This window comes from Acinetobacter sp. A3 (genome assembly GCF_012371415.1).
In the GTDB taxonomy this organism is placed as follows: domain Bacteria; phylum Pseudomonadota; class Gammaproteobacteria; order Pseudomonadales; family Moraxellaceae; genus Acinetobacter.
Window position 1 is genome coordinate 1 of record NZ_JAAZQW010000016.1, and the last position, 57,671, is coordinate 57,671.

A 57,671-nucleotide genomic window follows, 5' to 3' on the forward strand; every position below is an offset into this window, starting at 1 on the left:
CACTACTGAATCGACATAGACAAAATGAGCACTTATGCAAATATTTGTCTATATTTTTAGTTATAGTTAATTACTCCCTATTGCTTGGCCTTGCAACATCACCAATTTATGCCAAACAGGTGCAGTCGGTTCCAACTGAAACCAATCTACAGGTTCAAAAAAGTGCAGCCCTGCCCGCGCATTTAACAACCCGTTTGGCGTGGCGTACTTTCCCACAACCACAATATAAAAATGAAGACCTAAATCAACAAAACCGCGCAGCAATTGTACGTATTCATGCAGACGAAACCGGTAAAATCCGTCAAGCCACAATTCAGGAAAGTACTGGGCTTAAAAAGCTCGATAACATCTTGCTTCAAGCAGTGCTTGCCGCAGAAATTCAGCCGCATTATGTAGATGATACTGCGGTTGCAACAATTGGTTTTCAAAGCTTTAATTTAAGATTTCAGGATAATTCATCTGAAGATTGTCAATTTGCCTTTGAATCTAAAAACTGGTTAGCACAGCAACAACAGCAAAAAGTTGCTTTTCAGTATCGCAGTCAGCCACAGCTCAACTTAAGTGCAGATGCACTAAAAGATCATTCACGCACCGTGAAGTTTCAATTTAAAATAAATAAACACGGGCAAGTAAAAACAGCAAAAATCACTAAAGGTTCTGGTCAGTATGCGCTTGATCAACAGGTGTTAGCTGCTGTTAAAAGCGCACAAGTTGAAGTACCACGTAAATTTTGGCTCTACAAAAAGTCAAAATTGAAAGATGAAATTTACTTTGATTTAGATACTTGTGATGAATTGACTGCTCAAGAATAACTGCCATCATTCAGCGTTAGACCCAAGTATAAGCGACATAAATAAACAAATAACGCCCGATTTTGGCCAGACTGACCATCAACACAAAACGGGCAAAGTTTTCTTTCATCAGGCCTGCGATCAGGGTAATCGGATCACCAATGATGGGCACCCAACTGAGCAACAAAGACCAAAATCCAAATTTGGCGTAGGTGCGCTGTGCCTTTTCAAGTTGTGTAGCCGAAACAGGAAACCACTTTTTATTTTTATAATGCTCCAGACGTAGTCCCAAATACCAGTTCACACAAGAGCCTAAAATATTGCCTAAACTCGCAACAGTAATCAGCCATATAGGTGCATAGCGGCCTTCAAATAACAGTCCAAGTAATACCGCTTCAGATTGTAGTGGTAATAACGTGGCAGCACCAAAGGCAGATAGGAATAAACCCAGCAGCGACCAAGCCATCAAAAAATTAAAGCCCTAAAGTCTGTTTGGTTTTACGGTATTCTATGTTTGCCCAAATAATACACAATAGAATCAAAACCGCACGTGCCCATGTATAACGTTGAGTGATCGGTTCAATTGCAGCACGTAACACTTGTTGATCTGTACTATTTAAAGTACTAATCAAGTTTTGCACATGAAATGCTTCTGCCACAAAAAGCATGAGGCAACTCACGATTCCAATAATAATGCTCCAATATACTTTGGCATTATTTTCAACAATTTTGGTGAAGTTGAGAAAAAATTCTTGCATAACACATCCAATAAAAAAGCCACCTGAAAATTATGTCTCATCAGGTGGCTGAGCATCTTAGCATAAAACTTGTTTTAAACTTGAATACTCAATGCCTTCTGCACCGCAGGTCGTGCTGTTAAACGTGTAACGTAATCTTTCACGTACGGAAAATCTTCTAAGTTGATACTTTGCCATTCATGGCTTAATGCCCACGGTAAAATAGCCATATCTGCAATTGAATACTCACCTGCCACAAACTTTTGCCCAGTTAATTGCTTATTCAATACCCCATATAAACGCTTGGACTCATTAATATAACGTTCAATTGCATAAGGAATTTTTTCAGGCGCATAGCGGTTAAAGTGATGATTTTGCCCCAGCATTGGCCCAAAGCCACCCATTTGCCACATAAGCCATTGCTCCACTTCTACCCGCTCTTGCTCATCGGTTGGGTAGAACATACCTGTTTTACGCCCAAGATATTGCAAAATTGCACCCGACTCAAATACAGAAATTGGCTCACCACGCGGTCCTTGCTGATCTACGATGGCAGGAATTTTATTATTTGGTGAAATTTTCAAAAAGTCTGGCTGGAACTGATCATTTTCCGAAATATTGATGGGGAAAATTTGATATTCCAAACCCATTTCTTCCAGTGCGATGGTAATTTTGTGACCGTTGGGCGTACCCCAATAATAAAGATCAATCATGTTCTATCCTTCACTATTTTTTACTTTTGGGTGGGCATTATTTTGCTGCGAATTCATTTATAGCATGTTTTACTTTGCTATTGCGCTCTGTACTGTAGAGATTTTTGCTGACTTAACCTGCCTTGCTCCATACAATTTAATGATTTAATTTTGATGTATCTTATAAATAGGAATCAATACAATTTTTCTTCCAGGCATAAAAAAAGCACTGCGATGCTGCAGTGCTTTTTTCAGTTCAAGATGAGGTTACTTTTTCTTTTTCGGTCCAAGTAACATACCCATTTGACGACCTTCCATTTTTGGTGCTTGTTCAACTACACCATATTCGGTTACATCTGCTTCAACTTTTTGCAATTGAGCCAAACCTAACTGTTGGTGAGCCATTTCACGACCACGGAAGCGTAAAGTGATTTTTACCTTGTTCCCTTCTTCAAGGAATTTGATAATTGCACGTAATTTTACGTTGTAATCACCAACATCAGTCGCAGGGCGGAGTTTGATTTCTTTCACCTGTACTTGATGCTGTTTTTTCTTCGCTTCTTTCTGCTTTTGCTTTAGATCAAACAAATGCTTGTTAAAGTCCATGATTTTACAAACTGGTGGTTCGGCATTTGCCACAATTTCCACCAAATCAAGGTCTACGCTTTCGGCTGCACGCAATGCATCAGCTAAGCTTACAATCCCTTTTTGCTCACCATTTTCGTCTACAAGACGGACTTCTTTTGCACGAATTTCATCATTCAAAGCAGGACGGTTAGATTTTCCGCCCTGTTGATTACGGTCAGGCTGTTTAATCGCTGTTACTCCACAATATACCGGCCGCGTTCTGCGACGGCTGTTTTCACTAGGTCAATGAAAGCATCAATTGACATAGTACCCAAATTTGTTCCTGAGCGAGTACGCACGTTTACAGTACCCTCTTCCACTTCACGGTCCCCAAGTACCAATAAATATGGAATACGCTCTAATGTACGCTCACGAATCTTAAAGCCGATTTTCTCATTTCTCAAGTCAGAAATAGCACGAATACCGTTTTCTTTAAGTTTTGCGACGACCTGTTCACTTGCAGCAGCTTGTGAATCTGTAATATTCATCACACAAGCTTGCACTGGCGCTAACCATGGTGGCATAAAGCCTGCATAGTGCTCAATAAGTATACCAATAAATCGTTCAAAACTGCCAAGAATTGCGCGGTGCAACATTACAGGCTGATCACGATCATTGTCTTCAGTGACATAAGATGCCTCTAAACGTTCAGGCAAGTTAAAGTCACATTGAATTGTACCACATTGCCACACACGACCTAAGCAGTCTTTGAGTGAGAATTCAATTTTCGGACCGTAGAACGCGCCTTCACCCGGTTGTAACTCCCATTCCAAACCTGCAGCATCTAAAGCATCTGCCAAAGATTTTTCTGCCATATCCCACAGTGCATCATCGCCTACACGTTTTTCAGGACGTGTAGATAGCTTCATTTGCACATCTTCAAAACCGAAGTCTTTATAAACATCTAAAGTCAGTTGAATGAAGTCTGCAACTTCAGGCCCAATTTGTTCTTTGGTACAGAAAATGTGTGCATCGTCTTGAGTAAAGCCACGTACACGCATAATGCCGTGCAATGAACCCGATGGCTCATTACGGTGACATGAACCAAATTCTGCCAGACGAATTGGCAAATCACGATACGACTTTAGCCCTTGGTTAAAGACTTGTACGTGACATGGGCAGTTCATTGGTTTTACTGCATAGTTACGGTTTTCAGAATGGGTAGTGAACATGTTATCTGCATAGTTGGCAGCATGTCCTGATTTTTCCCATAAGGTGAAATCGACCACTTGCGGGGTGCGAATTTCTAAGTAACCATTTTCTTGCTGTACTTTACGCATGTATTGCTCAAGTACTTGATAAATCGTCCAGCCATTTGGATGCCAGAACACCATACCTGGTGCTTCTTCCTGCATGTGGAACAAGTCTAATGCTTTACCAATTTTACGGTGGTCGCGCTTTTCAGCTTCTTCAATACGTTTGATGTAGGCTGCAAGCTGCTTTTTGTCTGCCCAAGCCGTACCATAAATACGTTGTAACTGTTCGTTTTTCGCATCTCCGCGCCAGTAAGCACCCGAGATTTTGGTCAATTTAAATGATTTTAAGAATTTAGTGTTCGGTACGTGTGGACCACGACACATATCCAAATAGTCTTGGTGATAGTACAAGCCCATTTGGGTTTCGTTTGGCATATCTGCAATCAAACGTAATTTATATTCTTCGCCACGTGCGGTAAATTCTGCAATCACTTCATCACGCGGGGTCATTTTTTTCACGACATCATAGTCTTGGTCGATGAGCTTTTTCATGCGCTCTTCGATAGCAGCCAAGTCATCTAAGGTAAATGGACGTGGCATCCAGATGTCGTAGTAGAAACCTTCTTCAATAACAGGACCAATCACCATTTTTGCTTCTGGGAAAAGCTGCTTTACAGCATGCCCTACCAAGTGCGCACATGAGTGACGGATAATTTCTACGCCTTCTTCATCTTTTGGCGTGATAATTTGTAAGGTTGCATCTTCGGTGATTAAATCACAAGCATCTACCAAACGGTCATTGACGCGTCCAGCAACTGTATTTTTGGCAAGACCTGGACCGATGCTTTGAGCAACTTCCATCACAGATACGGCTTGATCAAACTGTTTTTGATCGCCATTTGGCAAAGTGATAATAGGCATAGATAAAAATCCTTAAGGAGTGATGCCCCGTACCATGGAGCATATCACCGCGAGATTATGATTAAGGGAGACCCTCAAAAGATAAAAACGGTGTATAAATAAAAAGCGCCTTAAATTTTACACGGCTTGGGTACAGGTTTAAACCTTTGTGACCTAAAAAAGCCAAAGAATCATGTTTTCCTCTGTTTTATTCCTTAAAGCAAGGCCATAAGTCCCATTGTCCCTGTGTATAAGCATAGACCACAGCAAACTGCGGCAAGATCGCTTCACTCTGCTGGGGACGTAAAAACACATAATCATCTATACAAATTTGATACTGTTTTGGCACTTGAATCAGCTCTTGATTGCTACTGCGACCATATAAGGCATGCGGATGACTGCCCGCAGGATAAATATAATCTGCCAACCAATAACCGCCATAGACAAATACAGCTTGATCACGCTGCGGCAAATAGGGCTGCAAACGATCTAAACCTGGCACTTGCACCTGCGGCAAAACTTTCAATACAGGCGTAGCAATCCAAAGTGCGCACTGCAAAGCAGAGAAATCGTTCAGGTCGAAATCACTGGGTTTGAGCAGCATGGAACCAAAAGCTAAATCATTACACTCACTTTGCTGACAATAAAATATTGTCGAAGCGCTACAGACAGGACTGCAATACCATCCAATTTCAGGCAGCGTAATGGACTTGGATTATGATTTTTCCTCTAACCATCCCATGTTAGTCATCAAAGAGCGCTACCCTACAGGTCAGTTGTTGCGCTTTTTCTGCGATGAAGCCCTGTCCAGTATTATTAGCTGTTTAGATGTGATGTTGGGGGATCATCAAGATTTGCTCGAAGTACATTTTAGTTTTGCCAAACCTGCGCATTTAGATGCTTATCACGCACATTATCAATGTCCTTTGCATTTTTCATCACACATGAATGCACTGGTATTTCGTCCTGAAATTTTTACCCGTAACATTAAAACCGCAAGTGCTGCCAACTACAGCACCGCTATGCGTGTCTGCCAAATGGCATTGCAAGATATGCAGGCGATTAATCAGCAGCAATATGCACATGTACTAAGTTATCTGATTGAGCAGCATTTACCGCAGCATTTTGATATGACGCAAGCAGCGCAGCATTTTCAAATGAGTGAAAGACATTTGCGCAGACAGCTTTCAGCTGAGGGCTGTAGTTTCCAAAATTTAAGACAACGTGTTTTAGAAAATAAAGCCAAACAACTGCTACAACAATCCCTTTCCATTAGTGAAGTCAGTCAGCAACTGGGCTTTAGTGAATTGCGTGAATTTAGACGTGCCTTTAAACGATGGACAGGACTCAGCCCTTCACTGTATAAAAATCAGATCACATCATAAACACTGATTATTCTTAAAGAAAAACAAAAAGTTAAATTTTACTTCACTCATTATTTAAACCGACTTACAAGCGAACAAAAATAAAAACAACAGGATTTCGACTAAAGCATAACTGCAAAGCTGCCATAAAATCCCTATCTTTTAGGGTCTGTTGCCAATTCATCCATGTTTGCGACAACGCATATTTTTTAGCTGATATAAGGCATGAGGCAGGAAATTTAGTCATCTAAATGACTGACTCATAACGTAATAGCAGCAAAAAATATGCTTGTTCCAAAGGACTGTGGCTAAAACTTTCTCAGATTGCGTTATGAAACTTGGCAATAGTCTCGCTATTCCCTGCGTTTCATGCCTGATCTGCTCAGTTTTAGCCTACAGCGCAAGCCATTCATGAAATGTCAGCAGACCCTCTGCTGGATAAAATAACGACATATATGGAGAATAACAATGGTCAGCGCATACGATGAATTACCGCGTACACCCGCCAATTTTGTAGCCTTGTCCCCTTTACGTTACTTAGAACGGGCGGCTTATATTTACCCACATCAAAATGCGATTATTCATGGTTCTCGCCAAATCACATGGCGTGAAACCTATTTGCGCTGCTGCCAATTTGCCCATCAACTTCAACAATTAGGCATTAGCAAAAACGATACTGTTTCGGTGCTGCTCCCGAATGTTCCTGCTATGTTGGAAGCACATTTTGCCGTACCTATGGCGGGGGCAGTGTTAAATACTTTAAATACCCGCTTAGATGCCAAAACACTGGCATTTATGCTAGATCATGCTGAATCCAAAGTACTTTTGGTTGACCCTGAATTTGCAGCCTTGGCGCAGGAAGCCTTGGCAATGGTAACGCATGAAATTTATGTCATTGATGTCAGCGACGCAGAATACGAACATGCTACGAATGCCCTTAGCATCGGACAAATTGAATACGAAACATGGCTCGCAGCGGGTGATCCGAATTTTGAATGGCATTTACCGCAAGATGAATGGGATGCGATTAGTCTAAATTACACATCAGGCACCACAGGCAACCCGAAAGGCGTGGTTTACCATCATCGTGGTGCATATATTAATGCAGCAAGTAATATCATTGCCTGTGGTATGACACCGCGTGCCAAATACTTATGGACGCTACCTTTATTCCACTGTAACGGCTGGTGTTTTGCGTGGACCATGGCCGCCAATGGTGGTACCAATATCTGCTTGCGTAAAGTCGACCCTGAACTGATTTTCAAACTGATTGCAGAACACAAAGTCGATTATTTCTGCGGTGCACCAATTGTCTTATCGATGTTAATTAACACCCCAGATGAGAAAAAGACCCAGTTTGACCACCGTGTAGAAGTCATGGTAGCAGGTGCTGCACCACCAGCCGCAATTATTGAAGGTATGCGCAATATTGGCATTAATGTTACTCACGTTTATGGCCTGACTGAAACTTATGGCCCATCTGCACTCTGTGCTTCTCAAGCAGGTTGGAGCGACTTGTCTATTCAGGAACAAGCACAGTTACATTCTCGTCAGGGTGTGCCATATCCATTGCAGGATGGCATGAAAGTTCTTGACCCTAAAACAATGCAACCTGTACCCAAAGATGGTAAGACCATGGGCGAAATTATGTTCCGTGGCAATATCGTGATGAAAGGCTATTTGAAAAACCCAGAAGCTACCGCAGAAGCATTTGCAGGTGGTTGGTTCCATACGGGTGATTTAGCCGTATGCCAACCCGACGGCTATGCCAAAATTACTGACCGCTCTAAAGACGTGATCATTTCAGGGGGCGAAAATATTTCGTCACTGGAAGTTGAAGAAGTCCTGTATCAACACCCTGCTGTGCTAACTGCTGCAGTGGTAGCAAAACCTGACCCTCGTTGGCAGGAAGTACCATGTGCCTTTATCGAGCTCAAAGACGGTAAACAGGCCAGCCCTGAAGAAATCATTGCCTATTGCAGCCAGCACTTAGCACGCTTTAAAGTACCAAAAGATGTGGTGATTACTGAAATTCCAAAAACCTCTACAGGCAAATTACAAAAGTTTGTATTGCGTGAATGGGCCAAAGAGCGTTCAGTCGGAGAGTTTGGTTAAGGCTAAATTTAATCTAAAACTATGAAGATGTACCCACTACACATCCTCATAGCAAATCCAAATAAAAAAACGACTCATCTTGGAGTCGTTTTTTTATTTTCGAATGAGTTAATAATCTACAACCATCTTCAGATTTGCTCTAACTCAACTTAATTTGACTTAACTTTCAGACAAGAGCGCAACCTGTTGCACATAGTTGAATAACTTGAGTTTAGAGGCCTCTAATTCCTCTTCAGGCACTTCCTGTTTCATATCACGGTGAATACGTAACAGATGCTGACGCAACGTATGACGTTCTGCAGCTTTGTAGGTTTTACTAAAATCATTGATGACAGGGTCACCATCTTTAATAATACGCTCCACCCAACGCTGTAACTGCGCGGTTTTCTTTGCGCCTTGTTGTGGCGTCAAATACGACAAAATCACCGTTTCATTTTCATTGCGTAGCAGTTTACCAATACGCTGACACTGACGACGGCGTGCTTCATGTGAAGTGATTCCTTGCAATTCCAGCAAAGCGTCAATTAAACGCTCTTCTACAGGAAGTTTCTGAATTTGTTTGGTGCTTAACTGCGCCAATTGTTCGCCCAGAGCAGCCATACGCTGTACGGCTTTTTTCTGTTCGGTTTTACTTGCACGCCCTTCTAAAGATTCAAAGTCATCTTCAGTAAAACGTTGCGGTCGACGTGCCACGATTAATCTGCCTCGTAAAATTTTGCTGCAAATAGTGCTTGAATGTCAGATAAAGCTTTTTCTTCATCTGCCCCATCAATCACCAAGCGTAAAGTAGTTCCCTTGCCTGCACCCAGCATGAGCAAGGACATAATATTTTTGGCATCGACCAACTTGTCGCCTTTGCCAATTTGGATTGACGAACGGAATTTGGTGGTCACTTCTATCAGTTTCCCAGATGCCCGTGCATGTAAACCTAGTTTATTAATTACGTCAACAGTTGTGTCAATCATGACCAGTGCTTCATTTCTCGGTGTAAGACTTGTATAGACCATTTTGCCTCAAGTGCTTTTTTTAGTCTATCTACGATATAAACAGAACGATGTTGCCCACCAGTACAGCCAATAGAAATGGTGATGTAGTGACGATGCCCTTCGGCAAAAGCAGGCAACCATTTTTCTAAAAACTGATAAATGTCTTTAAACATTTCATGAGTTTGCGGGCTTTGTTGCAAAAACTCCTGCACGGGTGCATCTAAACCTGAATGTTTTCGCAGCTCTAAATCCCAATGCGGGTTGGGTAAATGCCGTACGTCAAAAACATAGTCGGCATCTAGCGGAATGCCGTGCTTATAACCAAAGGACTGTAAAATCACAATTAAATGATCGCTTTGCCCAAGTTTAGACAGCAATACATGCTTTAGGTCATGCACGCTTTTATCGGTAGTATCTATATGCACAGTCGAGCGAAACTGAATAGGCATCAACAAGGTTTTTTCTTCTTGGATACATTCATTTAAGCTTTTAAATCGACTCGACAATGGATGCGGACGGCGTGATGCACTAAAGCGGGCAATCAGTTCCTGATCCTGCGTGGTCAGATAAATAATATCTACCGATCCATGCTTCTGCAGTTGTTCAAATACCAGATCAAACTCTTGCAAGTCGGCACGGGTACTGCGTACATCCACCCCCAACGCCAACTGCTCTAAATTATTTTCCTGATCCAGTTTGTCTACAATTTCTGGGAGCAATGCCAAGGGTAAATTATCAATACAGTAATAACCTAAATCTTCCAACACCTGTAATGCCGAAGATTTTCCTGAACCCGATTGACCTGTGACGATCAAAATACGTTTCATGGCATGCAACCCTTATATTGCGAACTATGCAGAATGTTTGACCTGCAAATTGTCAATTAAACGTGTATTGCCCAGTTTTGCAGCAACGAATAGCACAACATCTTCACTAAATGCTTCAATTTTTTGCAATTCTGTTGTACGTGCTTCTACATAGTCCACAACAAAGCCCGCAGCTGTCAATGTGGTCTTAATATTCGCTAACACTTGTGACAAGCTTTCGCCTTGCTGTAACGCCTGTTCTGCTGCTTTTAGACTTTGATAAATCGTCGGCGCAATTTGACGCTGTTCTGCACTCAAATAGCCATTACGCGAACTGAGCGCCAAGCCATCTGCTGCGCGTACAATGGGTACACCAATCACTTCAAGCGGAATGTTTAAATCACGCACAAACTGACGAATCACCGCCAATTGTTGATAGTCTTTTTCGCCAAAGAAAGCATAGTTTGGCTGCACCATATTAAACAATTTGGTCACTACGACTGCGACCCCATCAAAATGACCCGGGCGCTGTAAGCCACACAAATCTGCAGTAATATCGCTAACAGAAATATTGGTCAAACGTGGCTTATTGCCATACATTTGCTCCACAGAAGGCGCAAAAATAATGTCACAACCAACATCTGCCAACAGTTGGCTGTCCTGATCTAAAGTCCGTGGATAACTGTCAAAGTCTTCATTTGGACCAAATTGAATTGGATTCACAAAAATACTGACCACCACCAAATCACATATTTTTTTCGCTTCACGCACCAAAGTTAAGTGCCCTTCGTGCAAATTTCCCATGGTTGGCACAAAACCAATGGTTTTACGCGCAGCACGTGCAGGCTGTAAAGATGCTGCTAAGCCTTGAATTGTGGTTTCGGTTTTCATATTACAACTCAACTTGGAAAGTATGTTCACGTGCAGGGAAAGAGCCATCTTGTACTGCGGCATGATAGGCTTTAAATGCATCTAAAATAGCAGTTTCACCCGCTTGTTCTTTCATAAAGTTACGAACAAATTTTGCCATGCGACCAAAGGTAAGCCCTAGCATGTCTTGTACCACCAAGACTTGACCATCGGTTGCTGCACCAGCACCAATGCCAATCACAGGAATTTCAGGGAATAGCTCTGAAATTTCCTGACCTAGCTGTGCAGGTACACATTCCAGCAATAAAATTGCCGCACCTGCATCCACCACCGCTTTACAGTCTGCAATCAGCTTGTCTGCCGCTTCACGGGTACGCGCTTGCAACTTGTAGCCACCAAACACATGCACCGATTGCGGTGTCAAACCCAAATGCACACACACTGGAATACCGTTACGGGTTAATGTTGCAACGGTTTCACTGAGCCATGCACCGCCTTCCATTTTGACCATTTGCGCACCTGCCTGCATGACTTCTTTCGAGCTTTGCAGTGCATCATTTAAGGTGGCATAACTCATAAATGGCAGGTCTGTCAGAATAAAAGCATGCTGATTGCCACGGCGTACCGCAGCGGTGTGATAAGCCATATCGGCCACAGTCACAGGCAAAGTCGAGTCACGTCCCTGAATTGACATGCCCAAAGAATCACCAATTAAAATTGTGTCAATTTCGGCAACTTCCATTGCCTTTGCCATGCTTGCGTCATAGCAAGTCAGGCAGGAGAATTTGCGACCTTCCGCTTTAAATTTTCTTAGGTCACTTAGACTAATCATGAAAATATTCCTCTATGGAAAAGCATTACTCATGCTTAATTTAAAACTTTACAGCCCTGCCCAATCCCCTGCATCCGCAACTGTTAAGTTCGGATGTTCAAGCAATGCCAAATGTTTTAAAGCTTGTCCTTTGACGCTTAAATTAGCATCTAAATCTAACAATGGGATGACGACAAAATCACGCTCTAACACACCCACATGCGGTACAGTCAAACGTTCATTTTCAATCGTGGCATCGCCATAAATCAATAAATCTAAATCTAGCGTGCGCTCACCCCAATGACGTAACCGCACCCGACCCGACTCCTGTTCAAAACGCTGTAACTCATCCAACAACGCTAGAGGTTCAAGTTCTGTTTCCAAACGCACTACGGCATTTAAATAGTTTGGCTGATCTTGTGGCCCCATGGGTGGACTTTGGTACAGCTTTGAGGTCTGCACAGCACCCAAAGTTGCCAGTTTTTGTACAGCATCGGCTAAAATTTGACGAGAGTCGCCCAAATTACTGCCTAAACCAATATAGGTGATGTTGCTCATTGTGTAGGCCCAAAAATCACTTGGCTTAAATCACGTTGTACACGTTTACGTTTTAAAATTGGATGATCTGCAGCAATACCAGACTCATGAGTGCTTGCAGAACGTTGAGCACGATTTTCTTCATATTGCTTGGCTTTACGCGCACGACGGCTGCGTGGCTCAGGCTCATTCACCAAAGGCTCAATTTGATGATCAATCTGCTGAGCTAACACCTCAACAGGCTCAGGCGCTGCTTTACGGCGGCTCTTAGCACGTGACCGGTTGTATTGAGCAATCGCACGTTCTTTTTCATCGGTGCTCATGAGCTGATAGGCATCCCACCATTGGCCCATGCCTAGGGTTGAGCTATCGCCTGATTTTTCTCGCAATAACAAGAAGTCAAAACCTGCTCGGAAACGCGCATGTCCCGATAAGGCTTCGATCTGCTGTGGCTTAGGTTGCAACAAGCGGGTTTGCATTTCCCATACTTCACGAATAAAAGTTTCAGCAAAACGTGGAATGATGGTACGTGTTGCTTGACGTTTCAGCACATCTAAACCTGCCTGTGCACGTGCTTCGGCTGCAACTACACCTTTAGATAAATAAAAGTCACAACGCTCTAAAAATGGTTGCCACAACAGCACTGCATAGAAAAATGCAGGATTAATCGTTTTGCCAATGGCAATACGTTGATCTGTATTTTTTGCAGCACGTTCAATAAACGGATTAATGTCAGGTTTAATATCGGCAAATAACTGACGCCAAATTCCGAAATCAATCAACATTGGTAAAACTTTGTTTAGATGCCCCATCGTAAAGAGCTTTTGCGACTCATCATACAAACGGTGGGGTGAAACATCACGCAATAATTGCGTCATTTCAGGCGTAAAAATTTTTAGAATTTTTGGATCAATATTGAAGTTCAATTTAGCAGCGAAGCGCAAAGTCCGCAGCATACGCACAGGGTCTTCTTCAAAACGTAGGGTTGGATCACCCAATAAACGTAAGTTTTTATGCTTAATATCATCTACGGCATTGCAAAAATCCAGCACTATGCCTTTGCGGGGCTGGTAATACAATGCGTTGATTGAAAAATCACGACGGGCAAAATCTTGCTCGATTGTACCCCAGTTATTGTCGCGAAGAATCATGCCTGCGGCAGAAGTCACAGCTTTTTTGGGTGGCGCACGGAAAGTCGCTACTTCAATCAGTTCACGTCCTGCGTAGACATGCGCCAGCTCAAAACGTCGTCCAATAATTCGGCAACGTCGTCCGAAAACCTCTTTCACTTGTGATGGTGTGGCATTGGTCACGGCATCAAAATCCTTAGGATTCAGCCCCAACATTAAGTCACGAACTCCACCGCCTACAATATAGGCTTCATAGCCTGCTTTAGTTAAAGCATCTAAAACATCTAAAATGGAAGAAGGTAATTGAGCGGTAGATAAACCACATTTTGACGCGCGCAAAGTTTGCAAAAGACGCTGTCTCCTACGTCTGAACGTAAAATATATAAGATGTCGCTAATCATATCTCTATCACAATCAAAGGGCAATTTGATTCACACGCTAATTTTACAAAGCACAGATTAAATTTACCCTTTGTCACTACAGCGCCAGTTTGTGTTTATTTTTGGCAAATAATGCAGGGCCAATGCCTTTGACCTGCTGTAACTCTTCGATACTTTGAAACTGTCCCTTTTGTTTACGATATTCCACAATCGCTTCAGCCTTTTTCAAGCCAATCCCTGACAGTTGTTGCAGTTGCTCTAGCGATGCACTGTTCAAACGGACTTTCTGAACACCAGAACTTACTCGTTCTGTCGGACGTGCTAAATAATATTGTGATGTGGCAGCAGGCGTTTGCTTTGCAGTCAAACGCTGATCTTGCGTTTCTTGCTGCGCTTTCCATTTTAAATAATTTTGGTCGAACTGCTGTGCCGTTGCGGGAAGACTGATTCCACACAGCAACACTGCCCATAATCCAAGTACTGTAAATTTGAAATCAGCCCAACTCAAACCCAATATGCGTGGTATATACATACAATGATTAACCTATTCTTTTAATTGTTGTTTTGCTTGCTCCCAAAGCTGATCCATTTCTTCTAAACTCATTTCTTCAATCTGTTTTTGTTGTAATTCGGCTTGATCTTCTATGTAAGCAAAGCGTGTTCTAAATTTATGAATTGTGCTCAATAATGCCATTTCACTGGACAGGCCTAGTTTACGACCTACATTGATCAAAGAAAATAAACAGTCACCAAACTCATCCAGTATTTCGTCGGATTGTTGCTGCTGAATCGCCTGCTGTAATTCCTGCAACTCTTCTTCAAGTTTTACATAAGCCTCTTCTACAGTTGGAAAATCAAAGCTTAACTGGGCTGCATGCTGCTGAATTTGCTGTGCCTGCTGTAATGCAGGGGCATGTTTAATTTCGTCTAAACGTGATTTTGCCTTGCCCTGTTTTTCTTGTTGTTTGATGGTTTTCCATAAGGCAGCAACATCTTCTGCGCTGAGCTGCGCAAACTGTTCGGCCTGAAACACATGTGGATGACGACGAATCAGTTTTTCAGTAATAGCTTGCACCACATCCTGAAAGTTAAACGCACCTTGCTCACTATACATTTGTGCCTGAAACACCACTTGCAGCAAAAGGTCTCCTAGTTCATCTCGAATTTCATCCACATTACCTGAACGTACTGCGGCTTCGACTTCATAGGCCTCTTCAATTGCATATTTGGTCAAACTTTCAGGGGTCTGCTTTTGATCCCACGGACATTGTTGACGAAGTTGTTGCATGACTGAAAGCAATTGCTGCATGAGATATTCCTTATTTCATTTTTTTGCACAAACCTGAATATTTTTTGCTATGCTCAAAACCGCAAGGACGATATGTACAACAAAAATAACATCAGGGAGCAAGTTCAAATGCACAGTATCTTGATTAGTGGTGCTGCACAAGGCATCGGTGCGGCAATTGCCCGTTTGTTTTACCAGCAAGGTTACCGTGTTGGTATTTATGACATTCATCTCACCCAAGCCCAACAACTGGCCAATCAACTGGGTGAACGTGCGCATGCAGGCTTATTGGATGTAGCGGACTATACCAGCTGGCAAGCTGCTTTGTCAGATTTTTGCCAATGGGCGGGTGAACTCAATATTTTAGTCAACAATGCTGGAATTTTATATTCAGGTGCTTTTGAAGATACACCTATAGAAGCTCATCACCGTACCATGGCAGTCAATGTCAATGGCGTGTTGAATGGCTGTCACGCCGCTTTGCCTTATTTGAAACAGGCTAGTTTTGCTCGGGTGATTAATCTGTCTTCCGCCTCTGCAATTTATGGACAAGCTGATTTAATCTCTTACTCTGCTTCTAAATTTGCTGTGCGTGGCATCACTGAAGGATTAGATATAGAATGGGATAAATTTGGTATTCGTGTGTTAGATGTAATGCCACTTTTTGTGCAAACAGCCATGGTTAAAGATATGAATGCTGGCACCATTCAAAATATGGGGGTACATCTCTCAGCAGAAGATGTAGCGCAAGTGGTTTATCAGCAAGCAACGGCCAAAGACTCTATTCTGACCAACACCCACCGTGCGGTAGGTTTAAAAGCCAAAACCTTAATGCAATTGTCTGGCATCAGCCCGCAATGGTTAAATCGTTGGTCGAATCGATTATTGGCAAAGCGCGCATAAGGTAATGCTACCCCAATATGCCGCACACAATAAAAAGCCCGAATTTAAAATTCGGGCTTTTTTTGCATCTTGAAAAATGACAGCTTAACCACGCTTAAACTTTTTCTCAGCTTTCTTGAACTTCTGTACATAGCGGCGGCGACGTGCTGCGGTACGTTCATCCACCTGTGACTTACGTCCTTCAAATGGGTTTTCAGAAGTTTTAAATTCAATTTTTACCGGTGTACCTTCAAGTTTATACACTTTACGGAACACATTTTCTAAATAGCGACGGTAATCCGCAGGGGTTTTATCTACCTTGTTGCCGTGAATGACAATTGTAGGTGGGTTTTGTCCGCCCATATGCGCATAGCGCATTTTGATGGCACGCCCCTGTACTTTTGGTGGATGGTGCGCATCAGTCGCATCATTCAAAATTTGTGTCAGTTTAGCAGGTGAAACTTTCAAATGTGATGATTCATAAGCACGGTGTATAGATGGGTATAGATCGCCCACACCTGTACCATGTAATGCAGAAATCAGGTGAATTTTTGCCCATGGAATAAAGTCAAAACGACGTTCTACATCTAGCTTACATTGCTTGCGATCATACTCAGACATATTGTCCCATTTGTTAATCGCAACCACCATGGCACGCCCTGCTTCGAGTGCATAACCAATCAAGTGTAAGTCTTGCTCTACAATACCATCACGTGCATCAACCACCACTACCACAACGTGAGCATCTTTCATGGCTTGTAAGGTTTTCACAATTGAGAATTTCTCAATCATTTCATCCACCTTACCTTTACGACGCACACCCGCAGTATCAATTAAGGTGTATTTACGCCCATTACGCTCAAATGGAATATAAACCGAGTCACGTGTTGTTCCAGGTTGGTCAAATGCAACTACGCGCTCTTCACCCAATAAACGGTTGACCAACGTAGATTTCCCCACGTTTGGACGTCCAATAATGGCTAAACGCAAACCTGTGTCTTGGTCATGTGCATCTGGGTTTTCGTCTTCAGGAATATCAGCCAGAACATCTTCCAGCATTTGCTGTACGCCACGTCCGTGACTAGCAGCCACTTGTAATGGTTCGCCCATACCTAGCTTGAAGAATTCCACCAAGGCTGCTTCGGCATGTACGCCATCGACCTTGTTGGCCACCAAGAATACTTTTTTGCCTAAAGTACGCAATTCACGTGCAATTTGCTCATCCGATGCGAGTAAACCTGCGCGTGCATCCACCACAAAAATAATGATGTCCGCTTCGTGGATTGCAGTTTTTGACTGCTCTGCCATATAAGAGTCAATACCGCCTTCGGTTTCGCCAATACCACCTGTGTCCACAACAATAAAGGACTTGTTTTGGTAAGTAGCATCACCATATTTTCGGTCACGTGTCAGACCAGCAAAGTCGGCAACAAGCGCATCACGGCTCTTGGTAATCTGGTTAAACAGCGTTGATTTTCCGACGTTCGGACGACCAATGAGCGCAATTACGGGTTTCATAGATTAACCTTTATACAAGATCAGCCAACTTAAATGGCCTGAACATCAGAAACTGTGGAGAAAGTAGATCAAATATCTAAATAAAAACACGGGGTATTGAACATTCAATTACCCCGCGTAAAAATACGGACGACTATTTTAGCATAAAAGTCAGAATAAAATTAACGGTTCTGCCAAACGCTGAAAGCACCCTTTTGCGTTGCTACATAGAGCTGATTGTCAATGACACGCAATGTGCGTACTTCACCGCTGGTTTTTGAGCGTCCAACCAACTGACCTGAACTTGGGTCAAGCAAATGCAATACACCGTCTAAGTCGCCTACCACCAAATACTGACCTAACAACACAGGATTAGACAAACGACGATTCAGTAAACTGTCATTTTCCCAAAGTTGTTGCCCAGACGTGATTTCATAGGCAGCAATTTTACCGTCATCACTACTGACAAACACACCATTACCCGCTACTTCTGGGCGTTTGGTGCTGCTCATGTCTTCGCTCCAGATCACCTGTTGCGATGCCAAGTCCAATACAGTGACCTGACCTTGATAGCTTGTGGTCACCAAGAATTGGCCGGCAACTACAGGGTCACCATCAATATCATTTAAGCGTTGAATGTCTGAACGACCTTCACTGATTGCGACACGACGTTGCATGCGTGGTACGCCTGTCACAATATCTAAGGCATAAACATAGGCATTTGCCGAAGCAATTAAGACTGTACGCGGGTCTAAAGCAACAGGTGCAGCCATACCACGTAAGCTAAACTGTACGTTTGGCAAGTTATAGGTCCATACCAATTGACCCGTTTCTACGTTGTGCGCATACACCGTGCCATCATTGCTGACAGTGACCACACGACCAGACTGAATCAATGAAGGTGCAAGAATTGCACCTGTTAATTGTGCCACCCACTTTTGTTCGCCTGTTTGCTGATCTAGGGCGAACAATTGTCCTTTGCTGTTGCCTGCAACCACTATTCCTTCTGCAGCTTTTACGCCAGCACTAAGACCTTGCTTAGAAACTTGCTTTTGCCAAAGGCGCTGTTTGCCTTGATAGGCGGCCATTTCACCTTTAGGATCAACCGTAAAAATTACACCATTTGCAGCATCGAGCTGTAAACGCAGTGGATCTGCTGCCGTTGTAGAAGATACATTTTGCGAAAATACAGGCACTAAACTCTGTGCTTGTTCAAGTTTTGGGAGTGGATTTGGCTTAACTTCTGCAACTTTAATTTTATTTGTAGAACATCCCACCAAAGCGAGGGTTAAAACTGTCAGTGCAAACGGTATTTTATACTTTCTATTCATTGGCTCTCATCCACTTGTGTTTCTAATACTGGGCGTTCAATTTCAGGATCATCCACCAAAACGCCTACACTTTCGAGTTTTATTTGTAAAATTTGACGCTCTTGTTTACGTTCTACCAAAGTATCCCATGCACTTTGATACGCTTTTTTAGCATTTTCACGGTCATTTTTGGCAACATAGACATCACCACGTGCTTCGTCTGCTGTAGCTTTAAATGCAGGATCGGTCACGCCTGCCAAACTTTGAATGGCTTCGTCATATTTCTTTTGAGCCAGCTGTGCATACGCCAAACGTAACTTGACCAGTTGCACCAAGCCCTGATCTTTCACTTTTGAGTTTTCAACTTTCTTTAAAGCTTTTTCAGCCGCAGCAAAGTCTTGCTGATCATAAGCCAATTTTGCCATTAAAAACTGAGTTTGAATGGCCTGCGCAGAGTCTGGCGCTTCTTTCACAATTTTATCGGCAGTTGCAGACAATTGACTAAAAGCATCAGGATTCGCTTCTGTGTTACGTGCATCATCCATCAGTTGCTGCACTTTGGCAGTATTCATTTGATGCTCAGCCAAGTTTTTTTTCTGCCAATATTGCCATCCGAAAAAGGCAATCAACGCAATTAAAATCCCGCTAATAATGGCCGAGCCATATTTTTTCGCAAACGATTTTAAACTATCAAGTTGTTCGTCATCACTCAATGCGCTCATTGGATTACCCTTTTCCTTATGTTATTTGGCTTATTGTGAAGAAAATTTTTCAATGATGAAAGGCACAATTTCAGCAACAGCGACTGCAGTTTGCTCGGCAGTTGCCAAAGTTTTGACTGCCAATTGCTGTGCTTCCGCTTCGCGCTCACCATAAATCAATGCGTAGATTGCACCTGATTGATCGGCTTTTTTCATTTGGCTTTTCATTGAACCTTGTGAACCGACTTTCAGGCGAATTTGGCTGCCTGCCTGTTCCAACTGGTCACGAATTTGCTCAGCCAAAACCAAAGCCTTGCCTTGCGTATTTGGGTCTGCCAACAAGAACACTTCACAATCACGTACTGGTGTATTGTCTTCGACTTGCTCAAGTAGCAACAACAAACGCTCAATACCCATGGCAAATCCCACGGCAGGTACAGACTGATCTGCTTTGCCTTTCAATTGCCCAACCAGACCATCATAACGTCCACCTGCACAGACTGTGCCTTGTGAACCTAAATGCGTAGTTGTCCATTCAAATACTGTTTTGTTGTAATAATCTAGACCACGTACCAATTTTTGATTAATTACAAAATCAATGCCTGCATCTGTTAAATATTGCTGTAACTGGGCAAAGTGATTTAGGGTGTCTTCACCCATAAAATCATGTAATTTCGGTGCATTTTCTAAGATGCTTTGTGTTTTAGCATCTTTAGAGTCCAAAATACGCAGTGGATTGGTACTTAAACGACGCTGAGAATCTTCATCTAAATCGGCCTTGTGAGCTTCTAAAAACTCAACCAAAGCAGCACGATACGCAGCACGCTCATCCGACTCACCCAAAGTATTCAACTCTAAGCGAACTTTATCGGCAACGCCCATGCGTTTCCATAAACGCGCAGTCATTAAAATAAGTTCGGCATCCATGTCTGGCGTTGCAACACCAAAAGTTTCGACACCAAATTGATGGAATTGGCGGTAACGGCCTTTTTGCGGCTTTTCATAGCGGAACATCGGGCCGATATACCACACACGCGGGGTCGCGCCACGCAGTAAATTGTGCTCTAACATGGCACGTACACAGCCCGCAGTACCTTCAGGGCGTAAAGTCAAAGACTCTGGCGGATTGCCTTTGTCCAAGAAAGTGTACATTTCTTTTTCAACGATATCGGTCGCATCACCAATTGAACGCTTAAACAAATTGGTTTGCTCGACCATTGGCAAACGAATTTGTTGATAACCATAAGCATCCATTAGTGATGCTAAATGTTGCTCTAGACGTCTCCACGCAGGAGTTTGCGTAGGCAGAATGTCATTAAAACCTTTGATTGCAACAATTGAACTCATGTCTTACTCAGAAAAATTTGTACGAATAATCTCTTTAGATTTAGCTTCTTCAAGCTCTGTCACACGTTGACGAACCATGCTTTCGATTTCATCAACAAGTTGGTTGGTATCAATTAAATGGCTTTTTTCACCATTTCGATATACCAACGAACGTGGACTTGCACCCACGACACCAATATCCGCCTCTTTGGCTTCACCTGGGCCATTCACTTTACATCCAATAACCGATACATCCATAGGCGTGCGGATATCTTCCAAACGCTCTTCCAAAGCCTGCATCACAGAAATCACATTAAATTCCTGACGTGAACAGCTTGGGCAAGCAATGAAGTTAATGCCGTTTGAGCGTAAGCTTAAAGATTTAAGAATATCAAAACCAATTTTGACTTCATCTTCAGGTTCTGCCGCAAGCGAAATACGCATGGTATCGCCAATGCCTTCCATGAGCAGACCACCCAAAGCAATTGCTGACTTAACCGTACCTGTACGGTAAATGCCTGCTTCAGTTACGCCTAAATGTAATGGATTATCAATTTGTTGTGACAACAGGCGGTAAGCATCCATGGTTAAAAACACATTAGAGGCTTTGACTGAAACTTTAAATTCATGAAAGTCTAAGCGATCTAAAATATCAATATGACGCATGGCAGATTCTAGCAATGCAGCCCCTGTTGGCTCACCATATTTTTTCTGAATGTCTTTTTCTAGCGATCCTGCATTTACACCAATACGCATGGAAATATCGTGATGTTTTGCAGCAGCCACCACTTCACGAATTTTAGCTTCTGAGCCAATATTCCCTGGGTTAATACGCAAGCAATCTGCGCCAGCATCGGCAACGGCCAAAGCAATTTTATAGTCAAAGTGAATGTCTGCAACTAAGGGTACAGACACTTGCTTACGAATTTCACCAAATGCAGCTGCGGCTTCCATTGTTGGCACAGAAACACGCATGATGTCTACACCCGCATCCACACAACGCTGGATTTGTGCCACAGTCGCAGCTACATCACAGGTTTCTGTATTGGTCATACTCTGAATACTAATGGGTGCATCACCACCGACATAAACAGAACCCACACGAATTTTACGGGTCGGACGGCGTTGAATTGGATTCACAATCATGATATCGCTCTACCTTGCTGCATTATCGAGACAAACGGAATTCGGCTTTTCCGTTTACAGTATATGGCGATAATGAAATCGACTCATTGTTCAAACTTAATGACACAGCAGTGGCATCATCTAAACGAATTTGGAATGGGGCTTCACCTTGTAAATTTAAAGTTGATGCCTGACGTCCTGTTGCCAATACATTGCCTGCAGAGTCGACAATATGCACTGAAGTTGGACGTGCGAATTGCAAATTCAATTGATCACCTGAAGCAAGTGAGGTTGTGCCAACCGTTGCATTGTCTGAAATGATTTGCACATCAGATTGCAGCACTGCAATTTCAGGTTCAGCAGTGTCTTGACTAGAAGACATCCAGTTCTGAATCAATGCCACCAAAGCCCACAGAAGCAATAAGACAGCAATCGCAATTGCAATACGGGTCAACCATTTTTTATTACGATCACGGTTGGAACCAGGCAACTTCCCCATAATTTTGATGGGTGAATTATTCAAAGCATGGTTGGGCAACAGACCTGTATCGTTGGCATAAATTTCATCAAAACGCTGAATAATCGCAGAAGCATCGACCTGCAAATATTTAGCATAGGTACGATAATAACCTTTAATAAAGGTTGCTTCTGGCAAGGCAGTATATTCATCCTGCTCAAGTGCAGTCAGTGTTTTCAATGGAATTTTCAAATCTTTTGAAACATCAGCCAGATCGCGTTTTTGATTCACACGAATTTGACGAAGGTACTCACCTGGACGTTGAACATTTCCTAATGCATGGGGTACCTGATTGCTCCCCTGTGATGGTTGCGGTGAATTAGGATTTACTTCCATACGGCCTCAGTACTGTACTGTAATTGCAAATAACGTTGGTATTCTTGGCTATTGGGAAATAATGCACGCAGCTGGTTCACTAAAACCTGAGTTCCCAATTGATCGCCATTGGCACGTGCTAAACGAATCCCAATCCATAAGGCACGCGCACCCTGATTTTTTTGCCCGACCGCACGTACAAACTGTTCATACAATTGTCGAGCGGGTGCAAATTGTTGTCTTAAATATAAAATTTCAGACAACTCTAACATTGAAACATAAGAATCGCGGTTGGCTTGTAAGGCTTGTTTGAATGATTTTTCAGCATTCGCGACATCACCCAACTTTAAATAAATACGCCCTACGTTTTCTAATGCTCTAAAACGCTGATCATAACCCAGTGTTGCACCAGCAATACTGAGCTGTTCAATCGCCTCATTATAACGTTCTACTTGATATAAATACGTACCATAGTTGTTACGCGCTTGTGCATTTTGAGGGTCAGCAGCTATGGCACGCTTGAAATAGGCATCGGCTTTTTCCAGATTCAGCTTGCTGCCTTCTTGCTGCAACAACACCCCCATCATCATATTGGCAGATGAATCACGTGAATCGCTTTCCAAAGCTTGATCCAACGCACGTTTAGCAGAATCTAAATCGCCATTTTTTAAATATTCTGCAGCAAGTTGAGTGCGTACTTGTACTGCTTTTTCTGGGTCTTTTTGTCCGAGCGTTGGCGCTGTGGTTTGACAAGCTGCAGCAAAAATTGCCGAAATACAAACGGTTGTAATTTGTGCGAATTTAAATACAGGCTTATTCAATGGACATCCCCTTTGCGTCTTAATTCGATGCAAGTCGCTTATCTATACAAGTCATTATCCTTGCGAGCGTATAATTTCATTTTGCGCTGCAACTTTCTTTTTCCACTGCTCTGCACGACGGGTACGATCAGCGACTTGTCCGACCAATTGCCCACAGGCAGCATCAATATCATCACCACGTGTCTGACGAATCGTACACACAAAACCTGCATCAGACAAAGTTTTTTGGAAAGAAATAATTCGATTTCGGCTAGAACGCCCATACGGTGCGTGCGGAAATGGATTAAATGGGATCAAATTAATTTTGCTTGGCAGGTTCTTGAGTAACTGAATCATTTGCTGTGCATGTTCAGGATGGTCATTCACACCATCTAACATGACATATTCAATGGTCACGTGTTTACGGGCACTTTCATTGCCATCTTTGCCAATATAACGCTGACAAGCCGCAATCAATTGTTCCAACGGATATTTTTTGTTGATTGGAACCAGCTCATCACGTAATTGGTTATTGGTGGCATGTAAAGAAATTGCTAGGGCAACATCAATGTCTTGTGCCAATTGATCAATTTTAGGCACTACGCCCGAGGTAGATAAGGTCACACGGCGCTTAGACATACCATAGGCAAAGTCATCTAACATGATGCGCATAGAATTCAAAACAGCATCGTAATTCAGCAATGGTTCACCCATGCCCATCATCACCACGTTGGTCACAGAACGCTCACGCTCTACCACTGGCACATCTTCCATGTAGGAATAGTTTGCCATCCACAACTGACCAATAATTTCGGCTTGAGTCAAGTCACGCTGGAAGCCTTGTTTACCTGTAGAGCAAAATGAACAGTCTAGCGCACAACCCACTTGCGATGAAATACACAAGGTTTTGCGTGAGCCAGTTTTATCTTCTGCAGGAATCAAGACAGTTTCGACGAGTGAGCCTTCACCTTCGCCCACACGGAACACCCACTTACGCGTACCGTCTTTAGAATAGTTTTTATGCACCACTTCTGGCGCTTTAATTTCACAAATCTTTTCCAGTTTTTCACGTAACTTGCCCGAAATATTGGTCATTTCGGCAAAGTCTGTAACAAAAAACTGGTGAATCCATTTCATCACCTGCCCTGCACGGAATTTCTTTTCGCCTAACTCTTCAAAGAATTTTTCCATTTGTGGACGTGACATGCCAAGGAGATTCACTTTCTCTGCAGTATTGGACTGTGCAGGAGCGGATGCAGATGCTTGCTGAACATCTGTCGCAGATGCAGCGAGGACTTCTGTACTCATGTGTGTATTACCTAAACCATGTCTAAAGATGAAAGGAGATGCTCAAGAGGTGAGCAAGGGTTTATTCAGAAAATAAAAATTCGGAGAATAAAAAACCAGATAAGCATAATAACACTTATCTGGTTTGAATACTGCGTATTAACGAGTACGTGGGCAAACTTCAGTTTGAGCAAAGAAGTAGTTTACTTCACGCTCTGCAGATGCAACTGAGTCTGAACCGTGAGCAGCGTTTTCGTCGATGCTTACAGCGAAATCTGCACGGATTGTACCAGGTGCAGCTTCTTTAGGGTTTGTTGCACCTAAAATTTCGCGGTGAGCAAGAACTGCATTTTCACCTTCAAGAACTGACACAACTACTGGACCAGAAGTCATGAACGCAACTAGGTCACCAAAGAAACCACGTTCTTTGTGCTCTGCATAGAAGCCTTCAGCTTCAGCTTGAGAAAGGTGTTTCATTTTAGTCGCAACGATTTTAAGACCAGCTTTTTCGAAACGAGCAAAGATGTCACCGATGTGGTTTTTAGCAACTGCATCTGGTTTTACGATAGATAAAGTACGTTCAATAGCCATGATTGGCTCCTTAAGTCAATGTTGACGCGAAAATTTTGCCGCATTATACCGAATAATGGGCTGTTTTCTGCTTTTGATGTGTAAAAAAATTGCTTTTTTCGATATGAAGCAAATTATGCAGATCGACATCGGATAAATCCGTCTGGCTTCACAGCACTATTTTTAACGTGCTTCGTCAATCCACGCCATTTGAATGGCTTCTAACAAACCTTCTGTCGATTTTTCTGGGTTATCTTCAAACTCAGGTAAAGCGCAGACCCACGCGTGTAAATCGGTAAAACGAATCCATTGTGGATCCACATCGGGATGTGCTTCATATAATTCAATCGCAATGTCGATGCTGTCTGTCCAACGTAAACCCATGTATATTCCCTATTCTATTCAAGACAGCGACTACTTTAACAAATTTCACCAAAGCTGCCTGCCTTTCTGTATCTGATCTATAACTTTTCAAATATGATTTACACACATAAAACCATACTTAATGGCACTCAATCACATACACTTGATACTCGGAAACGTCATCCATAAGCTGAGTGGTATCTGTTTAATATTGTTTTTGCGAAATAACAAACAGAAACCTAATGGTGAACAGGTTTTGTGGATGACAATGGTTTTGCCTACTTTTGCCGAAACAAAAGTAGGTCGAACCGAAGGTTTATCCAACTGTTTGACCGTAATTAATAGGACTCCGTTATAACTCTTTAGCCCTCTAATCAATAAATTCATACTCAAGTTCTTAATATAAACTTGAGATACAAACCACTTATAAAACAATATTTACATAAGGTGCAGCCAAAATAATCGCACTCGCAACAGCCCCTCCAATCATTGCCCCGACGGCCACATCACTTGGATAGTGCAAGCCTAGAATCATACGGGAAATAGCCACCAAAATCGTAAAAGGCAACATCAACATCAACAATACTGGCTGGATATAACCCAACACTGTGGTGGTCATTACTGCATGTAATGTGTGACCCGATGGAAAGCTAAAATGATCTAGCGGGCGCTCACCTAAACGAATGACTTGGTGAACCTGATAGGGACGTGGACGCACTGTTTTTTGTTTGAGGTATTTATAAATACCTGTACCAACCGAGCCGCCCAATAAGAGATAAATAATTTGTAAGCTGTAGCCAATGCCTTGCATGATCCATGCACTTGCTAGCATGACATACCAGAACACACCATCGCCCAAACGGCTAATAATTTTAAAAAATTGTGCCACCCTCTGCGAGTGGGAAAAATGGTTAAGATACAAACAGCCTTTTAAGTCGAGATCCAGCATTCTTATTTTTGCATTTTTAAACTTCATCAGTTCTCTCCTTTTGGCGCATAACTAAGATGGCATGTATCGCTCCTCTGCCACCTGATATAACGCCTGCTCAAATTGTTGGACTGGGTGTTGCCAGCCAATATTTAAAGTCGCTTTGCGGGCCTTTTCGCCCATTTGTCTAAGGGTTGTAATATCGGGAAGTCGGTAAATATGACCGACTAAATGTGTATGCTGTCCCAAAGGGCTGAGCCAGCCTGTTTCAGTTGGACGAACGTGTAAATTGGCACAAGCATAGTCATAAGCAACCACAGGTAAACCACTGGCCATGGCTTCCAATACCACATTGCCAAAGGTTTCGACCTGACTGGCAAAGGTAAATACATCAGCACTGGCATAAGCTTCTGCAAGCGCTGTGCCACTTAAACTGCCAGTAAAAATAATATCGCCATGCAAATTCATGGCTTCTAGACGCTGACGATCGGGCCCATCACCCACCACCACCAATTTCACAGCTTGTTCCGTTTTTTGGGGCATGCTGTGGTAGGCATCAATAATCACATTGACTTCTTTTTCTGGCGATAAACGCCCCACATACAACATCACTCGTGTGTTTTCATCTGCCCCCCAGCGTGCTCTAAGTGCTGTTGAACGAAACTCAGGAGAGAAGTGCTCGACATCAACACCACGCCCGACAATCACCAATGGGCCTTCTACGCCAAACTGACGCAATGATTTTTCTGTGTCATGACTCGGCACACAGGTCAGCAAAGTATTGTTATGGAACCACTTTAGATAGTGTTGTATCGGTTTAAGTAAAAAAGCCAAATCAAAAAATCGGCTAAAATCCTGAAATGCAGAGTGAAAACCACTGGAAACAGGAATACCTTTTGATTTTGCCAAATGCAAACTAGCAAGCCCCAAAGGCCCTTCAGTCACAATATGCACTACATCTGGTTCAAACTCATCTAGCGCCTGCGAGAGTTTAGACCACTGTGGCCAGCCAAATTGTAAATTATTATATTTAGGAATCGCTTGGGCTTTAACCAGACACTCTTTATAAGGCTGAAACTGGCCATCATGCTGTTTTTGTTCAGGGCGTATGAGCAGAATTTTATGCCCAAGTGTCTGTAAACCTTTGCACAATTGCTGCAATGAACGTGCTACACCATTAATTTCGGGTGGCCAAGTTTCTGTCACGAGGGCAATTTTTAAACGTGGGCGGACAAGGTCTGAGAGTTCAGATTGAGGCTGGCTATTTTTTTGTTGTTGATCTTGTTTGAAATAAAATTTAAATGCATCGCTGTAACGCTCTAATTTACTGCTCTGCTTTGCCAATACATTGCTCATCGCCTTTCTGCTCAATTCTTATTTTATGCTAGTTAGCCTAATACAGCAGCATTGCAATAATATGATGCTTTGGTGACATGTTTGTCATTTTTTATACAATTTTAAAAGCTAGAAACCCCATAATTTGCTGTTAGTCGGCCCAAGAACAGATGAAAAAAAGCAGATATTCAATACCTGCCTGTTCAATACATTATCGTGAGCCTGCTGCACATTAAAACATCTAAAACAGTAAGTTAACGTATAACTCATCGGTATAGCGTCCTGCTGGCGTTGTCAAACTCGGCTGTTCATCTAACCTTACCGCTACACTGTATTTATGCCCTGATGCAGAAGTCTGTCCTTCAATTGGCGTGTTCCACAGATTATTTTTTGCACCCATAATGCGCATACTGGTACGTAAACGGTGAGCACCATTGTTTACAAAACTGCTGCCGTGCTTGTCCCGTAAATTACGACTACTAAACTGAATACTATAACCACGATCACAGCGCACATTAAAACTGGTTGCCGTCTGACTACGGTATTGAGCGCTCATTTGCAATAAAGACTCACTCACCGAACCAATGGTGCAGGCCTGTGCAGGAACACAGACCCAACAGCCACACAACAACAGGCTTATTTTTTTTACGATCTCTAATCTTTTCATTTTTCTCACCCTCACTCATCATGCTGACATGCTTACTGACAAATCAAATCCATTTGCGTTGTTTGCGGAACCGTGCCAGCTTTAACTTGAGGTACTTCAAGCTGACTATGGCAAATCTTTCCACCTTTGGTTTTGACTTTTAGCGTATAGCTGCCGGGTTTCACACCATATAAATGTACATTTCCATCACTGCCCACAGGTACAAACTCAGTGGTATCACGACTTAAATACACCTCACTCCCCTGCACAAACGGCTGCTGATCAGCTGTAAGTAAACGTAATATAATCAATCCTGTACGCTGCACAGGAAAATTCACTTTATAACCACGTTGATTCATACCAATCACTTTTTGGCTTGAATATTCAAAGCTGTCATACATGTCTAACTGGTCTTGATCAAAAGACACGTCGTAATTGACGTAAGGTACAATGTCATGCACAAACACATAGCCTTTTTGATTGGTTTTGCCGACTGGTGTTAAAGCCCGTTGTACTTCTACATTTGGAATATCACCGACATTTACCAATGCAAAGGCATTGTCTACGTATTTGGTCATGGCCCATTTTCGATCTAACCAAACCACTGCACCCTGATAATTGGCTTGACTATAGCTAAAACGCTCACTTTCATCGTGGCTTAAATATAGATTACCCATAGGCATTCTTAGCGCCGTATAAGCATTTACCCCAATCTCATCTTCTGCTTGTTGGTGGCGCACAGCAAGCGTGTAATCCACACCATTTTGAGCCAGACTGCTTTGTGCATAACGCAACTGCGTCTGTTCATCAAAGTTATGAGAAAGTTGCGCACTGCGGCGTTGGTCAAACTGATAGTTCAGGGTTAAATATGCCCCGTCACTATCCTCTATTTTTAAATCTTTATAATATGAAAATGACATTGAAGCCTGACGCCCAAACATACGCGAAAAACCGACCGTAAGCATTTGGCTATCTGCAAAACTATTTTCAGTATTGGAGTGATAACGACGTTCCAAATAGTTCACGTTTAAGGTGTTGATTAAAGGAACATTAAAAATACTGACATAGGCCAAATTGTCATATTCCACCGTTTGTGTTGCATCGCTATAACCCAAGCCTCGGTATTCAGGGCTGTAATACTTATGACTGGCACCGAATGCAATCCGACTGCCATTACGGCTTATTGAAGTACCATAGGTATAGCCATCGCCCCAGTCACTATGACTAGAAGCTGCATGCGTATCTAACAAGGCATATTTGCTGATAGCCTGTGTCCATAACAAACCAACATTTTGCACATCCTTGCTGTAACTTAAATTAGTGCCTAAGGTCGTGCTGTCAGTAATCCCGCGTCTGAAATAAAGGTTGCCAAAAAACTCACGATAATCATCTGACACGTAGTCATAGTCATAACGCAACTTGCCTGCAGAAAAGTTATATTCATTTAACCCAGGTTTGAGTAATTGCGTGGTGACATAGACAGGAAAGGATTGCACGGTACGGTTACCCAATACATCTTCCACCACCACCTGCGCCTCACCCGACTGCTGAATATTGGCGCCTGTATTTAAGCTATAGTGTCCGGGTGTAATCTGTTGTTGATATAAATTGATGCCGTTAATGTATAAATCGACTGTCGATGGCAGTACCGCACTGCCCCTTAAGGTGGGTACATTCCAATAAATAAAATCTGGATAACTACTAAAATTTGAACCAAAAGATACACCGCCAAATCTAAATGTATCTAATAATGGATTATAAACACTGGTGTTATCACCCAAGGTTAAACGCTGATAACGTGATGGAAACTCTATTTCAAAACTGGTATTCAAACGCAGCAACTTATCTTGGTCTTGTTCTGCTTCTTTACGATACATCATGGCATTTTTAAAAATCCAGTAATCCTTAAAAATACCAAGCTCTGCCAAGCCATTTAATTCATTATGGTTATCATAACGCGCATACAGTACGTCATAATTTAAAAAGCCACCCAAGTCCGCTTTAGAGGGAATCGCATGCGTTTGGGTAAATTGTGCATCAATAAAATAACTGGCTGGTACAGTCAGTTTAATGGCTTGCAGTGCAGAATCTTGCTCGGACTGGATATCATTAGTGGTTACTGAACAAAACTGCGTTTGTGCACTGTGTTTTTGTAAGCGCTCTTGCAGCAAACCCAATTGTTGCAAGACCTCACATTCCATATAGCGTTGCTCGTCCTGCTGCAATACCAGACTTTCAACGACACGATCAACGCCATTTAACCAAACACTATTTAATACCATTTCAGGCTGAGCAGCAGCGGCTTGTAATGGTATCCCCCACAGGACACATTGCAGCGCAAAAAACAGTCGAGTTCTATGCATGATTTAGCCCTTCATTTTTAACTCAATGGCTTGCTCACTTTTATCTGTTTCAAGTTTGAGTATGTAATTTTTCAAATCACTGAGTTTGATTTGCCCCATATCAAAGCTGTGTTTTTGTTGATTTAACAAATATTTCATTTCACGTGTGGTTGCGATGGGTTGTTTTTGTTGGTTTAAAATGCTGATTGAAGAAATTTGCACATGCGATGCAGCATGATTTTCTATCTCTAAAAACAAATGGTCGTTTTGATAACGCGGGGTTGCAGTCACCTGAATGGCATCTTGCTTACCCACAAATAAAGGAACAGAAATCGTAAATAAAAATTGGAGAGCGTCTTCTTCCACCACAGGGGCAATTTCTTTAAAAACAATACGCCAAGTTTTTTCTTGCGCCATTTCTTCCTTAGAAAGTGGTCGGCTAAAACCTACGCGTATCACTTGTTGTGCATTCGGTTGTAAAACAAAGTTTTTAGGATTAATTAAGATGTCTTGTTCTGGTTCTAGCACATCTTCACCCTGTGCATTTTGCGACCATTTGTAGGCAGACATTTCAAAGCTTTTCGGTTCAGTAAGATCTGTGGCTTCCATGACTACTGTTGCACTGCGCTGTCGTGCTTTATCGCCCAAATACATTTGAGTCGGTGAAATCACCAAATTTGCATAAACTGCCTCTGCACATAAACAACTTGCGACCAGCACATATTTCAATAATTTTTTCATGCATCCCCCAACAATGTCTGATTACGCTTGTCTTTAGACTAAAAAGTTGACTCCACCCTGTCGGTAAAGCCAACTGATTCAGATTGCGTTCAAGTGAATTAGAATGACACTCGAATGTTGTATTTATCGGTATAGGTACCCGCTGGTTTAGAAATACCTACACCGTCACTTTTAACCAAGACATTGTAAGTACTCCAGCCATTGTTGCCTGGCGCAATATTGGTTTGCTGATCGTTTAACTGAATCAAAGATGGTGAACCCGCACGTTTGGTTTCAACCGTTAAGCCCACTGCATGATTACCTGATTTGGCTGCAGATTTGGTTGTTTTGCCTCCACCAACACGGTTGTCGGTATCGACCAATAAGTTGTAGTTTGCATTCGCCCCAACCATAAATTGACCAGAAGCTTGTGCACCATCTTTTAATGAGATACTTGGTGTTTTCACTTTCAGCTCACAGCGCTTAGGCACAATCACTTGAATTGGAATACTTCCTGTACATGGCCCTTCGTTACATACTGGGGTTGGCTTAGGGTTTGGTTTAGGATGATGATTACCACCCGCCATTGTTACCGTTGAAAAAGCTCCGAAAACCATCAAAGCAGCAGCAGTTTTAATAAATTTAGACATGTCACTTCTCCATAACTCTTATAAAAAACCATTTTTTAATCATTCACTCGCTTGAGATATCGTTAGAATTATTGAAACTCAATCCTTAGCAAGTTTCTTCATTTTAGGTATTTCTCACAAAAATCCATCTATACGCCCCATTTCACACAATTTTTAATAAACTTTGAATTTCAGCAAATTACGAGATTAAAGTACTGTTTTAAATGACATCGCAAAAAACTAGGGAGCAGCTCACTCCCCAAAATTTGTGATCCAAATTTTAGGGATAATGAAAAATATATATTTATTTACATTTAAACCAACACATTGTTTTTATTTAACTTTAATAACATTTTTATTTTAACTTTTGTTACATTTTAAGTGGATTTATTTTTGAAAGAATGGTCAAAATTCGGTTTCTAGTCTAATTTTTACTACACTTTTCACGTATTTGATTCACTATCTCCTATCACATTCGACAGACTGAGCGTTTTTTAAAATCAAATCTCACCAATTACAGGGATTGCCTCTCGCTATAAAAAACTATGTTTTGAGCAACTAAATTTATCGTTAAGATCAAATTTGCACACCACTAAATCAACGAAGAAATAATTGATTATTCATCTATATCGGTAAAGTGAGTGATAAATCTTGCTCGATGTTTAGCGAGCTCATAAGGTAATCGCAGACAAAATAAAACCCCATTCAAGCACTGCCTGAATGGGGTCATCACACCTGAGTCAATTCTCTTCACTCAGGCACACAAGCGTGACTTATTTAACGTAAGTCAACCAGTGTGCATATTTGTCATTCTTACCTTGAACTGCATCAAAGAAAGTTTTTTGAATTTCAGTGGTAATTGGGCCACGTGAACCACAACCAATCACACGGTCATCATATTCACGAATTGGGGTGACTTCCGCTGCTGTGCCTGTAAAGAAGGCTTCATCGGCAATGTAGAATTCATCACGCGTAATACGGCGTTCAACCACCTCATAACCCAAGTCTTTAGCAATGGTGATCACTGTTTGACGCGTAATACCATCTAAAGCACCGCCTGCGATGTCTGGTGTGTGTAAAACGCCATCTCTAATTAAGAATACGTTTTCACCAGAACCTTGGCATACATAACCTTGTGGGTCCATCAACATGGCTTCATCATAGCCTGCTTGCGCGACTTCTTGGTGTGCAAGAATAGACAAGGTGTAGTTACCTGAAGCTTTGGCTTTACACATAGTCACGTTTGGATGATGGTGCGTAAATGATGAAGTTTTAACGCGAATACCATTGGCCATCGCTTCTTCACCTAAATATGCCCCCCAACCCCAAGCGGCAACAGCAGCATGAATGGTGTTATTGGTTGCAGCGATACCTAATTTTTCAGAACCAATCCAGATTAATGGACGTAAGTAGCACGATGAAAGTTTGTTTTCACGTACCACATCAATTTGCGCTTGCTCTAAAGCTGCTTGATCAAATGGTACTTTCATTTGATAAATTTTGGCAGAGTTTAACAAACGCTTAGTATGGTCCTGAAGACGGAAAATCGCAGTTCCGTTTGGCGTTTCATAAGCGCGGACACCCTCAAACACACCCATACTGTAGTGTAAGGTATGCGTTAAGACGTGAATTTTTGCATCACGCCAGTCAACCAATTGTCCATCTTGCCAAATAAAACCATCACGATCAGCCAAATTCATGGCACACACTCCAAATGTTTATACATAGTCATTTTAATCCAACGCAGACATTGCAGTCGGATCAATTAATCTTTGCCATAACTTGCAAACGACCTCACGGGTATCGTACCAGTCCGCAGCATTGACTTGCATGGATTGATTTGCAAGGGCTAAGCGGTGGCTTTCGGCTCGTTCACGGAGATAAGCTTGAATCAATGCTGTCGCATCGTCGCTGGATAAGCAACCTGTTTTTGCGGCATCTTCAAGGATTCTTACGTTGTCGGAATAATGGGCGAGATCAGGATTCGACCCACTCCAGGCTAATACCGCATACTGTGCCATAAATTCGATATCAACGATACCACCTGCATCCTGTTTTAAATGAAAAATTCCATCTTTTTTTTGCTCTTTGGATGAACCCAAATGATCTTTCATTTTTTGACGCATTTTCAGCACTTCACTGCGCACATGTGCTTCTTCACGTGGCTGAGTCAAAATCTGACAACGCAATACTTCAAACTTGTCACGTAAACGTTGCTCACCCGCAATACTGCGCGCACGAACTAAAGCTTGATGCTCCCACAACCATGCACTTTTAAGCTGATATTGTTCAAAAGCACGTAAACTGGTGACCAATAAACCTGCTTCACCCGAAGGACGTAAACGGGTATCGACCTCATAGACACGGCCATCTAGGGTTTGTGTGGTCATAAGCGAAACAAACTTTTGCGCAACCCGCATGGCAAATTCAAAACCACTGATAGGTTTCATCCCATCGGTATCGGCCTGCTCATCCATGGCATGCACAAAGACCAAATCCAAATCTGAACCATAGCCCAACTCAATCCCACCGACCTTACCATAGCCTATAATCGCAAAAGCATTATGTTCTAAACCACAGCGCTGCCCTTCACTGTCGAGCGGATAACCATGCTTTTTAGCCGTAATTTGATACGCCAGTTGCAACGCTGCATTTACTGTTACTTCGGCAATATCCGTCAGCGCATCGGACACTTTCATCAAGTGGCTTTCTGCCAATACATCACTGGCTGCAACCGTGAGCACATTGGATTTTTTGAATAAACGCAGCACCCGCATTAAATCTTCAACTTCATCCAGCTCAATACGCAGCAATTGCTGGCGTAGCGAATCTTCCAAATCACTACGCTTCGGCAATTCAAAATCCATAGATAAAAATTCATCCAACAACACAGGATATTGGGTCAGTTCTTCACAAATCCATGGACTAACCGTGGCCATTTTCACCAAGCGCTGTAAAGCTCCCTTGCTTTCAATCAGCATCACCAAATACACGGTACGGCGCAGCACTGACTCAACCAATGGCATTAAGCGCATCAATGCCATTTGTGGATGTTCCGATTGCAACACCGCTTCAATCAAGTGTGGCCAAAAGGTTTTTAAACGCTGTAAAGCTTTGGCTGTAAGTTTTTTAATGCCGTGCCCATACCAAAACTCATGTACTAGGTTTTTCGCCTGATCATCCAGTACCGCATTCAGTTGTTTTTCCAGCTGACTATAATTTTCTAGCAAGGAATCAGGTTCATTTTCTTTAATTAAATGTTCAAACTGATAAATCACTTTGACACGCTTTTCATTCAGAGTCTGCATAAAGCTGTCCCAGTCAGCAAAGCCCAAGGTATCGCTAATACGTGCACGTAGTTCAGGTTCGGTAGGTAGGGCTTGGGTTTGCTGATCATTCAAGGCTTGAATAGCATGCTCAACCCGACGCAGGAACAAATAGGCATCTTCTAAATCCAGCACCGCTTGCGGCTCTAATAATTCTGCCTCACCCAAATGGCGTAAATTGACCAGACATTGGCGGTCTTGCAATTCCAGTTTTGAGCCACCGTAAATCAACTGAAAAACCTGTACGATAAACTCAACTTCACGAATCCCTCCAGCACCCAGTTTAATATTGTCTTCAATATTACGGCGCTGTACTTCGCGCTCAATCATGGCTTTCATTTCGCGCATGGCTTCAAAAGCAGTGTAGTCGACATATTTACGGAACACGAAAGGTCGGGTCATCTCCAGCAGTTCATCACCTTCTTGCCCGCCCGTGATAATACGTGCCTTAATCCATGCATAGCGCTCCCATTCACGTCCATGCTGACTTAAGTATTTTTCCAATGCCACATGACTAATCGCCAAAGCTGAACCATCACCCCACGGACGTAATCGCATATCAACACGAAATACAAAACCATCGGCAGTGATGTGATCTAGCAGATAGATCAGCTTTTGTCCCCATAAAATACAGAATTGCTGTACTTCAATGCACTTGCGTCCGTTGGTTTCGCCTTGTTCATCAAAGGCAAAAATCAGGTCGATGTCACTGGATAAATTCAGCTCCTGTGCGCCATGCTTACCCATAGCCACCACAATCAAATCCTGCACTTTGCCGTTATATCCCATTGGTTCGCCATGTTTGGCAACCAGCGGAACTCGTGCAAAATCTTTGGCCACTTGCACACAAATATCGGCAAAATCAGAAAGTTCTTGCGTCAGTGTCACCACATCAGTCAGTTGATTGGCATCTTGCCAAATCCAGCGGAACATTAAACGGGCACGTAAAATGCGCAGGGTTTTCATCCACAGGGTTTCATCACTGATGTCTTGTAAAGTCGAAATGACCAGTTGATGAATATAATCTGCACTCAGAGGTTTCAGAAATTGGTCAATTGCATAATCCTGTTGTAACAGGGCTTCGTGATTTGCCAAGACTTGTTCTGCGTATTGACTGGCATGTAATGTTTTTTGCAATTGTTCCGCATTCATTTTCACAACCTAAAACCGAGCTTTATTTTAAAGTTTTGTCAAAAGACAACTTTCTAGTTATAACAGCAGTTGCCTGCAACAAGGAAATAAAATTGCAGTGATCTGCAAAATATCTCTATTTTGAAAATATACCCATAAAAAAACCGAAGCCTAAACTTCGGTTTGATTTACTAAATACAATGCTTATTCAGCATCTAGCATCAAATCTGCGCTCATGCCTACCGTATTAAAGCCTGCATCGACATACAGAATTTCACCTGTAATACCGTTGGCCCATGGTGAGCATAGGAATAACGCGGCATTACCAACATCTTCAATCGTCACGTTACGTTTTAACGGTGCAACTTTTTCATTCAGGTCTAACATTTTACGGAATGATTTAATGCCTGATGCTGCAAGGGTACGAATTGGACCTGCAGAAATTGCATTCACACGAATACCTTCTGCACCCAAGCTTGAAGCTAAATAACGTACGCCTGCTTCCAAAGAAGCTTTGGCCATACCCATCACGTTATAGTTAGGCATAACACGTTCAGAACCTTGATAAGTCAGTGTCAATACGCAACCTTGGCGGGCTTGTAATAATGGTTTTGCAGCACGTGCCATTGCAATTAAGCTATAAGCACTGATGTCATGTGCAACTTTAAAGCCATCACGGTCAGTAACATCGGTAAAGTCACCATCTAAAGTATGTGCAGGTGCAAAACCAATAGAGTGAACCAAACCGTCTAAACCATCCCAGTGTTTCGCCAATTCAGCAAATGTTTGCTCAATTTCTGCATCTACACCAACATCACATGGCAAAACAATACTTGAACCAAATTGTGCAGCGAATTCATCAACACGTTTTTTGAGTTTTTCATTCGGATAAGTAAATGCTAATTCTGCACCTTCACGATGCAATGCTTGTGCAATACCAAATGCGATAGATAATTTACTTGCAATACCTGCAATTAAAAAACGCTTACCCGCCAAAAGACCTTGTGCCATGTGAAACTCACCTAGATATATTTCGCTGTATCATGCCAATTCTGAACACAGAGTGAAATTGCATAATGCGCCTTTTTTTGCAGATTATGTAAAAACTTGGCAACAAAAAAAGAGGCTATTGCCTCTTTTTTGCAACATCCGCACAGCTTTGCGTGTGTATATAGAGCTTAGTCTTGATTCATAATAAAAAAATATTGGCGGTAATATTTCAGCTCGGCAATCGAATCGCGAATGTCATCCATCGCCAAATGCGAAGCGTTCTTTTTCAAACCGCTCATAATTTCAGGGCGCCAGCGCTTTGCCAGTTCTTTGACTGAAGACACATCCAAATTACGGTAATGAAAATACTGTTCCAATTCAGGCATTAAACGGTGCAAGAAACGGCGGTCTTGGCAAATTGAGTTACCACACATTGGGGATGTTTTTGGATTCACCCATTTCTTTAAAAACTCAATGGTTTGCTGTTCTGCATCCTGCGCAGTGAGTTTGCTGCGGCGCACACGCTCAATTAAACCTGACTGCCCATGCTGACGCGTATTCCACTCATCCATAGCATTTAAAATGCGGTCAGGTTGATGCACTGCAAGCACAGGCCCTTCTGCCAAAATATTCAGATGATCATCGGTCACAATGGTGGCCACTTCAATAATCTGGTCATTGTCGGTATCTAGACCGGTCATTTCCAAATCAATCCAAATCAGGCGAGTATCAGGCGTGCTGCTCATAAATGTGCAATCTTATTCGGCTTAAAAACAACATAGTAGCAAATTTCTTGCTTCTTGGCTGTAACTGTGCCCCCGCTTCATGCTATTTTTGCCATCCTGAGCTCATGGTTTTTAGGATATGAATGGCTTTAATTCGTAAACGTCGATTGACTGAACAGCAGCAACGTCGAATTGAAAAACAACACAAGTCACGTCAGGCAGATATTGACACCTCACATGATTTAGAAGGCTTGGTGGTACAACACTATGGCCGTCAACTGGAAGTGCAAGCATTATCTGTCCCTGAAATTCATCCTGAAAAGCCTATAGTCCAAGCAGGCGAACCAGAGCCTTTTTGGAAACCCATTGAAATTGGCAGTGTTTGGCGCTGTCACACCCGTACCAATTTAGAATTATTGGTGACGGGAGATCGAGTGAAATGGCAGGCCGACCCAAATACAGGTTTGGGCATTATTAGCGCGATTCATCCACGTCAGTCTTTGCTGACCCGACCAGATCGCTACCATAAGGTCAAACCTGTTGCCGCCAATATCAGCCTGATTGTTATTGTGTTTGCGCCTTTGCCTGAACCTGCACCGGGCTTAATTGACCGCTATTTGGTTGCCTGTGCCGATGCAGACATTCCAGCCCTATTGGTCTTAAACAAATCTGATTTACTGCAAGAAAACGACCCAATTTTAGACTTGCTTAAGGAATATCAGGCCTTGGGCTATGAAGTTATGCAAACCCAGTCCGATGGCAATTTAGACCATTTAGCCGCACGTTTAGCAGGTGAAACTGTAGCCTTTGTGGGGCAATCTGGCGTAGGCAAAAGCTCGCTGATTAATGCCATCGTGCCTGAAGCGGCACAAAAGACCAATATCATTTCGGAAAACTCAGCCCTTGGGCAGCACACCACCACTTCTACCCGCTTAATTGACTTTGGCGAAGGCGCTGCCTTAATTGACTCACCTGGTATTCGTGAATTTGGTTTGTGGCATTTAAGTGCAGATAAAATTCAGCACGGTTTTCCTGAAATTGAAAATTTGCTGGGACATTGCCAATTTCGTAACTGTACCCATAAACATGAAAAGCAATGTGCGTTGCGACAGGCTGCTGCACAGGGTGAAATTTTGCCACGTCGTTTAGACAGTTATTTAAGACTCTGTGATGAAATTGCCGAAGCGCAACAAAAAAATTAATTTTATTATGGCGCTGCCCTTGAAGCGGTGTTTTTGATCGCCATATTTATACGCTATACTCTTGAACAATTTTGAAATTGTAATTAGGTGACTTGTGGAACGTTGGTTCGAATTTATGGGGAATCATCCCTTCTTATTTGGGACACTGGCCGTATTGGTAGTGTTGTTCTTTGTGTTAGAAGGTCAACGCAATGGTCGTAAAATTTCCCCACAATCTTTGGGTATTTTAGTCAAAGCTAAAAATGCCATGTTGATTGATTTACGTGATGCCAAAGATTTCCGTGAAGGTCATATCAGTGGCAGCCGCAATATTCCCTATAGCCAAATTACCAAGCATGTTGAAGAGCTAAAAACCTCAGATCGTCCATTGGTCTTTATCTGTAACTTAGGTCAAGTTGCAGGCAGTGCTTTACAACAAGTCGCTCATGCAGATGCCTATCGTTTAGATGGCGGCATTAGCAACTGGAAAGCACAAGGTTTACCTTTAGTAAAAAGCAAATAGTTATCCCTCATATTTTTCGCAAGGAGAACGATCATGGCTGAAGTCACTATTTATTCAACGACTGTGTGTCCATACTGCATTCGTGCAAAACAACTCCTTGAGCGTAAAGGCGTTGCCTATAAAGAAATTAATTTGTCAAACGAAGCGCCTGAAGTACGTGTTGAATTAATGCAACGTACCAATCATCGTACCGTTCCACAAATTTTCATCAATGACCAGTTTATTGGCGGCTTTGACCAATTATATGCGTTAGATCGCGAAGGCAAACTCGATCAATTATTGGCATAAACATAACACTATATAACCAACTCGTAAGGATTTAACATGAGTGAAGAACAACAAGCTCAACCACAATTGGCATTAGAGCGCATTTATACCAAAGACATTTCTTTTGAAGTTCCTGGGGCACAAGTATTTACCAAAGAATGGCAGCCTGAACTTAACATTAACCTGTCATCTTCTGCAGAAAAAATAGACCCAACCCACTTTGAAGTGGCATTAAAAGTTGTGGTTCAAGCCAACAACGGTGGCGATACTGCATTTATTGTTGATGTTACCCAAGCTGGTATTTTCCTAGTTGATGGCGTTGAAGAAGAGCGTTTACCGTATATTCTGGGCGCATACTGCCCGAACATTTTGTTCCCATTCTTACGTGAATCTGTAAATGATATGGTAACCAAAGGCAGCTTCCCGCAATTATTGCTCACCCCAATCAACTTCGATGCCGAGTTTGAAGCCAATATGCAACGTGCGCAAGCTGCTGCAGCAGAAGGCCAAGCTTAATTTACGCTGTATTTAAGCTAAAAACCGCTGAAATTTCAGCGGTTTTTTTATGTCATTAACTTATGGATATACGATAAAGGTTAAAACTCATCATCCTGTGATGGATCACGATATAAAGCATCATGTATCGCCTCAACCAATTGCTGTGCAATTTCTTGCTTCGAGGCTTTTTCCAAATCACGTTTTTCCATGTGGTAGCTTTCAGCAAAAAATACGGTCATGGCATTTTCATCTGAAGCAAAGCCAATATCGGCACGGGAAACATCATTGCAGGCAATCATATCTAGCTTTTTCGCCACCAATTTACCCGCTGCATATTCTTCTACATTGCGAGTTTCTGCCGCAAAACCCACCATAAATGGACGTTTTTCCTGCTGAGCAATAGTCGCAACAATATCTGGGTTTTTCACCAAGGCCACATTCAGCTCATCGCCTGACTTTTTAATTTTGTGTTCTGCAATTTCTGCCACACGATAATCGGCCACCGCAGCTGTAGCAATGAAAATATCACAGCCCTTATCTAGCATTTGCAAACTGGTATCTAGCATTTGAATAGCTGAAGATACATTGATCCGCTGTACGCCATTCGGTGTATCTAAACTCACTGGGCCAGCAATGAGCGTAACTTTTGCTCCTGCCGCATAACAAGCTGCAGCCAGTGAGAAGCCCATTTTGCCGGTACTGTGGTTAGAAATATAACGTACAGGGTCTAAGGCTTCACGGGTTGGCCCTGCCGTAATGGTGACGTTTTTACCTGCTAACATGCCAAACTTTTCCACCAAGGCACGCTGTGCCTGATGAAAATACTGAGTGACCTGATGGGCTAAATCTTCAGGTTCAGGCATACGCCCTAAACCGACATCGCCACAGGCTTGTTCGCCGGCATCAGGCATAATCACATGCACGCCATCTTCCACCAAAGTGGTTAAATTACGCTGTGTGGCTTTGGCCGCCCACATTTGCTGATTCATGGCAGGTGCTACCCAAACAGGTGCATTGGTGGCTAAATATAAAGTGCTGAGTAAATCATCGGCCAGACCTGCAGCAAACTTGGCTAAGGTGTCACAGCTGGCTGGTGCAACCAATACTAAGTCCGCCCAACGTGCCAGTTCAATGTGCCCCATGCCTGCTTCGGCTTCGGTATCTAACAATTCAGTATGTACAGGATTGCCCGACAGTGCCTGAAAAGTCAGTGGTGTGATAAAGGCTTGTGCACCCTTAGTCATGACCACACGAACACTAAAACCAGCATCTTTTAAACGACGCACTAAAATCGCACTTTTATAGGCCGCAATACCGCCTGTCACAGCTAAAATAATGTTTTTATGAGGGATGACGCTTAAATCGAAGCTCACAAACAAGCCACCTTTTTGTTGCAGTGGCGCTCACAATAGCATTAAATAATGTCATTCCCAAGAGATCTGCTTGGATTAAATTTTCAAATTTAGAATAAAAAAGTCAAATAACAATGCATTTATCTATTAAACATTGGCCTGAACAAGAGCGGCCACGTGAACGTCTCATTCAGCAAGGCGCTGCCAGTTTATCTGATGCCGAACTATTGGCCATTTTCCTACGCTCAGGCTCACAGCAACATTCTGCGGTGGAGTTAGCACGACTGCTGATTCAACATTTTGGCAACTTAACCGCCTTATTAGATGCCCCAATCACAGAGCTGTGCCAGTTTCACGGCATGGGCAGCAGCAAATATTCGCAGCTCATGGCAGTCAAAGAGCTTGGACGGCGTTATGTGGCTGAACATTTAAAACAAGAGACCATAGAGCTGAGCAATTCAAAACGCCTCATGGAATATTTACGTTTTGAACTTTTAGGTGAAACACGTGAGGTCTTTGCTGTACTTTGCCTAGATGCCTGTTTAAGAAAAATTAGCTTTAAAAAACTCTTCTATGGCACGCTAAATTCTTGTGAAATTTCCATTAATCAATTGTTGCGTTTTGCCATTAGTCAGCATGCCACCGCCCTTGTAATTGCGCATAATCATCCTTTTGGGCTCCCCCAACCTTCAGCTGCAGATTTAGCATTAACACGACAGATACAACAGGCCTGTCAGTTGCTAGAACTACGTTTGATTGATCATTGCATCATTTCGAGTGAGGGCAATTTTTCCTTTGCCGAGCAACAATTGCTGAAATTTGAGCACACTTAAAATTTGTATATTGACAAAGCCTGCACAAGCACAGAAGATCATCAAAAAATTGTGATGATTCTAATAAAATGATAGTCGATCAACCCAGTGTATTTAACTTATTATTTTCGTGGCGGGGCACGATTTTACCCAAGGTCTTGCCACCTTTAGGGGTGGTGATGTTACTCTCCACCATTATTGGTGGTTTGTCCTATATTGGTTACTTTCATTTTCCTGAATTGCCCTTAGTCGGCTTTACCTTAATTGGTGTCGTCCTATCGATCTTTCTTGGCTTTAAAAACAGTGCCTGTTATGACCGCTGGTGGGAAGCACGTAAACTCTGGGGCATGCTGATTGCCAATGCACGTCATTTTGACCGTGACTGCCGTATGCTGACTCAGGCACGCCGTGAGCGTGTGATTCAGCATGTCATTGTATTTGCCAACGTACTACGTGACCGACTGCGTCATCAAACCGCCAATCCTACCGAATTAATACAAACCAGTGGTATGAGCCAGCAAGCGATTACCCAACTGTATCAACAGGCCAACGCACCACAATACACCCTAAGTCTGATTCAATGGGAGTTGATGCAAGCCCTAAAAGAAGGTGAAATTTCCGATATTATTTACACCCAAATGAATCAGCACGTGACCGAACTCAGTTTGGTGCAAACGGGCTGTGACCGTATTGCCACCACTCCGCTGCCATTTGCTTATTCCGTATTGCTGAATCGTACTGTGTACTTTTTCTGTTTTATGCTGCCGTTTAGTTTGGGGTCTACGCTCGGATTGGCGACCCCACTTTTGGTCGGTATTTTAGCCTATACCTTTTTAGGCTTAGATGCGCTCAGTTCTGAAATTGAAGAACCTTTTGGTACGCAAAGTAACGACTTACCATTAGATGCCATGGTGCGTACCATTGAAATTGAATTATTGGGTACTTTGGGCAAACCAACCCCACCGCCTATTCAAGCTCAAGACAATAATTTGCTTTAATTTATTACCCCTCCCTAGCCCTCTTCTATACGGGGAAGGAACTCCTTCTTCATCTGGGAGAAGGTTGGGATGAGGGAGTTATTAAACAAAACTCTCCCAGATCCCGACTTGCCCCTCTTTCACTCGTGGAATATTACCCAGTTTAATCCATGGCATATTTTCACCATGAAAATCGCTGCCAACGGATACTTTTAGGCCATGTTCAGCAATCATACGATCCACCATTTGACGGGTCGAAGTAGGGTCAATATTGGGTGGTAACTCCACAGCATCTCCCCCATATTTGGCAAAAATTTCAATCAAATAACGAATATTGGTGGCAGATAAATCATAACGAGTGGGATGCGCCAACACAGCAAAGCCCTGACTTTCGTGAATTACCCGAATGGTGTCTTGTAGACTCAAGCCATCAAATTTCACATAGGCTTTTTTGCCTTCTTTAATATATTTATCAAATGCTTGCTGAACACGTGTCACAATACCTTTTTCCTGCAAGGTTTTGGCAATGTGTGTGCGAGTAATCCGATCTGCCACACCCTCAACTTTGGCCAGTACATCGTTATAAATATCTTGCCCAATCAGCGGAGTCAGCAAATCACAAATTTGCTTGGCACGTTCTGCACGAATTTGTTTTTGCTGTTCAAGCACCGCCTGCAACGGCGCAGGATTTTGCATATTCAAGGCCACCACATGCACGCTGTAACTTTTTTTGGTGGCAGGCCGTGACCACTGACTAGAAATTTCCACGCCAGAAATAATCTCAAAAGCCTGTCCCTGTGCAGCTTGTCGTGCCAATAGCACGCCATCCATCGTGTCATGATCAGTCAATGCCAAGGTGTGAATGCCCTGTTGAATGGCTGCAGCCACCAGTTCTGCGGGTGACAAAGTTCCATCAGAAATATTACTGTGTGTATGTAAATCTACGCCGTGCATCACTTATACTATGTCATTTATTTGATCAGATTTAGATACTCTAACATGAAAGCACTTTTAGACTTTGTGCCCCTCATTATTTTCTTTTATTTATACAAAACTGTAGATCCAAAAGACACCGACCATCAATTATTACAACTCATCGGCTCTGCAGGCGGTGTCGATAATAATCATATTCTTGTGGCAACCACAGGTCTGATCATGTCCATGTTGGTGGTGTATGGCGCATTATTCGTCATGCAAAAATTCCGTCTAGATAAACAACAATGGATTGTGCTGTTTATGACCGTTATTTTTGGTGGTGTCACCTTAATGCTAAGCGATGACTTTTATATCCGCCTCAAAGCCGCCATTTTAAATATTGTCTTTGCAGGTGCTTTTTTACTGTCGCCGTGGTTCAGCAAAGACCGTAAACCCCTTATTCAACGTTTATTTGGCCCCGTATTCAACTTAAGCGAAACAGGCTGGAAAAACCTAAATTATGCATGGGCTGCGATGTTTGCCGTGATGTCCTTCCTGCATGTGTTTTTTGCATTTTTATTTATGGATGGAAAATATTGGGGTGAATTCACCGCTTTTGGTGACATGATTGTGATGTTTTCCTTTATCATTGTGCAGTTTATTGTATTGCGCAAATACTTTAAAACATCTGAATAATTTCTGATCTGCAATATTCGAGAGTAGCTATGCCTTTATTTGTTCTAAGTTGTACTGACCGTGAAGGTACACTGGAAAAACGTCTTGCGACACGTCCTTTACATTTGGCACGTTTGCAACAGCTAGATGCAGAAGGTCGTTTGATTGTGGCGGGCGCTATGCCTAAAGACCCAAGCAATCCACAAGCAGGTTTTTATGGCAGCACCATGATTGTCGACTTTGATAGCCGTGAAGCCTTAGACGCATGGTTACAAGATGAACCTTTCTTAAAAGAAGGCGTGTACAGTCATATTGACGTCAAGCCATTCAACAAAGCCTTTCCTCAAGGATAAGCAATATGCGTTTCGTTGTTGCCAGTGCTGTTCTACTGAGTTCAGCCGCCTTTGCTGTTGAACCAACGCCAATGCCGAACACAGCTGCTGCAGTTGCGCCTACAGCGGCTGTGAGCAATGCGGCTGCAGCTTCAGCAACCACAGCAGGTAATCCCGCAGTGCCTGCTACTCAAAATAAACCACTGACTGCCGAACAAATTGCTAAAAATAAAGCCATTCAGGAAGCCAAAACCAAAGCCTTGATTAAAGATCAAAGCACACGTTTGCAACAACTCGAACAGGCCAACCTAGATGCCTTAGCACAAAATCAGGAACTGCAACTTAAAAATGATAATTTAGGCGTGCAAGTCCAAGTGCTGCAAAGTGAACGCAGTGCACAAATGTTTTTATATGGTGCAGCGACACTGGCAGTAGGCGTATTGCTCGGCTTTCTAATTGCCAGTTATGTTTATACCAAGCGTCGTCGTCAATGGTAATCTGACTGCGCACCTTTTCATTTAAAGGACTTTTGTTTTGTTTCAGCCTATTCAAACTGCCGAGCTGGATTGGCAACTGGTCGATGGCATTGATGTGCCCATTTCCAAACAGTTTGGTGATGTGTATTTCTCTAAAGACAATGGCCTGCTCGAAACGCGGCATGTGTTTTTACAGGGCAACGACTTACCCACCCGCTTGGCAGCACTCAACGATTTTGAGTATTTTTGTGTAGGTGAAACAGGCTTTGGAACAGGCTTAAATATTTTAGCGCTGTGGCAATTGTGGCAACAGGTACGTCCTAATAATCACAGTCACTTGCACGCCATTTCTGTAGAAAAATTTCCACTCCGCAAAGCCGATCTAATTCGTGCCTTAGCCGCTTGGCCAGAACTGAGTCATCTGTCTGAACAGCTGATTCAGCAATACCCTGCAGCCATAGCAGGCTGTCATCGTTTAAATTTTCCAGATGAACGCTTTAGCCTCGATTTATGGCTAGGCGATGCACAGGAAGTATTCCCTGCAATTGCCAAAACCACACCTGTAAACGCTTGGTTTTTAGATGGCTTTGCCCCCTCTTGCAACCCAGATATGTGGCAGGAAACGGTACTGAACCCCATTGTAGCCTTATCAGACTATGGCACGACCTTTGCCTCATTCAGTGTGGCAGGCGTACTTAAACGTGGCTTAAAACAACACGGTATTCAGATTACCCGCCCACGTGGTTTTGGGCATAAACGGGAAATGCTAAAAGCAGTTTGGCAAGCGCCGGACATGATGCCACAAACAGCAGATCAGACTGAAATGGCACAAATTGCGGCAACAAACCGCAATACAGCCACCAAACAGCGCCATATTGCGATTGTAGGCGCAGGAATTGCAGGTTTAAGCTGTGCTTGGGCATTTGCTCAACGTGGGCATCAAGTCACGCTCTACGATCAAACAGCGCCACTTGCAGGTGGTTCAGGCAATCCCTTGGCATTGTTAAACCCAAAACTTTGTCCAGTTCATCAAACTGCCGATCACTTAATGACGATGGCATGGCAATATGCCTTGAATCACTATGCCGTATTCAAGGCATTTCGTCCGTTGCAGATTCATCAATTGGCGCTTAAACATGCCGATGAATTACTAGATTTAGCCACACAATATCCACCAGATATTTTAACAGCGCACACCGCTGCAGAATTCACGCCACAAAGTAATTTTGCCAGTTTGAACTTATTGCAAGCAGGTGCGGTTTCACCACATCAACTGCATGATGAAATTCTTGCACACCCACTCATTCAGTTTCAGCAAGCTCAAATTGAAAAAATTACAGCTGCAGCGCAACAGCAGATTTTACACAGCACAGATGCTGAACTCGGACGTTTTGATCATGTTATTGTCTGTGCTGCCCTGCAAAGCGGTGCTTTTTTTGAAAACTATCCTGTACTTAAACCCATTCGTGGGCAAGTCAGCTGGTTAAATAATGCCAATCAAGCTTTGCCATTATCACAAGCCTATAGCTATGGCGGTTATTGCATGCAGCTCAATGCTAAGCAGCTCATATTAGGTGCATCGTTTTATCCAAATCGGGAAGATTGCGATGTATTGGCAGAAGACCATGTGCATAACTACGAACTTATCCACAGTGTCTTTCCTGCCTATGCCAAAAATTTAGCCCCTGTAGACACTTGGCAAGGACGTGCTTCTGTACGTGCCCAAAGTCAGGACTACTTCCCTTTACTGGGTAAAATGCATGATGATCAGGAAATCTATAGCTTGGCAGGACTGGGTTCTAAAGGTTTTTTATTTGCCCCATTGTGCAGTGAAATACTGGCAGCACAGGTTTTAGCCGAAGCCTGCCCTGTACCGAAAAACTTACTGCAAAAACTGGCCGTAACACGCTTTCAAAAAAAAGTGAAAGCCAAAAAACCATATTTTAAAAATATTCCCCCCTTAGCCTAGCCCTTAGTTGTAGATAAAAGGGATAAAACAACACCCAACAAAAAAGCGCCTTTCGGCGCTTCTTTTTTGCAGTTGCAAATATTATGCACCCTGCTCCAATGCTAAGCCAGCATCACGTGCTGCACGCGTACCACCCATTAACACCACATATTCACGTGAGTTGTCAAAACCCTCAAGTAACTCTGCTGCACGTGGGGCTTTACTACCACCACCACATAAAATGTAAATCGGTTGATCCGCTGACACCTGAGTGAGGCTCTCTGCTGAAAGATCGCTAATAGGCTGATTTACTGCCCCTTTCACGTGTGCTTCAGCATAAGCACTTGAATCGCGTACATCCCAGATCACTGCATTTTCTGGGAACTCAAATGTTGTAATTTCTTGTTTACGGATCATTGCGCACTCCTTTGATGTAAACAACACTTGGCAAATGAAGAAAACATCCCTAGCATCTCAGATATTGTTTCCATTTGCAAAGGTCTTCATTATGCCTTCTTTCGATATTGTTTCTGAATTAGAACTTTTTGAAGTGAATCATGCGGTTCAAAACACACAAAAAGAAATTGGTACTCGTTTCGATTTTCGTGGTCAAGATGTGTCTATCGAACTCAATGAAAAAAACAAAGAGATTAAAATCTCCACTGAAAGTGATTTCCAATGTGAGCAAGTGTATACCATGCTCGAAAATCACTTCTATAAGCGTAAAGTCGACATTCAGGCACTTGATCCACAAAAAATGACGGCATCAGGTAAAAATGTGATTCAAGTGATCAAACTAAAAGATGGTCTTGACTCAGATACCGCAAAAAAAATTAACAAAGCCATTAAAGACAGTGGCATTAAAGTGCAATCTTCTATTCAGGGTGACAAAATTCGTGTAACCGACAAGAAACGCGATACTTTGCAACAAGTGATGGCGTTCTTGAAAGAGCAACAATTTGGTCTGCCATTGCAATTTAATAACTTTAAAGATTAATTTGGGGATGCCATGACACCAACCAATCGCTTAAACAAACTGGTCAAAGCAACATCAAAATTGCCTAAAGGCATTCAAAGCCGCCTTTTAAGTCAAGCTTTTGGTCGTGTCGTGCCTATGGTGGGTAGTGCAAAAATTCGCTATCACGAAGTGACTCCATCACAAGTGGTGGTCAGCATTGCCAATCACAAAGCCATGCAAAACCATATTGGGCAAGTACATGCCTGTGCAATGGCACTGCTTGCCGAAACTGCAACAGGTTTTGTAACGGCTATGAATGTACCAGATAGCGCAATTGTGCTGATTAAAAGCCTGAAAGTGGACTTTAAACGCCCAACTCAAGGTGCTATGACCGCCATTGCGACCTTAAGCCCCGAACAGCAACAACTCATGCACAGCACCGACAAAGGTGAAACGCTGGTCAATGTCAGTGTCATGGATGAATCTGGTGAAGTTCCAATTCAGTGTGAAATGCTGTGGGCTTGGGTGTCTAAAGCACATTTAAAGCAAAAACAAGCCTAAGATTATTCTCTAAAGCAAAAAATCCCAGATCAAAGATCTGGGATTTTTTATAGTCACTTAAAAATAACTACGCTTGGCTCGCCTGAGCCTCTAAAAACTTCTGTTTGGATTCTTCAGGAATCTGACGTTTTGAACCTTTGACATCTACCGCAACAAAGGTAAACACTCCTTCGGTAACACGCACGGCTTCACGTGAATCATCATGGCTGTCCCACACTTCAATTTGCATTTGAATTGAGGTATTGCCCACTTTCAAAATTTTGGTATAGCAACTGATCACATCGCCCACTTTCACAGGCACTAAAAAAGTCATCTGATTAATTGAAATCGTGGCACAGCGCCCTTTACTAAAGCGCTCGGCATGAATTGCACCCGCCAAGTCCATCTGTGACACGATCCAGCCTCCAAAGACATCTCCACTCCAGTTGGTATCTGCTGGCATGGCAATTGTTTGTAGGGAAAGCACTCCCTCTGGTTTTGCATGAGAATCTGACACGTTCACTCCGGACATTTGCATTAAGTTAGCACGAACAGTGCATTAAGACTGGGCGTTAAGCTGCTGATCCAACCACTGTTGTAATTCAGTCGCACGTAGCGCACCGCTTATTCTAGCAATTTCATTACTTTTATTCATCAGTACCAGTGTTGGAATACTGCGCACATGAAACGCACTGCTCAAGCGTGGATTGGCTTCTGTATCAATTTTTGCAAATACTACATGCGGATTTTGCTTAGCCACCGTTGCAAAATGTGGTGCCATCATCTTGCATGGACCACACCAGTCTGCCCAAAGATCAATCAGAATAGGTAAATCGCTGTTTTGAATAAAATGACTAAAATTTTGTTCATTCAGTTCAATTGGCGCAAGCGGAATCAAGGCTTGATGGCACTGTCCACACGCAGGGCTGGCAGATAATTTATCTTCAGGTACTCGGTTTTTTGCACCACACTCAGGACACACAATAATCATTTACTGAACTCCAAACAGTTGCTGTAAAAACTCTAATTGGGTCTGAATGGTTTTTTTAAACCATTCACCATGATAAATATCGAAATGTTGCATATCCCACTCTTCATATTGCACATAAGGCGCAATATTGGTGGCTGTTTCACGACTAGATTCAATTGGAATCAAACTGTCGTGCTGTGAGGCAATAAACAACACCGGGATGTTGATTTGGCGGACTTCCTGAATGGGACGATAACGGATTAAATGAAAAAACACCCGCGCAGGAATGGTACCGCTCCAATAATAATCAGAATTTACAATGGACATATAACCTGCATAACTGTCTGCTGTAGGTAAAAAGCACAGCGCCTTTTGCGCCACCACAGGCAGTGTTTTTGGCGACATACCCACCTTTGCACCCATATAATCCTGACTGGAGATTTTTAAGGCTTTAGGAAGTTGCTGCAAAGGATACAACTTGGCACTTTCCGCACCATCGACAAAAGGCACTTGTACCATCACCGCAGCCAAATTGTGTAATCGTGAAGCCAAACTGAGTACATATCCACCGCTCAGCGATGTTCCCCATAAAATCATGCGCTTGGCATCTATAGATTTACGTTCTGCGATATGTGAAATCATGCTGCGCCAATCATCTAACTGCGCTTCAATAGACACCAACTCACGTGGACGACCTGTGCTTCCACCCCAATAGCGATAATCAAACAACACCACGGCATAACCTGCCTGTGCAAAATGCTGCGCATATTGCACCAATTTAAAATGACGTAAGGCAGCCAGTCCATGTGCCATTAGAATTACTGCGGGTTTTTCTATAGATTTGGGGCGATAAAAGTCTGCAGCAATCACCTCATGATCGCTTTTGACATATAAAGGCTCGACCGTGTAGGAATGCATACGCGCTCCATTGCGTTATTTTATCGTTATCATCGTTATAAATATTTCAGAACATTCAGCTCATGAATCTGCTTAATGCTATCATAAAGCATATTGTCATGAATAAAATGATGGAGTGTTTCCCATGTCTGAACAAGTAGGTTTTGCAGGTCAAATTGGTCCTGAGCATGTGACTCAGGTGCTTGAGAAAGGTTTTAAGTCAATTATTAATAACCGCCCAGATATGGAAGGTGGTCCTGAACAGCCCACCAGTGCACAAATTGAAGAAGCCGCACGTGCTGCAGGTATAGATTATGTTTATCAACCTGTGGTATCAGGTCAGATTACCGAGCTAGATGTTCGTGCATTTGCCAATCACTATAACGAATTGCCAAAACCTGTGTTGATGTTCTGCCGCACGGGTAACCGTTCTAACAACTTATTTCAGTTGGCAAAACAAATGGATTTGTTGGATGACTAAACACATCCTCAAACATGTGTTTTGCTGTATTCTGATCTGCAGCAGTATCTCGCTGAGTCACGCTCAAAACGATGCTCAGGCTTTAAATACTCAAGTCAGTGTTGCAGGTCAGATGAATGCTGCCAAATTTTCACAGTTGATGCGACAAGGTTTTAAATCTGTGATTGTGAACCGCCCTGATCAAGAAATGGGCAATGCAGTCAAGGTCAGTGAATTACGCAATATCGCGGAAAAATCTCAGATCAGTGTGATTTATCAGCCCGTTAATAGCGGTAAAATTTCTCAAACAGACATTCTTGAATTCGCTAAATATTATAATGACCTTCCAAAACCAATTTTAATGGTCTGTCGTAGTGGTGCTCGTTCAGCAACTTTGTTCAATCAGGCTAAATCTCAAGGATTGATTCATGAATAAAATTTTGGTCGTGTTATGTCTGAGCTTGACCTTTGTTGGCTGTAGTTCAATGAATTTGAAGCCGACTGTGGGTGTGAGTGTGGGGACTTCGATTTAATTTTTTAAATTTCAGTTCCCATAAAAAAACAGCGCCGAAGCGCTGTTTTTTTTATTAGTTACAATTCAAATTTGTTCCATATGGGCTAGTATCGAAAGGTTGACCAGCTTCTGACTCATAATCGTCTTTAAGTATACTTAAAGGATAATACAATGTAGATTCAAGATTCTGCATAGGAGTACTATTGATCTTTACTACTGCTTTAAGATCTAATGTTTGCCATCCAGCGTACTGTCTTAAATAACGTACTCGGAAATCAAACTTACCAGTAGCATCAGTTTTATAAGTTATTACATTAGAACTTCCACCTTGTGGTAAAACAAATGCCGTTGCAATTTGTGCAGAAGCCGGTAAGTTTGCCCCAAAACAACTTGCGGTAGTATCTTTAAGGCGTGTAGGTTTCCCATCTACTTTAATAGGAGTATATGTACCTTTATTAATACCTAACAAGTTAATTGATAGCGTAACATCACGATTCGCTAATGCCTTACCATCTTTATCTACTAATTGTGCAGACATGGACTCAGTATAATAATTACCATCTGATTTTTCGAGTTCAGCTGAACGGCCAAATGTTAAATGACCTACTGGCTGTTCCTCTTCATCAGGAGATGGAATCACATCAATTTTGAAGACATTTAATGTCACATTAGAGGTGGATATTGTTTCTGCATCCGAGAAACTTGCAAATAATTCTAGATCCTCCCTAATAAAATCTGCCGCCTTATAAGTTTGATGACGAGCAGTTTCATCCACTCTTACAGTAAATGTTGCCTGACCATGTACATCAGTAGTTAAGCCTGAAGCACCGACAATGATCGCACCATTATTTATAAAGTTATTAATACCTAGAGTGACATATTTATTAGCCACCCCTCCGCCATTTTGATCTAATAAGGTGACTGTCACCGAAGTACTATCACTGCGTACATCTAAAGTAGGTTTTACAGAGGCAATACGTAAACTATATCGGGGATTAGTATTAGTAGGCTCATTGACACCTAAACGGTATATCTGAGAAGTTGTTACTTGATTGATTGGATCGACTAAACTTGCTTCTAGTTCAATTCCACTTGCTATTAATGCATCTTTCCCATCTTGCATCGCATCTGTTGGAATAAGTAAGGTAAAGAATCCATTACCATTTTTATCAGTAGTAATAGTATAAGTATCTACAATGCCATTATCTCCCTCATCCTCATTTACAATCCCAACGCTACGTCCAATCGTACTATTCGTCTTTTTAACTTTAAGCGTAATATTTTGATTTTCGGCAACTTTACCATCTAAAATATTTTTTGCATATACTGTAATAATTGCTTTATCACCATCAACGCTTAACCAATCTTTAGATGAATTAATAGTTAAAGTATAAGGATTAATTACATCTTGAACTGCAAAATTTAGCTTCGTCGGAATTTCATTACCACGTGGATCACGGATAGTTCCTGTTACTACAATAGATTTTAAAATAGCAGATGTAATACCTTGTGGAATAATCAAGTCAATTGGCACTGAACCATTTCCTTGTATTACCACTCCCTCAGCACTCAGTTTAACACCTGCAGCAATAGCTTCTGGATTCAGAGTCAATCGCATTGGTGTACCAGCTGCAGTATTAATCCCCATTTCATCTTTAACAGCTGCATACACTTTAACTGTTTGCCCAGCTGTCACTGTTTTTACATCTGATGTTAAACGTGGGTTTAACGCATTTGCAGGAGCAGTAATATTAATTGCACCTGTTTGCTGTAAACGGTCACCATTATTTAAGTTTGTACCTACTACAGCAAAGATAATGCCATTTTTGATCAAACTAGGGTCATACTCTCCCTCGGCTACGGTCACGGTAAATTCAGCTTCACCATCACTATTCGTTTGAGTTGGTATATTGCTTAATGACACACGACTAGAAGTGAGACTAGATAAAGCAATTGCAATTGGTGTATTTGGAATAGGCTTACCCTTTTCATCCACTGCTGTAATTTTGACGCGGGTCTCACCACCGAGAACAGAAATAGGATCTAATGGCTTATCTTCTATTGTAGTAAACAGAAAGTTAGCCAAGTCTGGTAAAACGACTGGTGGTTGTGCAACATCAACTTTCTTTGTAACAGTAAATGCGGAACCATCTGTACGAGTTGATTTCACGACTACCGTTAAACCATTCGCAATTAGATTCGTGAGTTCACTTACATTGCCCGCTTTTACTTTAATTGTAAATTTTGCATGGCCATTTGCATCTGTGCGAATAGCTTGCGTAGAAACGTAACTCACACCATTATTTAATGCTGCATCATTTAAACCAATACTGATCAGCTGATTTTTAAGTAATTCGCCATCAGTACCTTTTGCGGTGACATTAACAGTTAATGTTTGCTCTTGACCCACTGTTAAAGTCAAATCTCCCAACATATCAACTGTAAAGTGATCAAGATCAATCACACCTTGTTCTGTAGGTGCTTTGAAATTCAGACGCAATGTTTGTGTCTTACCATTTGCTGAAGTCGCAACTAACGGTACACCTTGAATCGCTAAAGCAGCTTGCTCAGGCGATAAATTTGCCTTGTAGTCAATAGTAAAAGTTGCATATCCATCTGCACCGGTCTGTTTGGAAGACTGACCTGTATGACTCAAGCCTAAATCTTGCAACTGTTCATCACTTAAAGACCCTGCAATATTCAAAGACACAGTTTCGCCAATTAGTGCACTACCGTTTACACCAACTGCCTTCACTTTAACTGTGAAAGTTTGAGTTTTTGTATAATCAAATACCGCTAGTTTTGGATCTGTCGAAGAAGTGATTGGATCTATAGCTAAATAGCGCGTCGCTTCTTCAGCAACTTCTTCATCAGCAACTGTAATCGCAATTGAATTGCTTACACCGTTATCAGCCGTAAAATTAGCTTTAATTCCTGCTTTTACCAATGCTTCTACTGCAGCAGGTGTTTGGGCATTTGTCTTAATATTAAAAGTAGCAAACCCGTTCACCAAGTCTTTATCCGCAGCCCCATCCAATGTTACACCATTTGATGTTGCCTCAGCATTTAAGTCAAGTTTAACCTTACCTTTAGTTGCTGCTAAGCCTTTATTATTAATTGCCTTAACAGTTACAGCAACTGAGTCATTTTTTGCATTCACTTTATATGAGGATGCAATTTCTAAACGCTGAATAGCTTCGGCATCCGAAGCATTTACATTTTCTGTTACCACATCAACGATAACACTACCAGAAGCAAGGTTAATACCATCTGTATAGGTTGCGCTTAACGAAATACCTGTGTCGGATAAAGCAAGTGGATGTGTAACATCGGCCGTGCTAATCGTAAATTCTGCAATACCTTGTGCATTCGTTTTAGCAGTCGCATTATTGAGTTTAACGCCATACGCGAGCTCATTTTTTGTAAAGCTCAAACGAATCTCTTTTCCACTTAACGGTTCATGTTGATCATTCTTTGCTAATACTTGGATTTTTACAGGTGTTGTACTTTTCGCAGCAACAGCCTGATCTGGCTTAATTACTGAGAGAGTTGAGACAATCTGAGCTGTGTCTTTAAATGTTAAATCTGCTGTTGCGGTTTTTTCCGCTTTATGTTCATCAACTAGCAAAAAACTTAATGTTTCAGACTTACCTGCAAAAGTAGCAAGATCAACTGATGTAAAATTACTACTCGCTTTAAGTGTATATTTCACCTCACCCTGAGCATTTGTTTGTTGAGTTGCTGCGCCATTAGTGATAATAAATTTACCGCGCATCGCTTCAGGCATATTTAAAGTAACAGACTGATTCGCTTTAATACCACCCTTAGCATCTGTTACAGTCGCAGTGACATCCACACTGCCATTTGGTAAAATTAATACTGTACCCTGAGTCACATCGATTCTAAAGTCACTGCGAATCGTACTACTTTTTTTAATATTTAAAGTGTATGGAATACTGACTGAAGTGCCATCAACAGTAGCTGTTAATTGTACTGAACCTTCAGCTTCTGTTAATGCAGGAACATTAATTTCAAAAACAGCTACACCATTTTCACCTGTCGCAACCACAGAGTTGGCACTGCTTACACCAAACTTATTTGTCGCAATTGATAAGCGAATATTCTTGTTGGCAATCCCACCATTGTCAGCATTTAAGGCTTTGACCGCCAAATAAACTTTTGAATTATCTGGTGCAAGTTGAATTTCTTGTTCACTCGCATTCTGTAAAACTCTTGTTAAACTGGTTGCCACCTGTGATGTGTCACGGGTTGAAGTATTTCCACCATCGTTATTTGGCGGATTCGTAGTACTATTATTGTCTGTATTGTAATAACCATCACTTCCACCACCACCACACGCAACCAATGCGATAGAAGAAGCCAATACTGTAGACTTTACCCCTAATTTTTTTAAGTTAATAAAATATGTCATATTCGTACCCATCGTTTTTATAAATGCCACAGACCCGCAAGATAGTTTACGGCTTTTAACGGAATTTACTCAAAATTACAAAAACTTTCAATGTAAATCTTCCAAACCACAAATTAAATCGTGATATCGGCTGTTAATTGTAGTTATTTCAACTTAAAGGTTATAAATTAAATATTAGTTAACCATTTAATAAAATAGGTGTAACCATCATGTACGACCTCATTATTATTGGTGCAGGTACCGCAGGCA

Annotated in this window: 60 protein-coding genes and 1 pseudogene (1 of these 61 running past the window's edge); 19 read left to right on the forward strand and 42 right to left on the reverse strand. The window is 42.2% G+C overall.

Going from position 1 to position 57,671, the window contains the following annotated elements; genetic code table 11:
- Positions 1 to 5: 5 nt before the first annotated feature.
- Positions 6 to 812: an energy transducer TonB gene (locus HHA42_RS06985; RefSeq protein ID WP_252726312.1), complete on the forward strand. Its 807-nt coding sequence runs from the start codon at positions 6 to 8 to the stop codon at positions 810 to 812.
- A gap of 16 nt (positions 813 to 828) precedes the next feature.
- Here the strand turns inward: HHA42_RS06985 and HHA42_RS06990 are convergent, their stop codons facing one another.
- The 6 genes and pseudogenes from HHA42_RS06990 to HHA42_RS07015 form a co-directional block, all read right to left on the reverse strand.
- Entirely contained in the window at positions 829 to 1,257 is a 429-nt protein-coding gene (locus HHA42_RS06990; RefSeq protein ID WP_168418450.1) for a YqaA family protein, read from the reverse strand.
- Between the two features lie 7 nt (positions 1,258 to 1,264).
- On the reverse strand, positions 1,265 to 1,549 hold the full coding sequence (locus HHA42_RS06995; RefSeq protein ID WP_168418449.1) for a hypothetical protein: 285 nt from the start codon (positions 1,547 to 1,549) through the stop codon (positions 1,265 to 1,267).
- Positions 1,550 to 1,623: 74 nt separating this feature from the next.
- Positions 1,624 to 2,241 (reverse strand): glutathione S-transferase N-terminal domain-containing protein, encoded by a 618-nt coding sequence (locus HHA42_RS07000; protein WP_168418448.1) that lies wholly within the window; start codon positions 2,239 to 2,241, stop codon positions 1,624 to 1,626.
- Between the two features lie 246 nt (positions 2,242 to 2,487).
- Positions 2,488 to 3,036, reverse strand: coding sequence for a translation initiation factor IF-3 (gene infC / locus HHA42_RS07005; RefSeq protein ID WP_168418452.1), 549 nt, complete (start codon positions 3,034 to 3,036; stop codon positions 2,488 to 2,490).
- 5 nt (positions 3,037 to 3,041) lie between these two features.
- Complete coding sequence (gene thrS / locus HHA42_RS07010) at positions 3,042 to 4,964, reverse strand: threonine--tRNA ligase (RefSeq protein ID WP_168418447.1); 1,923 nt, start codon at positions 4,962 to 4,964, stop codon at positions 3,042 to 3,044.
- Positions 4,965 to 5,151: 187 nt separating this feature from the next.
- Positions 5,152 to 5,607: pseudogene (locus tag HHA42_RS07015) on the reverse strand (alanine racemase); the annotation flags it as partial.
- Between the two features lie 40 nt (positions 5,608 to 5,647).
- On the opposite strand from HHA42_RS07015, the gene HHA42_RS07020 reads away from it, so the two are divergent.
- Positions 5,648 to 6,328 carry an AraC family transcriptional regulator gene (locus HHA42_RS07020; protein ID WP_252726310.1) on the forward strand — a complete coding sequence of 227 codons (681 nt, stop codon included), beginning with the start codon at positions 5,648 to 5,650 and terminating at the stop codon, positions 6,326 to 6,328.
- A gap of 447 nt (positions 6,329 to 6,775) precedes the next feature.
- On the forward strand, positions 6,776 to 8,422 hold the full coding sequence (locus HHA42_RS07025) for an acyl-CoA synthetase (RefSeq protein WP_168525971.1): 1,647 nt from the start codon (positions 6,776 to 6,778) through the stop codon (positions 8,420 to 8,422).
- Positions 8,423 to 8,581: 159 nt separating this feature from the next.
- Here the strand turns inward: HHA42_RS07025 and yjgA are convergent, their stop codons facing one another.
- The 9 genes from yjgA to mazG all read right to left on the reverse strand — a co-directional run bounded on the left by yjgA (position 8,582) and on the right by mazG (position 15,251).
- Complete coding sequence (gene yjgA, locus HHA42_RS07030; RefSeq protein ID WP_168418445.1) at positions 8,582 to 9,115, reverse strand: ribosome biogenesis factor YjgA; 534 nt, start codon at positions 9,113 to 9,115, stop codon at positions 8,582 to 8,584.
- A gap of 2 nt (positions 9,116 to 9,117) precedes the next feature.
- A complete protein-coding gene (locus HHA42_RS07035) occupies positions 9,118 to 9,387 on the reverse strand; it encodes an HPr family phosphocarrier protein (RefSeq protein ID WP_026438354.1) in 270 nt (89 codons plus the stop codon).
- Positions 9,384 to 10,235 carry an RNase adapter RapZ gene (gene rapZ / locus HHA42_RS07040; RefSeq protein WP_168418444.1) on the reverse strand — a complete coding sequence of 284 codons (852 nt, stop codon included), beginning with the start codon at positions 10,233 to 10,235 and terminating at the stop codon, positions 9,384 to 9,386. Before rapZ ends, HHA42_RS07035 begins: the two co-directional genes overlap by 4 nt.
- A 24-nt stretch (positions 10,236 to 10,259) precedes the next feature.
- Positions 10,260 to 11,105, reverse strand: a complete 846-nt coding sequence (panC, locus tag HHA42_RS07045; RefSeq protein WP_168461627.1) for a pantoate--beta-alanine ligase — start codon at positions 11,103 to 11,105, stop codon at positions 10,260 to 10,262.
- A 1-nt stretch (position 11,106) separates the two neighbouring features.
- Positions 11,107 to 11,916 (reverse strand): 3-methyl-2-oxobutanoate hydroxymethyltransferase, encoded by an 810-nt coding sequence (gene panB, locus HHA42_RS07050; RefSeq protein ID WP_168418442.1) that lies wholly within the window; start codon positions 11,914 to 11,916, stop codon positions 11,107 to 11,109.
- A gap of 48 nt (positions 11,917 to 11,964) precedes the next feature.
- Positions 11,965 to 12,453, reverse strand: a complete 489-nt coding sequence (gene folK, locus HHA42_RS07055; RefSeq protein ID WP_168461625.1) for a 2-amino-4-hydroxy-6-hydroxymethyldihydropteridine diphosphokinase — start codon at positions 12,451 to 12,453, stop codon at positions 11,965 to 11,967.
- Entirely contained in the window at positions 12,450 to 13,910 is a 1,461-nt protein-coding gene (gene pcnB, locus HHA42_RS07060; RefSeq protein ID WP_168461623.1) for a polynucleotide adenylyltransferase PcnB, read from the reverse strand. The genes folK and pcnB overlap by 4 nt, the downstream gene beginning before the upstream one ends.
- 129 nt (positions 13,911 to 14,039) lie before the next feature.
- Positions 14,040 to 14,474, reverse strand: a complete 435-nt coding sequence (locus HHA42_RS07065) for a ComEA family DNA-binding protein (protein ID WP_168418439.1) — start codon at positions 14,472 to 14,474, stop codon at positions 14,040 to 14,042.
- A 12-nt stretch (positions 14,475 to 14,486) separates the two neighbouring features.
- Entirely contained in the window at positions 14,487 to 15,251 is a 765-nt protein-coding gene (gene mazG / locus HHA42_RS07070; RefSeq protein ID WP_168418438.1) for a nucleoside triphosphate pyrophosphohydrolase, read from the reverse strand.
- 108 nt (positions 15,252 to 15,359) lie between these two features.
- Here mazG and HHA42_RS07075 point away from each other — a divergent pair, with 108 nt between their 5' ends.
- The gene (locus HHA42_RS07075; protein WP_168418437.1) at positions 15,360 to 16,133 is read left to right on the forward strand and encodes an SDR family oxidoreductase; all 774 of its coding nucleotides are present in this window, start codon (positions 15,360 to 15,362) and stop codon (positions 16,131 to 16,133) included.
- 84 nt (positions 16,134 to 16,217) lie between these two features.
- Here HHA42_RS07075 and der read toward each other — a convergent pair whose 3' ends face one another.
- The 20 genes from der to orn form a co-directional block, all read right to left on the reverse strand.
- Positions 16,218 to 17,630, reverse strand: coding sequence for a ribosome biogenesis GTPase Der (der, locus tag HHA42_RS07080; protein ID WP_168418436.1), 1,413 nt, complete (start codon positions 17,628 to 17,630; stop codon positions 16,218 to 16,220).
- Positions 17,631 to 17,791: 161 nt separating this feature from the next.
- Positions 17,792 to 18,940 (reverse strand): outer membrane protein assembly factor BamB, encoded by a 1,149-nt coding sequence (bamB, locus tag HHA42_RS07085; RefSeq protein ID WP_168418435.1) that lies wholly within the window; start codon positions 18,938 to 18,940, stop codon positions 17,792 to 17,794.
- A complete protein-coding gene (locus HHA42_RS07090) occupies positions 18,937 to 19,641 on the reverse strand; it encodes a tetratricopeptide repeat protein (protein ID WP_168461617.1) in 705 nt (234 codons plus the stop codon). Before HHA42_RS07090 ends, bamB begins: the two co-directional genes overlap by 4 nt.
- Positions 19,642 to 19,671: 30 nt before the next feature.
- Positions 19,672 to 20,967, reverse strand: coding sequence for a histidine--tRNA ligase (gene hisS / locus HHA42_RS07095; protein WP_104852470.1), 1,296 nt, complete (start codon positions 20,965 to 20,967; stop codon positions 19,672 to 19,674).
- Positions 20,968 to 20,970: 3 nt separating this feature from the next.
- Positions 20,971 to 22,092 carry a flavodoxin-dependent (E)-4-hydroxy-3-methylbut-2-enyl-diphosphate synthase gene (gene ispG / locus HHA42_RS07100; RefSeq protein WP_104852471.1) on the reverse strand — a complete coding sequence of 374 codons (1,122 nt, stop codon included), beginning with the start codon at positions 22,090 to 22,092 and terminating at the stop codon, positions 20,971 to 20,973.
- A gap of 22 nt (positions 22,093 to 22,114) precedes the next feature.
- Positions 22,115 to 22,924 carry a DUF4115 domain-containing protein gene (locus HHA42_RS07105; protein WP_168461615.1) on the reverse strand — a complete coding sequence of 270 codons (810 nt, stop codon included), beginning with the start codon at positions 22,922 to 22,924 and terminating at the stop codon, positions 22,115 to 22,117.
- Positions 22,915 to 23,724 (reverse strand): type IV pilus biogenesis/stability protein PilW, encoded by an 810-nt coding sequence (gene pilW / locus HHA42_RS07110; RefSeq protein ID WP_019836295.1) that lies wholly within the window; start codon positions 23,722 to 23,724, stop codon positions 22,915 to 22,917. The genes HHA42_RS07105 and pilW overlap by 10 nt, the downstream gene beginning before the upstream one ends.
- A 54-nt stretch (positions 23,725 to 23,778) precedes the next feature.
- Complete coding sequence (rlmN, locus tag HHA42_RS07115) at positions 23,779 to 25,011, reverse strand: 23S rRNA (adenine(2503)-C(2))-methyltransferase RlmN (RefSeq protein WP_168461613.1); 1,233 nt, start codon at positions 25,009 to 25,011, stop codon at positions 23,779 to 23,781.
- Positions 25,012 to 25,149: 138 nt separating this feature from the next.
- Positions 25,150 to 25,581, reverse strand: a complete 432-nt coding sequence (gene ndk / locus HHA42_RS07120; protein ID WP_004975092.1) for a nucleoside-diphosphate kinase — start codon at positions 25,579 to 25,581, stop codon at positions 25,150 to 25,152.
- Between the two features lie 162 nt (positions 25,582 to 25,743).
- The gene (gene iscX / locus HHA42_RS07125; RefSeq protein WP_104852473.1) at positions 25,744 to 25,944 is read right to left on the reverse strand and encodes a Fe-S cluster assembly protein IscX; all 201 of its coding nucleotides are present in this window, start codon (positions 25,942 to 25,944) and stop codon (positions 25,744 to 25,746) included.
- Positions 25,945 to 26,347: 403 nt separating this feature from the next.
- A complete protein-coding gene (locus tag HHA42_RS07130; protein ID WP_168418432.1) occupies positions 26,348 to 26,899 on the reverse strand; it encodes a phosphatase PAP2 family protein in 552 nt (183 codons plus the stop codon).
- Positions 26,900 to 26,923: 24 nt separating this feature from the next.
- Positions 26,924 to 28,207 carry a glycosyltransferase family 1 protein gene (locus HHA42_RS07135; RefSeq protein ID WP_168525973.1) on the reverse strand — a complete coding sequence of 428 codons (1,284 nt, stop codon included), beginning with the start codon at positions 28,205 to 28,207 and terminating at the stop codon, positions 26,924 to 26,926.
- 220 nt (positions 28,208 to 28,427) lie between these two features.
- Positions 28,428 to 28,853, reverse strand: a complete 426-nt coding sequence (locus HHA42_RS07140) for a hypothetical protein (RefSeq protein ID WP_104470588.1) — start codon at positions 28,851 to 28,853, stop codon at positions 28,428 to 28,430.
- 32 nt (positions 28,854 to 28,885) lie between these two features.
- Positions 28,886 to 31,195, reverse strand: coding sequence for a fimbria/pilus outer membrane usher protein (locus HHA42_RS07145; RefSeq protein WP_168525975.1), 2,310 nt, complete (start codon positions 31,193 to 31,195; stop codon positions 28,886 to 28,888).
- A 3-nt stretch (positions 31,196 to 31,198) separates the two neighbouring features.
- A complete protein-coding gene (locus tag HHA42_RS07150) occupies positions 31,199 to 31,915 on the reverse strand; it encodes a fimbria/pilus periplasmic chaperone (RefSeq protein WP_104852477.1) in 717 nt (238 codons plus the stop codon).
- Between the two features lie 98 nt (positions 31,916 to 32,013).
- Positions 32,014 to 32,544, reverse strand: coding sequence for a hypothetical protein (locus tag HHA42_RS07155; protein WP_168418428.1), 531 nt, complete (start codon positions 32,542 to 32,544; stop codon positions 32,014 to 32,016).
- Between the two features lie 752 nt (positions 32,545 to 33,296).
- Positions 33,297 to 34,223 (reverse strand): branched-chain amino acid transaminase, encoded by a 927-nt coding sequence (locus HHA42_RS07160; protein WP_168525977.1) that lies wholly within the window; start codon positions 34,221 to 34,223, stop codon positions 33,297 to 33,299.
- Positions 34,224 to 34,256: 33 nt separating this feature from the next.
- Positions 34,257 to 37,001, reverse strand: coding sequence for a bifunctional [glutamate--ammonia ligase]-adenylyl-L-tyrosine phosphorylase/[glutamate--ammonia-ligase] adenylyltransferase (glnE, locus tag HHA42_RS07165; protein WP_168525979.1), 2,745 nt, complete (start codon positions 36,999 to 37,001; stop codon positions 34,257 to 34,259).
- Between the two features lie 183 nt (positions 37,002 to 37,184).
- Positions 37,185 to 37,991, reverse strand: coding sequence for an enoyl-ACP reductase (locus tag HHA42_RS07170; RefSeq protein WP_168418425.1), 807 nt, complete (start codon positions 37,989 to 37,991; stop codon positions 37,185 to 37,187).
- Positions 37,992 to 38,158: 167 nt separating this feature from the next.
- Entirely contained in the window at positions 38,159 to 38,716 is a 558-nt protein-coding gene (gene orn, locus HHA42_RS07175) for an oligoribonuclease (RefSeq protein WP_004976254.1), read from the reverse strand.
- 122 nt (positions 38,717 to 38,838) lie between these two features.
- On the opposite strand from orn, the gene rsgA reads away from it, so the two are divergent.
- From rsgA to secB, 4 genes are all read left to right on the forward strand, one after another.
- Positions 38,839 to 39,897: a small ribosomal subunit biogenesis GTPase RsgA gene (rsgA, locus tag HHA42_RS07180; protein ID WP_168525981.1), complete on the forward strand. Its 1,059-nt coding sequence runs from the start codon at positions 38,839 to 38,841 to the stop codon at positions 39,895 to 39,897.
- A gap of 94 nt (positions 39,898 to 39,991) precedes the next feature.
- Positions 39,992 to 40,399 (forward strand): rhodanese-like domain-containing protein, encoded by a 408-nt coding sequence (locus tag HHA42_RS07185; protein WP_168418423.1) that lies wholly within the window; start codon positions 39,992 to 39,994, stop codon positions 40,397 to 40,399.
- 30 nt (positions 40,400 to 40,429) lie between these two features.
- Complete coding sequence (grxC, locus tag HHA42_RS07190; RefSeq protein ID WP_162164696.1) at positions 40,430 to 40,687, forward strand: glutaredoxin 3; 258 nt, start codon at positions 40,430 to 40,432, stop codon at positions 40,685 to 40,687.
- Positions 40,688 to 40,723: 36 nt separating this feature from the next.
- Positions 40,724 to 41,182 carry a protein-export chaperone SecB gene (secB, locus tag HHA42_RS07195; protein WP_070153851.1) on the forward strand — a complete coding sequence of 153 codons (459 nt, stop codon included), beginning with the start codon at positions 40,724 to 40,726 and terminating at the stop codon, positions 41,180 to 41,182.
- Positions 41,183 to 41,262: 80 nt separating this feature from the next.
- Here secB and coaBC read toward each other — a convergent pair whose 3' ends face one another.
- Entirely contained in the window at positions 41,263 to 42,537 is a 1,275-nt protein-coding gene (coaBC, locus tag HHA42_RS07200) for a bifunctional phosphopantothenoylcysteine decarboxylase/phosphopantothenate--cysteine ligase CoaBC (RefSeq protein WP_168461830.1), read from the reverse strand.
- Between the two features lie 113 nt (positions 42,538 to 42,650).
- Here coaBC and radC point away from each other — a divergent pair, with 113 nt between their 5' ends.
- Both radC and HHA42_RS07210 read left to right on the forward strand, forming a co-directional pair.
- Positions 42,651 to 43,349: a DNA repair protein RadC gene (gene radC / locus HHA42_RS07205; RefSeq protein ID WP_168525984.1), complete on the forward strand. Its 699-nt coding sequence runs from the start codon at positions 42,651 to 42,653 to the stop codon at positions 43,347 to 43,349.
- Between the two features lie 68 nt (positions 43,350 to 43,417).
- The gene (locus tag HHA42_RS07210) at positions 43,418 to 44,326 is read left to right on the forward strand and encodes a bestrophin family protein (protein WP_168418420.1); all 909 of its coding nucleotides are present in this window, start codon (positions 43,418 to 43,420) and stop codon (positions 44,324 to 44,326) included.
- 81 nt (positions 44,327 to 44,407) lie between these two features.
- Here the strand turns inward: HHA42_RS07210 and HHA42_RS07215 are convergent, their stop codons facing one another.
- Complete coding sequence (locus HHA42_RS07215; protein ID WP_168525986.1) at positions 44,408 to 45,259, reverse strand: PHP domain-containing protein; 852 nt, start codon at positions 45,257 to 45,259, stop codon at positions 44,408 to 44,410.
- 45 nt (positions 45,260 to 45,304) lie between these two features.
- Here HHA42_RS07215 and HHA42_RS07220 point away from each other — a divergent pair, with 45 nt between their 5' ends.
- From HHA42_RS07220 to mnmC, 4 genes are read left to right on the forward strand one after another with little or no spacing between them, the layout of a single operon-like run.
- Positions 45,305 to 45,916, forward strand: coding sequence for a septation protein IspZ (locus HHA42_RS07220; RefSeq protein ID WP_168461834.1), 612 nt, complete (start codon positions 45,305 to 45,307; stop codon positions 45,914 to 45,916).
- 29 nt (positions 45,917 to 45,945) lie between these two features.
- Positions 45,946 to 46,248 carry a YciI family protein gene (locus HHA42_RS07225; protein ID WP_019838031.1) on the forward strand — a complete coding sequence of 101 codons (303 nt, stop codon included), beginning with the start codon at positions 45,946 to 45,948 and terminating at the stop codon, positions 46,246 to 46,248.
- 5 nt (positions 46,249 to 46,253) lie between these two features.
- Positions 46,254 to 46,724 carry a hypothetical protein gene (locus HHA42_RS07230; RefSeq protein WP_168418416.1) on the forward strand — a complete coding sequence of 157 codons (471 nt, stop codon included), beginning with the start codon at positions 46,254 to 46,256 and terminating at the stop codon, positions 46,722 to 46,724.
- A 37-nt stretch (positions 46,725 to 46,761) separates the two neighbouring features.
- Complete coding sequence (gene mnmC, locus HHA42_RS07235; RefSeq protein WP_168525988.1) at positions 46,762 to 48,672, forward strand: FAD-dependent 5-carboxymethylaminomethyl-2-thiouridine(34) oxidoreductase MnmC; 1,911 nt, start codon at positions 46,762 to 46,764, stop codon at positions 48,670 to 48,672.
- Positions 48,673 to 48,753: 81 nt separating this feature from the next.
- On the opposite strand, the gene HHA42_RS07240 is transcribed toward mnmC, so the two are convergent.
- Entirely contained in the window at positions 48,754 to 49,068 is a 315-nt protein-coding gene (locus HHA42_RS07240) for a rhodanese-like domain-containing protein (protein WP_019838034.1), read from the reverse strand.
- Between the two features lie 91 nt (positions 49,069 to 49,159).
- On the opposite strand from HHA42_RS07240, the gene HHA42_RS07245 reads away from it, so the two are divergent.
- Both HHA42_RS07245 and HHA42_RS07250 read left to right on the forward strand, forming a co-directional pair.
- Positions 49,160 to 49,648 carry a YajQ family cyclic di-GMP-binding protein gene (locus HHA42_RS07245; protein WP_168418414.1) on the forward strand — a complete coding sequence of 163 codons (489 nt, stop codon included), beginning with the start codon at positions 49,160 to 49,162 and terminating at the stop codon, positions 49,646 to 49,648.
- 12 nt (positions 49,649 to 49,660) lie between these two features.
- Entirely contained in the window at positions 49,661 to 50,170 is a 510-nt protein-coding gene (locus tag HHA42_RS07250) for a DUF4442 domain-containing protein (RefSeq protein WP_168418413.1), read from the forward strand.
- 67 nt (positions 50,171 to 50,237) lie between these two features.
- Here the strand turns inward: HHA42_RS07250 and HHA42_RS07255 are convergent, their stop codons facing one another.
- The 3 genes from HHA42_RS07255 to HHA42_RS07265 are packed head-to-tail and all read right to left on the reverse strand — an operon-like array spanning position 50,238 to position 52,037.
- Positions 50,238 to 50,666 (reverse strand): acyl-CoA thioesterase, encoded by a 429-nt coding sequence (locus tag HHA42_RS07255; protein ID WP_136143966.1) that lies wholly within the window; start codon positions 50,664 to 50,666, stop codon positions 50,238 to 50,240.
- Between the two features lie 42 nt (positions 50,667 to 50,708).
- Positions 50,709 to 51,140: a thioredoxin TrxC gene (gene trxC, locus HHA42_RS07260; RefSeq protein ID WP_136143965.1), complete on the reverse strand. Its 432-nt coding sequence runs from the start codon at positions 51,138 to 51,140 to the stop codon at positions 50,709 to 50,711.
- The gene (locus HHA42_RS07265; RefSeq protein ID WP_168461840.1) at positions 51,141 to 52,037 is read right to left on the reverse strand and encodes an alpha/beta fold hydrolase; all 897 of its coding nucleotides are present in this window, start codon (positions 52,035 to 52,037) and stop codon (positions 51,141 to 51,143) included.
- 124 nt (positions 52,038 to 52,161) lie between these two features.
- Here HHA42_RS07265 and HHA42_RS07270 point away from each other — a divergent pair, with 124 nt between their 5' ends.
- Entirely contained in the window at positions 52,162 to 52,497 is a 336-nt protein-coding gene (locus HHA42_RS07270) for a TIGR01244 family sulfur transferase (protein WP_136143963.1), read from the forward strand.
- Positions 52,490 to 52,912, forward strand: a complete 423-nt coding sequence (locus tag HHA42_RS07275; RefSeq protein WP_168525990.1) for a sulfur transferase domain-containing protein — start codon at positions 52,490 to 52,492, stop codon at positions 52,910 to 52,912. Before HHA42_RS07270 ends, HHA42_RS07275 begins: the two co-directional genes overlap by 8 nt.
- A gap of 151 nt (positions 52,913 to 53,063) precedes the next feature.
- Here HHA42_RS07275 and HHA42_RS07280 read toward each other — a convergent pair whose 3' ends face one another.
- Positions 53,064 to 57,422: a hypothetical protein gene (locus HHA42_RS07280; RefSeq protein ID WP_252726311.1), complete on the reverse strand. Its 4,359-nt coding sequence runs from the start codon at positions 57,420 to 57,422 to the stop codon at positions 53,064 to 53,066.
- 209 nt (positions 57,423 to 57,631) lie between these two features.
- Between HHA42_RS07280 and HHA42_RS07285 the strand changes: the two genes are divergently transcribed.
- Positions 57,632 to 57,671: the beginning of a dihydrolipoyl dehydrogenase gene (locus tag HHA42_RS07285; protein ID WP_168525992.1), read on the forward strand. Its footprint extends 1,343 nt past the window's final position; the window shows 40 of its 1,383 coding nt (coding positions 1–40); it begins with the start codon at positions 57,632 to 57,634; its stop codon lies beyond the right edge, outside the window.

Excerpts from the sequence above, each read along its gene's own strand:
- HHA42_RS06990 (WP_168418450.1), bottom strand. The coding sequence starts at position 1,257 with ATGGCTTGGTCGCTGCTGGGTTTATTCCTATCTGCCTTTGGTGCTGCC.
- HHA42_RS07145 (WP_168525975.1), bottom strand. The coding sequence starts at position 31,195 with ATGCATAGAACTCGACTGTTTTTTGCGCTGCAATGTGTCCTGTGGGGG.
- thrS (WP_168418447.1), bottom strand. The coding sequence starts at position 4,964 with ATGCCTATTATCACTTTGCCAAATGGCGATCAAAAACAGTTTGATCAA.
- trxC (WP_136143965.1), bottom strand. The coding sequence starts at position 51,140 with ATGATTATTGTGTGTCCTGAGTGTGGTGCAAAAAACCGAGTACCTGAA.
- mazG (WP_168418438.1), bottom strand. The coding sequence starts at position 15,251 with ATGCAGCAATTGCTTTCAGTCATGCAACAACTTCGTCAACAATGTCCG.
- HHA42_RS07025 (WP_168525971.1), top strand. The coding sequence starts at position 6,776 with ATGGTCAGCGCATACGATGAATTACCGCGTACACCCGCCAATTTTGTA.
- HHA42_RS07035 (WP_026438354.1), bottom strand. The coding sequence starts at position 9,387 with ATGATTGACACAACTGTTGACGTAATTAATAAACTAGGTTTACATGCA.
- HHA42_RS07275 (WP_168525990.1), top strand. The coding sequence starts at position 52,490 with ATGACTAAACACATCCTCAAACATGTGTTTTGCTGTATTCTGATCTGC.
- rlmN (WP_168461613.1), bottom strand. The coding sequence starts at position 25,011 with ATGAGTACAGAAGTCCTCGCTGCATCTGCGACAGATGTTCAGCAAGCA.
- rsgA (WP_168525981.1), top strand. The coding sequence starts at position 38,839 with ATGGCTTTAATTCGTAAACGTCGATTGACTGAACAGCAGCAACGTCGA.
- iscX (WP_104852473.1), bottom strand. The coding sequence starts at position 25,944 with ATGGGTTTACGTTGGACAGACAGCATCGACATTGCGATTGAATTATAT.
- HHA42_RS07170 (WP_168418425.1), bottom strand. The coding sequence starts at position 37,991 with ATGGCACAAGGTCTTTTGGCGGGTAAGCGTTTTTTAATTGCAGGTATT.
- HHA42_RS07280 (WP_252726311.1), bottom strand. The coding sequence starts at position 57,422 with ATGACATATTTTATTAACTTAAAAAAATTAGGGGTAAAGTCTACAGTA.
- HHA42_RS07140 (WP_104470588.1), bottom strand. The coding sequence starts at position 28,853 with ATGAAAAGATTAGAGATCGTAAAAAAAATAAGCCTGTTGTTGTGTGGC.
- orn (WP_004976254.1), bottom strand. The coding sequence starts at position 38,716 with ATGAGCAGCACGCCTGATACTCGCCTGATTTGGATTGATTTGGAAATG.
- HHA42_RS07000 (WP_168418448.1), bottom strand. The coding sequence starts at position 2,241 with ATGATTGATCTTTATTATTGGGGTACGCCCAACGGTCACAAAATTACC.
- hisS (WP_104852470.1), bottom strand. The coding sequence starts at position 20,967 with ATGAGTTCAATTGTTGCAATCAAAGGTTTTAATGACATTCTGCCTACG.
- HHA42_RS07220 (WP_168461834.1), top strand. The coding sequence starts at position 45,305 with ATGAAAGCACTTTTAGACTTTGTGCCCCTCATTATTTTCTTTTATTTA.
- HHA42_RS07265 (WP_168461840.1), bottom strand. The coding sequence starts at position 52,037 with ATGCATTCCTACACGGTCGAGCCTTTATATGTCAAAAGCGATCATGAG.
- HHA42_RS07160 (WP_168525977.1), bottom strand. The coding sequence starts at position 34,223 with ATGAATTTGGCTGATCGTGATGGTTTTATTTGGCAAGATGGACAATTG.
- HHA42_RS07075 (WP_168418437.1), top strand. The coding sequence starts at position 15,360 with ATGCACAGTATCTTGATTAGTGGTGCTGCACAAGGCATCGGTGCGGCA.
- HHA42_RS07135 (WP_168525973.1), bottom strand. The coding sequence starts at position 28,207 with ATGAGCAATGTATTGGCAAAGCAGAGCAGTAAATTAGAGCGTTACAGC.
- HHA42_RS07130 (WP_168418432.1), bottom strand. The coding sequence starts at position 26,899 with ATGAAGTTTAAAAATGCAAAAATAAGAATGCTGGATCTCGACTTAAAA.
- HHA42_RS07020 (WP_252726310.1), top strand. The coding sequence starts at position 5,648 with ATGGACTTGGATTATGATTTTTCCTCTAACCATCCCATGTTAGTCATC.
- HHA42_RS07215 (WP_168525986.1), bottom strand. The coding sequence starts at position 45,259 with ATGCACGGCGTAGATTTACATACACACAGTAATATTTCTGATGGAACT.
- secB (WP_070153851.1), top strand. The coding sequence starts at position 40,724 with ATGAGTGAAGAACAACAAGCTCAACCACAATTGGCATTAGAGCGCATT.
- HHA42_RS07225 (WP_019838031.1), top strand. The coding sequence starts at position 45,946 with ATGCCTTTATTTGTTCTAAGTTGTACTGACCGTGAAGGTACACTGGAA.
- HHA42_RS06995 (WP_168418449.1), bottom strand. The coding sequence starts at position 1,549 with ATGCAAGAATTTTTTCTCAACTTCACCAAAATTGTTGAAAATAATGCC.
- HHA42_RS07230 (WP_168418416.1), top strand. The coding sequence starts at position 46,254 with ATGCGTTTCGTTGTTGCCAGTGCTGTTCTACTGAGTTCAGCCGCCTTT.
- bamB (WP_168418435.1), bottom strand. The coding sequence starts at position 18,940 with ATGAATAGAAAGTATAAAATACCGTTTGCACTGACAGTTTTAACCCTC.
- HHA42_RS07150 (WP_104852477.1), bottom strand. The coding sequence starts at position 31,915 with ATGAAAAAATTATTGAAATATGTGCTGGTCGCAAGTTGTTTATGTGCA.
- HHA42_RS07250 (WP_168418413.1), top strand. The coding sequence starts at position 49,661 with ATGACACCAACCAATCGCTTAAACAAACTGGTCAAAGCAACATCAAAA.
- HHA42_RS07105 (WP_168461615.1), bottom strand. The coding sequence starts at position 22,924 with ATGGAAGTAAATCCTAATTCACCGCAACCATCACAGGGGAGCAATCAG.
- ispG (WP_104852471.1), bottom strand. The coding sequence starts at position 22,092 with ATGATTGTGAATCCAATTCAACGCCGTCCGACCCGTAAAATTCGTGTG.
- rapZ (WP_168418444.1), bottom strand. The coding sequence starts at position 10,235 with ATGAAACGTATTTTGATCGTCACAGGTCAATCGGGTTCAGGAAAATCT.
- folK (WP_168461625.1), bottom strand. The coding sequence starts at position 12,453 with ATGAGCAACATCACCTATATTGGTTTAGGCAGTAATTTGGGCGACTCT.
- HHA42_RS07155 (WP_168418428.1), bottom strand. The coding sequence starts at position 32,544 with ATGTCTAAATTTATTAAAACTGCTGCTGCTTTGATGGTTTTCGGAGCT.
- der (WP_168418436.1), bottom strand. The coding sequence starts at position 17,630 with ATGAAACCCGTAATTGCGCTCATTGGTCGTCCGAACGTCGGAAAATCA.
- HHA42_RS07240 (WP_019838034.1), bottom strand. The coding sequence starts at position 49,068 with ATGATCCGTAAACAAGAAATTACAACATTTGAGTTCCCAGAAAATGCA.
- HHA42_RS07270 (WP_136143963.1), top strand. The coding sequence starts at position 52,162 with ATGTCTGAACAAGTAGGTTTTGCAGGTCAAATTGGTCCTGAGCATGTG.
- HHA42_RS07090 (WP_168461617.1), bottom strand. The coding sequence starts at position 19,641 with ATGAGCGCATTGAGTGATGACGAACAACTTGATAGTTTAAAATCGTTT.
- HHA42_RS07245 (WP_168418414.1), top strand. The coding sequence starts at position 49,160 with ATGCCTTCTTTCGATATTGTTTCTGAATTAGAACTTTTTGAAGTGAAT.
- radC (WP_168525984.1), top strand. The coding sequence starts at position 42,651 with ATGCATTTATCTATTAAACATTGGCCTGAACAAGAGCGGCCACGTGAA.
- HHA42_RS07210 (WP_168418420.1), top strand. The coding sequence starts at position 43,418 with ATGATAGTCGATCAACCCAGTGTATTTAACTTATTATTTTCGTGGCGG.
- ndk (WP_004975092.1), bottom strand. The coding sequence starts at position 25,581 with ATGGCTATTGAACGTACTTTATCTATCGTAAAACCAGATGCAGTTGCT.
- glnE (WP_168525979.1), bottom strand. The coding sequence starts at position 37,001 with ATGAATGCGGAACAATTGCAAAAAACATTACATGCCAGTCAATACGCA.
- panB (WP_168418442.1), bottom strand. The coding sequence starts at position 11,916 with ATGATTAGTCTAAGTGACCTAAGAAAATTTAAAGCGGAAGGTCGCAAA.
- HHA42_RS07065 (WP_168418439.1), bottom strand. The coding sequence starts at position 14,474 with ATGTATATACCACGCATATTGGGTTTGAGTTGGGCTGATTTCAAATTT.
- panC (WP_168461627.1), bottom strand. The coding sequence starts at position 11,105 with ATGAAAACCGAAACCACAATTCAAGGCTTAGCAGCATCTTTACAGCCT.